Genomic DNA, 56,425 nt, shown 5'->3' with positions numbered 1-56,425 from the left:
GTTCTGCCGGACGGCCAGCTCTTTCGCGCCTGGCAGGTCGCCCGCCTTCAGCAGGGCGGCCAGTTCGGTGGTGTCGCGTACCTGCGCCTCGATCCGGTCGGGGGGTGCGCCGTTGGCGGCGGCGAGCAGGCGGGTCTGCTCGATGAGCACGTCCGAGCCGGGAACGCCGGGTCCGGCCATCAGGACGGCGAACGCGACGCCGCTGTCCGGGCGCGCGGCGACCAGTGGCGCGAGGTAGCCGCCCTCGCTGTGACCGAAGAGTCCGACCCGGGCCGGGTCGATGTCGGCGCGGGCGCGCAGGAACCGGACGCCCGCGGCGGCGTCCTCGGCCAGGTCCGTGTAGTTCGCGTCGTCCAGCTTGCCGCCGGTGTCGCCGACGCCACGATCATCGGTGCGCAGCACGGCGTAGCCCGCGCGGGTGAAAGTGTCGGCCAGCAGCAGGAACGGCTTGTGCCCCATGAGATCCTCGTCGCGGTCCTGGGGTCCGCTTCCGGTGATCATGAGGATGGCGGGGAACGGGCCCGCGCCCTGCGGCTCGGTCAGCGTGCCCGCGATGGTGACGTCGCCGTTGCGGTAGGTGACGTCCTCGGTCTGGTACGGGAACGGCGGCTCGGGTTCCTGCGGACGGGCGGGGCGTTCGACCTCGCCTCGGCTCAGCGTCAGCCGGAAGTTCTGGCCCGACTGGATGAAATCGCCCGTGATGCGGTCGCTTCCGGACTCGTATTCGCCGCGGAACACCGGGTCGCCCGGGATGTCGGGGATCGCGAACGACACGCCGTTGCGGTCGGAGCGGACATCCTTCAGTTGCGTGTCCGTCACCCCCTGCGCGGGGATGTCGATGGTGGCCGTGCCGTCGTCGCGGAACGTCACGCCCACCTGCACCGGTTGACCGGGGACCTCGATGGCGCCGTGCCAATCGCCGATGGTCGGATCGGGCGGATTCGACTCCGAACATCCGGCCACCAACGCCGTGATCACGAACAGAGCCAACGCGATCAGTCGCCCACTGCGCATGCGACTCACAGTACCGACCACGCGCACCGGCCCCCGCTATTCGCCGCGCGCGTACCGCACCGCAGCGGCGATTTCCGCCATGTCGAGTTGCAGGCCGGGATTCTGTTCCCGCACCTCTCGGAACTCCAGCAGGGCGTCTTCGACGGTGGTCTGCCGAGCGGTTCGGTTCAGCTCGCGACGCACATACTGCCCCAGCGGAAGCCCCGCGGAACGAGCGCGGCGGCCGAGGACGCCGAGCGCATCGATGGGCAGGCCGTAGCTCTGCACGAGCGCCACGGCGTCGTCATCGATATCCGGTGCCAGGTCGCGTCCTTCGGATTCCAGGAATTCGACGACCGTGTCGTCCGGTGTACGCCGCCGCGCCAGCGCGATCAGCTCACGCCCGATGTAGTCCGGCAACGGCAGCCCCGCCGCGCGCGCCCGCCGGTGCAATACATCGACGGTGGCTTTCGGCAGATCGTTCACGTGGATCTCGGCCATACCGGCCAGGGTAGCCGCCGCGCCGATACGGACGAACCGAAGCGGTTTCGGTCGCCGGTGCGCCTCCGTTCACGTGTCATCGATCCGGTCTGCGCCGAAAAGCGCGTCGACCTGTGCGCGTTCCTCGGCGGCGGTGCCGATACCTGCTCAGCGAGCGAGCCGTCGCTTCAGCTCGGCAGTCCTCATCGGCGGCTCCGCCGACAACGAGCGCGGTCCGGCCACCGGCCGACCCTCGCCGGTGACGGCTGACGGTCTCGACCACGACGCCATGAAGGCATCCGATGCGTCGCGCTCGTCCCGATTCGGGCGCTCCGGCACCGAACTCACCCGAAGAAGGCCTCCGCCTCGCGGTAGCGCTCCGTCGGCACACGCTTGAGCTGTTTGGTGGCCTCCGACAGCGGAACCAGGTCGATGGATGTGCCGTGCAGGGCGACCATCTGGCCGAACTTCCCCGCGTGCACCGCCTCGGCGGCGTGCAGGCCGAAGCGAGTGGCCAGCACCCGGTCGTAGGGGGTGGGGCTACCGCCGCGCTGCACGTGGCCGAGCACCGTGGTGCGGACCTCCTTGCCGATGCGCCGCTCGATCTCCACGCCGAGCTGCTGCGCGACGCCGGTGAACCGCTCGTGGCCGAACTCGTCGATACCGCCTTCGCGCAAGGTGAACCCGGAGTCCGGCGCCGGGTGCGAGCCCTCGGCGACGACGCAGATGAAGTGCTTGTCACCGCGCTGGAAGCGCCGCTTGATCATGGCGCACACCTCGTCCACCTCGAACGGGACCTCCGGCACCAGGGTCAGGTGCGCGCCCGCCGCCATGCCGGCGCTGATCGCGATCCAGCCCGCGTGGCGGCCCATCACCTCGATGAGCATGACGCGCTGGTGCGACTCGGCGGTGGTGTGCAGCCGGTCGATCGCCTCGGTGGCGATGCTCAGCGCCGTGTCGTGGCCGAAAGTGACGTCGGTGCAATCGATGTCGTTGTCGATGGTCTTCGGGACGCCGACCACCGGCACGCCCTCGTCGGACAGCCAGCTCGCGGCGGTGAGGGTGCCCTCGCCGCCGATCGGGATCAGCGCTTCGATGCCGTTGTCGTCCAGGGTCTGCTTGATCCGGCCCAGGCCTGCGCGCAGCACGTCCGGGTTGGTACGGGCGGTACCGAGGATGGTGCCGCCCTTGGTGAGGATGCGGTCGGTGCGGTCGTCGTTGCGGATCTGGATCTTCCGGTCCTCCAATAGGCCGCGCCAGCCGTCCTCGAAGCCGACGATCGCGTCTCCGTAACGGCCGTTCGCGGTGCGAACGACGGCGCGGATGACCGCGTTCAGTCCTGGGCAGTCTCCGCCTCCGGTCAGAACTCCGATGCGCATGGCCGCTATCTTGCCCTTCATGTCCGATCTCGGCAGCCCCGCCCCCGTGAACGGCGTGTAACACCCACCTGGACAAATGACCTCATGCGGCCGGGCAGCGTCCCCCGGACAGTTCGTCGAGATGCTGGGAGACGACCGTGGCGAGTTTGTCCAGGACACCCATGCCGTCGCTGAACGATCCCGACTCCGGCTGCACGGCGATCGCGATCGCGATCTGTCCCGAGGGGACGTTGATGACCCCGAACTGCCGCACCAGGTAGTTGCCCGAGACGTCGGGGCCCCAGCCGCCCTTGAATTCGGCGCCGCCGAACTCGCCGAGACCCCAGCGCTGGCTGGCGATGACCTGTTCCATCAACGAGGTCACGCGATCGGTCTGCGGCAGGCAGGGCAACCGCGAGGCGAACCGCACCTGATCGGCCAGCGACCACTCCGCCTGCCCGAAGGCCGAGTGCTCGGAACGGGTACGCGTGGCGGGCACGACGGTCCTGGTGTCCCCGCCTTCGCGCAGGACCGCCTGGACGGCCTGCGCTGCCTCCTGCGGCGTGCCCAGCGACTGCCAGAGCACGTCGGCGGCGGCGTTGTCGGACTGGGTGATCGCCGCCGACGCGGCGTAACTCGAGCTGCTCGGACTGCGCCGCAGCGCGGCGATCGTGAGCGGCACCTTCATCGTCGACCAGGCCGGACCGCTGGTCCATTCACCGAAGGTGATCGCCTGCTCGCCGCCGATCGGCATGATGGCCATGCCGAGCTTGCCCCGCACGCCCGCTGCGAGCTCGGCGTAGCTCGCGGCCAAGGTGCCCGGCACGATGAGGGACAGGCCCTTCTGGTCGGTGCGCGCCGCGGCCTCGGTGATGCTCGGTTCGCTCGATGCCGAGTCCTCGCTGCGGTCGGTCGCGCACCCGGCCACCAGCGATACGGCGAGCGCCGCACAGCCGAGGACGTTTCGAATTCTGCGGAATCGCCGACCGCCCGCCGCGGCGACTGGGGCGCGGCCTCGGGTCGGCTGACTCTTGTCTCCCCGCCAAGTGACGACGGCGCGGTCAACAAGCATGGACACCTCCACCTACCCGCCCGATGTCGCCGAGCGGCCGGGATCGGAACCGGCGCTGGTGGCCGGCCTCACCCGAGAACTGCTTCTCGTTATCCCGGAGAACGTACTAGATGTTTCGATTACGCCCCAGTTCACCGAAAACACCTGACCGCCACAGCCCGTGCCGGACAGCGCGCCGGACATCGGTAGCGCTCAATAGCATTGAAGTATCACCGCAGGACTGGTTGGGTTCTCCGCAGCCCGCCGCCACGGTCCGGCCGCCGGTGCACACGTCTGGCGGACTTCACGGCGCTTCCCCTCCGCTTCGACCGCGAGCATTCGGGACGCACGCCCTAAGTCGCTTCGACCGGAGGACGGAGACGCCCGGCGCCAGACGGGATCGCGGTTCAGGCGACCGCGGGGGCTAAACCGTCGCACCTGCGCCGCACCGTGGAGCCGGCACTGCGATCGTGGCCCTGGGTGCCTTTATATTCCATGTGAGCTATATTGCCGATATGGCATCTACGTTCGAGGCGCTGGCCGAGCCACGCCGCCGGGAGATCCTGGACCTGCTGCGCGAGCGGGAGCGGCTGGTCGGCGACCTGGTCACGCAGCTGCGGTTGGCCCAGCCGACGGTGTCCAAGCACCTGAAAGTCCTGCGCGGCGCGGGTCTGGTCGACGTGCGCCACGACGCGCAGCGGCGCTGGTACCGGTTGCGACCGGAACCCCTGGCCGAGATCGAGGCCTGGCTCGCGCCGTATCGGCGGATGTGGGACACGAGCCTCGACGCCCTGGAACGTCATCTCGACGCCATGCCCGACGAGAAAGGACAATCATGAGCGATCCCCGAGCACAACTGCGCACCATCGACGGCGCCCCAACCCTGCGGTTCGAACGCAGGCTGGCGCATCCCCCGGAGAAGGTGTGGCGCGCGATCAGCGACCCGGCAGAGATGGCCGCCTGGTTCCCGGCCGCGGTGACGACCGAACCGCGGCCCGGCGCGGCGATGCGCTTCACCTTCGCCGACGCACCCGAGACGACCGAAAGCACCTCTCGCGGCGAGGTACTCGAATTCGACCCGCCCAAGGTCTACATGTTCCGGTGGAACGAGGACATGCTGCGATTCGAACTCGTGCCCGACGGGGAGGGGACGCTGTTGGTCTTCACCCACGTCCTCGGCGGCGGTCCGCTCGGACGGCTCGGCGCCGCCAGGTCGGCGGTCGGGTGGGACCGCTGCCTGACGGCGCTCACGGACCTGCTCGGCGACAGCCACACCGAGCCGGACACGACGTGGCTCGCCGATATCGAGCGCTATATCGAGGAGTTCGGGCTCGATACGGGCGATTGCGAGCAGGTCGGCGGTGGCTACGTGGTGCGATTCGCGCGTGACCTGGTGTGGCAGCCGGTGGATTCGGTGTGGTCTTCGCTCGTCGAGGACGAGACTCCGTCCGTGGGCGCCCGGCCACCCGTCCGGTCGACCAACCAGCATGTCGAGGCGGGTGAGCTCGTCGACGTCGAGCCGCCTCGAACGTTGGCGTACGAGTGGCGGCACGACGGCGCCGTCGCGGGCACCGTGCGCTGGACCTTCGAAGCAGATCCCGACCTGGGCGTCCGGGTGGAACTCACCCAGACCCTGCCGGAGGAACTGGCTCGGCTACGGCCGGAGCTGCTGGCCGCCTGGCACGTCCAGCTGGAACTCTTCTTCGCCGCTACACGAGGCGATATCCGCTGCCCCTGGCCCGCCGATCGCGTGCGCGCGCTGGCCGAACGGTACGGGGCGGCACTCGGGTGAATCGCTCTGTGCCACTGCGGCTCAAACGCACCCGCCACCGGGTTCCGACTGCTTACGATCCCGTAGCACATCGCGAAACATGCACCTGACCGGCGCGTAGCCGACCCATTTGCCCGCACGCGTCGGCGAAGAGCCTTCCTTCTGGAGTCATGCCCTTTGTCCACGCCACAGTCCCCACAAACCACTTCTGACAGCCCGAAAGGCTGCCCCGTCCACCATGGTTCACCGCTCGACGCCGACGGACCCCGGGTGGCGTTGTACACGGAAGAATTCGCCGCCGACCCGCATCGCGCCTACAGGGAGATGCGCCGCCGGTACGGTTCGCTCGTACCGGTCGACCTGGCGCCGAATGTGCCCGCAACCTTGGTGATCGGCTATTACGCGGCCTTGCGCATCCTCAACGACCCCGTGCATTTCCCCGCGGACCCGCGGACCTGGCAGCAGGGCATCCCCGCCGACTGCCCGATCCTGCCGATGATGGAGTGGCGGCCGAACGCCCTGCGCAGCACCGGTTTCGAGCACGAGCGCTATCGCAAGGTGAACGTCGCGAGCATCGGCGAGGTCGACCTGCACGCGTTGCACACGACGACCGAGCAGGTGGCGGGCCCGCTGATCAACGCCTTCTGCCAGGACGGCGCGGCGGATCTGATCAGCCAGTACGCGTTCCCGCTCACGTTCGCGGTGCTCAACGAGATGCTCGGCTGCCCACCGGAGATCGGGCAGCAGGTGGCGATGGGCATGGCCGCCATCTTCGAGGGCGTCAACGCCGACAAGGGCAACGCGATGCTCGCCGACGCGTTGTTCGACCTGGTGCAGCGGAAGCGACGGAATCCGGGTGACGACATCACGTCGCGACTGCTGCGGCACCCCGCCGCCCTCGACGACCAAGAGATGATCCACCAGCTGGTCACCCTGTACGGGGCGGGAATCGAACCACAGCAGAACCTGATCGCCAACACCTTGCGCTTGATGCTCACCGACCGCCGGTACGCGGGCGGGATCTTCGGCGGCAGCCTGTCCACCCGCGACGCGCTCGACGAGGTGCTGTTCGACGACCCGCCCGGAGCCAACTACTGCTTCAGCTACCCCAAGCAACCCATCCTGATCGACGACGTGTGGTTGCCCGCGCACCAGCCGGTCGTCATCAGCATGGCCGGGTGCAATCACGACCCGGCGATCAACACCGGCGAGCACACCGACAACCGCGCGCACCTCGCGTGGGGAGCCGGACCGCACGCCTGCCCCGCCAGATCGATGGCTTACCTGATCGCGCAGGACGCCATCGACCAGTTGCTCGACGCGCTACCCGAGATACAGCTCGCGGTTCCGGTGGAAGAGCTGATGTGGCGACCGGGTCCGTTCCACCGCGCCCTGGTGTCGTTGCCCGTCGTCTTCCCGGAGACGCCACCGTTGCCCGCGTTCGGGTGAGGCGAGTCCGCCTGGACGGCGAACGATCGAATTTTGTTCGCGCTGATCGGGATCAGTGGCAATCGGCTTCCGATGGAGGAGGATCCACGCGGCGCAGCCGCGAGCGCTCATCCGACCGACCGTCAGGAGCACAGGTGACCACTTCCCTTCCGGTGAATTTCAAGCACGCGAGCGATATCCATCCCGACATCGATGTGCCGCTGGTTCGAGACGCCATCCACCCGGAGCGGGCGCTGTGGTCGGCTTCGCAACTACATCGGCTGACCAGCCTGGTGGCCGCCGAGTTGGCGACGCCGCTGCTGGACATCGTGCGCTTCGACGCCGAGCAGCGCTGGTGGAAGCGCCTGGCTCTGACCATGGGCGTCGAGCTGTGGCTGCTGTCCTGGGCGCCGGGGCAGGGCACCGAACCGCACGACCACGGCGGCGCGTCCGGCGCGTTCACGATGACCGTGGGCGAACTCAGCGAGGAATACCTGCACCCCGGCGGGACGGTGCGGAAGGCGGAACGACGGGCAGGCGACACGGTCGGATTCGGCCCGGATCGCGCGCACCAGCTGCGCAACGACAAGCCGTGGCCCGCCGCGTCCGTGCACGCCTACTCTCCCCCGCTGCGGCCGGTCCGGGAATACCGTACGCTGGCGGACTTCGCAGGGACATCGGCGAGCGGAGTGAGTGCACGATGAGTACAGGCGCCGAGGACATGGTCGCGCAGGCCAGGGCGCAGCTGGAGCGGGTGGCGCCGGAACAGGCGGCCGCGGTGCAGTCCGAGGGAGGACTGATCGTGGACATCCGGCCGCACGCGAACCGGAGCGCCGAGGGCGAGATACCGGGTGCGGTCGTGGTCGAACGGATCGTCCTGGAGTGGCGACTGGATCCGAACGGCGAACACCGGCTGCCGGGCATCACGCCCGACACGCCGGTGGTGATCGTCTGCAACGAGGGCTACGCCTCCAGTCTCGCGGCCGCCGACGGGCTGCGGCTCGGGCTGCGCCGGGTGACCGATCTCGTCGGCGGGTTCCGGGCGTGGAAGGCGGCGGGCTTGCCGGTGGCGCCGGGCGGGAGCCCGGCCGTGCCCTGACCGGCGCCCCGGCGACGAAGCCGCGCCGCCGAACTCGTCAGTAGACGTACACGACCGCGTTCTCGCCGCCGATGCAGGTGACGAGCGGCCCGTCGGGCCGGCAATTCATGGTGTAGCTGCGGCCGGTGACCGGACTCGTCGCGACGACCGTGCGCGGTGCGTCGCGGGTGGCGTTCTGCGCCGAACCGAGTGCGGCATAGGCCTGGCGCACCTCTTCGGCGAACGCGCAGCTCGTCACGGCGGTGCCGGTCGCCGACTGGGTGAACGTCCCGGAGGAGGCCTGGCCTTGGCCGCACGGCTTCGCGCCCGGGGGCAAGGTGACGGGAGTCTGCTTCGCCGAGGTGGACGTGGTCGGCGAAGCAGCGGTGCGGCTCGGCGCTTGGCTGCTGGGCCGTGCGGTCGCGGCGGGCGCCTCGCCGTGGTCGGCGGAGGAGGATGTCGTCTCGACGCCGCCGGAGCCGAACGATTGCCACGCGATCGCGCCACCGACGGTCAGCGCGACGATCGCGAAAACGGCCACCATGATGGGCAGTGCGATCGAGCGACCCGGACGCGACGCGTCGTAATCGCCCTCGTCGTAATCGCCGTAATCGTCGTAGCCGTACTCCTGCTCCTCGCGGCCCAGTGGATGACCGGTGCGCGCGGGGTAGTCGCCGTGCGGCGGATAGTCCGTGCGTGCGGCGTGATCGCCCGGTCCGGCCGGCGTCAGGAACTGAGTGGGAGCCGAGTCCGGCGCGGGAAGGTAGTCGGAGGTGGCTTGCGGTGGAACCGATTCGGATAGCCGTCGATCCGGAGAGTGCGGGACCTCCGTGTAGTTCTCGACTCCCGGATGCGGCTCGGCATAGCCCGGCGCTTCCGACCAAGCCTGCGGCATGTCGGAATACGCCTGGACCGGGGTGGGTTCCGCGTACTTCTGCGTGGCAGCGGGATCCGCCTGCCCGAAGGCAGCTGGTTGTCCCGCGTACCCCTGTGCGGAATCGAAGGGGTCGGGTGCGGCGTAACCCTGCGCGTACGCCTGCGTCGGCGGGGCCGGGTACTCCGGCGCCTGCGAGTATCCCGCGGTCTCCAGGTACGCCTGGGTCTCCGGGTACAAGTGCGCGTCCGGGAAGGGGCGCATCGGAGGTAACTCCACCTCCGGCGGGTGCGGCGCACGCGGCCCCGCGTCCGCCGACGGGAGCGGCGTGAACTGGAACTCCGTCGGCCGGACCACGGTCGGCGCGCTCGGATGGATCACCGCGGGCAACTCCCCCGTCGACTCCGGCGCGACCGCCGCACCAGCGGGCTCACCGGAACGCGGGGACCGGTCGGGCGCGCGCACCACGAGCGTCGGCCCGGTGGCCGGCGCCGCGGCGAGGGCGGCACGAGCGGCCCTGGCCAGCGCGGTCGCGGTCGGGAAGCGGTCGGCCGGATCCTTGGCCATACCGCGGTTCACCACCTCGTCCAACGCGGCCGGGATGCCGGCGGCCTGCGTGCTCGGCCGCGGCGGCGGATCGGACATGTGCGATTTGATCAGCACGTTCATGCTGGCCGAGGGAAACGGCGTGGCTCCGGTCAGGCATTCGTGCAGCACGCAGGCCAGCGAATAGACATCGGCACGGCCGGTCACCGGCCCGACGTCGAACCGCTCCGGAGCCATGTAGATATAGGAACCGACGGCCATGCCGACCAAGGTCACCGCGCTGTCGCCCTCGGTGTGCGCGATGCCGAAATCGACGAGATACGCGAAATCCGCGTCGGTGACGAGGATGTTCGCCGGCTTCACGTCGCGGTGCACCAGATTGCTCGCGTGCGCGGCGTCCAACGCCGAGGCGATCTGCTCGATGATGCCGACGGCGCGGGCGGGACTCAGCGGTCCCTGACCGCGCAACAACGTGCGCAGGTCGGCGCCCCGCACCAGTCGCATGTCGATGAACAGCACCCCGTCGATCACGCCCCAGTCGTGGATCGGGATGACGTGCGGTTCGGCCAGCCGCGCCGCGGCCTGCGATTCGCGCCGGAAACGCAGCTGGTACATCGGGTCTTTGGCGAGTTCTTCGGAGAGCAGCTTGACCGCGACCACCCGGTCCTTGACCGTGTCGTAAGCCTCGTAGACCTCCCCCATTCCACCCTTGCCCAGCAACGATCGCAGTTCGTACGGCCCGAACCGCGTGCCGGTTCTCGGCCCAGGTTCCTGCACCCGTCATCCCTCCGCATCCCAGGCAGGGATCGCACACCGAGATCACGCGGTCCGCGACCGGAGCCTGCCCGTCACAGAGTGGATTCTCCGGGTGTCACCACCCCGTGGTCAAACGCGAACACGATGGCCGCGGCCCGATCCCGCAGCTCGAGCTTTCCGAAGATATGTCCCACATGACTTTTCACGGTCACCTCCGAGATGCCGAGTTCGCGAGCGATCTCCGCGTTCACCCGGCCGCGACCGATCAGTACGAGCACCTCGTACTCGCGCGCGGTCAATTCGGACAGGCGTGCGTCGGTGGGGGTGCGCACCGGACGCACCGTGCGATAGGCCGACAACACGCGGCCGGTCACCGCCGGGTCGAGCCAGGCTCCGCCGCCCGCGACGGTCCGTACCGCGCGGATGAGATCCTCGGCGGGCGAGTCCTTGAGGATGAATCCGGCCGCGCCCGCGCGCAGCGCCCCGGACAGCAACTGGTCGTCGTCGAAGGTGGTGAGCACGAGGACCGGTGGAGCGCCGTCGCGCACCCGCAGCGTCCTGGTCGCATCGATGCCGCCGACCCGTTTCATCCGCAGGTCCATCAGCACCACGTCGGGGCGCACCTGCGCGACGGCGGCGGGGACTTCGTCGCCGTCGGCGCACTCGGTGACCACGAATCCGTCTCGGCGGCGCAGGATGCGCCGCAGACCGCCGCGCACGAGTTCCTGGTCGTCCACCACCAACACGGACACGGCGTCTTCACCGCTCGCGGCCGAGGTCACGCTCACTCAGGAACCCCCCGTCCGGTGGTGGCGCCCGGCAGTACCGAGCACGAGAATCCGCCCCGCCCCGGTGCGAGCGGAATGCCCGCCCGCACCGACCAGCCGTGGCCGGACGGACCCGCGGTCATCCGTCCGCCGAGCAATTCGGCGCGCTGGCGCATGCCGGACAACCCCATGCCCACGCCACGCTGGGTCGGCAGCCCGGAAGGCACGGTGTTGTCCACCGTCAGCGTGACCACCGTCGCGTCCACTGCGAGCCGGACCCTGGCCGACGCGCCGTGCGCGTGCTTGACGACGTTCGCCAGCGACTCCTGGCCGATCCGGTAGAGCGCGAGCCCGACCGCAGGTGACACCGCGCCGAGATCGCCCTCGCGGTCGTAGCGCACATCCAGACCGGCTCGCACGAAATCGCCGACCAAGTCCTCGATGTCCTCCACGCCCGGTTCCGGGACCTGCTTCCAAGGTCGCGCGTCCAGTAGGCCGACTGTGCGGCGGATATCGGCCATCGCCTGCCTGCCCAGCCGCTCGGCGTCGGTCAGCGCTTCCACGGCCTCGTCCACGTCGCGGTCGGTCTCCAGCGCATGCCGGGCAGCGGTGAGATGCAACAGCGTGACACTCAGCGAATGCGCGATCACGTCGTGCACTTCCCTGGCGATCCGGTGGCGCTCCTCGTCGGCGGCCTGCGCCGCGCGAATGTCCTGGTATCCGCGTTCTTGGTAGAGGAAGCGGCGCTGATATTGCAGCATCAGCCCGGCCATCCAGCCGAACGCGATGCCGACCAGGTAGGTGGGCAGCCCCTCGGGCACATGGCCGATCGCGTCGAAGGCGACCAGCTGCAGCATCATCGCGACCGTCACCGGGATGCTCACCCGTTTCGGCGCGATCGCCGCGATCTCCCCCGCGGCGGCCACCAGCACGAACGGCGCGAAATCGGCGGCGACCGGCTGGGCGAGGAACAGCGCCTCGGCCGCCATGGCGAGCACGCCGAGCAGCAGCGGGCGCGGCAGTACGCCGAGCAGGGCGTGCAGCGGCCCGAAGGCGCAGGTCAGCAGGACCGCGATCACCGGAAGCAGGGTCGGGAAGTAGCTGTGCCGCTGCACCGCGGCCGCGACCGCCACGGCGAAGACCGCGACATCGACGCTGATGATGACCGACGGCGGATAGTCGTAGGGCAGCTCCTCGACGCTGCGCCGGAAGGCCGCGACCGGATCGCGCGCGAACTCGGCGCACCGTTCACGGACGCGCCGCATCGAGGCCCGCACGCGGCCGTCGCGCGGCGTACCGGGAGGTGCTTCGGACACGCCGGTCGAACCCATTCTGTAAGGCTAGCCGCCGTATCCGGGCCGGTACATCGTCCCGCGAGCGGGCCGCCGCTCCTACCGTGGGCGGAGACGCATTCGGGTCCCTGGCACGACGACAACAAGACGGTCGCGTCCGTAGCGTTGGCGGTAGTTCACAGAGGAAGGCGAGGGCCATGTCCTGGACCGATCAGCACGCTCGAACCGACATCGTGCACGCCGTGCTCACCCGCGCGGCGCTCGACCCGGCCGATCCCGACCTGTTCGACGGGTTTCCCGAGCTGGATCGGCTGTTCGGCGGCGCGGACGGACTCCTGCTCACGCTGCGCTACCGGTGGGACCTGCATTTCGCGGCGAAACTCGACCAGGGGCTGACCGCGATGGAGGCCTATCTCGAGCTGGCGGCCGAGCAGCCGGTGCTGCGCGCGGTGCTCGACGCACAGTATCGTCGCCGCAAACTCGCGTCGGAGGCCATGGCGCGGTAACGCGCGACGAGGAACGAAGAGATTGATCGACCGTACGGAGCGGGGGACGACCATGCCGGAACCGGCGATGCTCGAACTATCGGGCGTGACGAAGGAGTATCGGGTCGGCGGACAGGCGGTCCGCGCGCTCGATGACGTCGGATTACGCATCGAGACGGGGGAATTCACCTCGATCATCGGGCCGTCCGGGTCCGGCAAGAGCACCCTGCTGCATCTGCTCGGCGCGCTCGACAGTCCCGACGCGGGCTCGATCCGGTTCCGGGGCGAGGAGATCGGCGCGCTGGACGAGGAACAGCAGTCGGAGTTCCGGCGGCACCAGGTCGGTTTCGTGTTCCAGTTCTTCAACCTGCTGCCCACGCTGTCGGCATGGGAGAACGTGGCGATACCGAAATTGCTGGACGGCACCGGTTTGCGCAAGGCCAGACCGCGCGCCCTGGAGTTGCTCGACCGGGTGGGCCTGGCCGAGCGGGCCGAACACCGTCCGGCCGAATTGTCCGGCGGGCAGATGCAGCGGGTGGCGGTGGCGCGGGCGCTGATCATGAACCCGCCGCTGATCCTGGCCGACGAGCCCACCGGCAACCTCGACTCCAAGACCGGCGCGGCGATCCTCGAGCTACTCGGTGAGATCGCCGGATCGGGCAGTTCGGTGGTGATGGTGACCCACGACATGGGCGCGGTGACCTACTGCGACCGCGTGATCACGCTGCGCGACGGGCGGATCGGATCCAACGACAAAGTCGAGCGGACGGTCAACGCGTGAGCGGTCAGGCCTGGAGGCGGCAGCGGAGCGTGACCAGGCAAGGCCCCGCTCACGCGAGAGAAGAACACAGCGTGAGCGGTCAGGCCTGGAGGCGGCAGCGGAGCGTGACCACGCAAGGCCCCGCTCACGCGAGAGAGGGCACAGCGTGAGCGGTCAGGCCTGGAGGCGGCAGCGGAGCGTGGGGCGGATCGGCGCCGCGTGGGATCGCCTGCGGCTGTTCAATATCGGCGAGTTGCTCGCCCATCGCGGGCGCACCGCGATGTCGCTGGTCGTGATGGGCGTCTCGGCGTCGCTGCTGGTCGCGGTGCTGAGCATCTCCGGCTCGGTCACCGGCTCGGTGGACAAGCTGACCCGCGGCCTCGGCGGCAAGGCGCAGCTGGAGGTCAGCGGGATCACCGATGCCGGTTTCGACCAGCAATTGCTGCGGCGGATCGCGGCCACACCCGGGGTCGCAGTGGCCGTCCCGATGCTGCGCGTGCAGGTGGGCACCGGCGCCGACCGCGCGCTGCTGATCGGAGCCGATTCGAACATCGGCGCGCTGGGCAGCGAATTGACCACGCCGATGAGCGCTTTCACCGGGAAGTTGCTCTCGGTGCCCAACGGGGTACTGGTCGGCACGGGGCTCGGCCGCGCCGAGGGGGAACAGTTCCAGTTGGTCGGCACGACGGTGACGGTCGCCGGCGTGCTCGACGAGGAGACATCCCGCAAGCTCAACGGCGGCCACCTCATCGCCGCTCCGCTCGGGCTCGCGCAGAAGGTCACCGATCGCGCGGGACGACTGGACTCGGTGCAGATCGTTCCCGCGGAGGGCGCCGATCTCGCGCAGGTGCGTGCCGCGCTGACCGAAGCGGTGGACGGGCGCGCGGTGGTGGCCGAGCCGAGTCTGCGCACCGCGCAGGCGGGCGGGGCGATCCAGATGGTCCGCTACTCCACCACCATGGCGTCGGCGGCGGCGCTGATCGTGTCGGCGTTCCTCATCTACAACGCGATGAGCATGGCGATCGCCCAGCGCAGGCCGATGCTCTCGCTGTTGCGCGCGATCGGCGGCAAACGCGGCCCGATGGTGCGCGACCTGCTGGCCGAAGCGGCGTTGCTCGGCGTGCTCGGCGGCGCGGTCGGCGCGGCGCTGGGCGTGTTCATGGGTAGTGTCGCGATCGGCACGCTGCCCACCGCGATCGTGCAGTCGGTGGAGGCGCGCACCGAATACGCGGTGCCCTGGTACGTGATTCCGTTCGCGGTCGTGGCGTGCGTGTTCACCAGCGTGCTCGCGGCGGCGCTCGCCGCGCGCCAGGTGTACAAGGTCCAGCCCATCGAGGCACTCGCTCCGGTCGGGGTCGCCCGGACCGACACTGCGAGCCGCGCGCTGCGCTGGTCGGCCGTGGCGGCGGGCGCCGGGCTGGCCGTGACCGCGGTGTACATCGCGAGCAGCGATCTCGGCCGCTACTCGCTCACCGCCATTTCGATGTCGTTCATCGCCGCGATCCTGCTCTGTTTCGCCGCCACCGGCCCGATCGTGCGGGTCGCGGCAGGGGTCGCGCGCTGGTTCCGCGCTCCCGGCGCGCTGGGCGCGACCACCCTGGAACGTTCGCCGCGGCGAGTGTGGGCGACGGCGATGACGGTGATGATCGGCGTCGGGGCCACCGTGGGCATGAGCGGCGCGTCGAGCAACATGATCGACTCGGCCACGGTCACGTTCACCGACTTGGCCCGCAACGACGTCTACGTCAGCCCCGCGTCGATGGCGCAGTTCCCCACCGGGCCGCTGCTGCCCGCGGATCTGGCCGGCAAGCTCGCGGCGGTCCCGGGCGTCACGCATCTGAGCCCGGCGCAGATGGCCTTCGCCACGCTCGGCGGCAGTCGCGTGATGCTGCAAGGGTTTCCGCCGGATGCCAGACAGACGCGGATGCGCATGCTCACCGACGAGTCGGTCGCCCGGTTGTCGGCCGGGGAGGGCGTGGCGATCTCCCGTGACGTGGCGCGCTCATTGGGCGTCGGCGCGGGCGCGGACCTGACCCTGCCCACGCCGACCGGCCCCCGCACGGTGCGGGTGCTGCAGGTGATTCCGTACTTCTCCGCCATCGCCGGCGTGGTGATGATGGACCTGGATCTGATGCGCAGCTGGTACGAGCGGCCCGGCGAGACGGTCATCGCCGTCGACATCGCCCCGGGCGCCGATCACGCGGCGGTGTTCGCGGCCATCCGGCAGGTGGTGCCGCCGGAGCTGAACGTGGACACCGGCGCGGACACGGTGACGGCCGCGTCGTCGAGCATTCAGCAGGGCATGGCGATGAGCAACGCCATTCTGTGGATCGTGGTGCTGGTCGCCACGGTGGCGTTGCTCAACACGTTGATGCTGTCGGTGCTGGAGCGCCGCAGGGAACTCGGCGTGCTGCGCGCCATGGGCACCGGGCGCAAATTCTTGATGCGGTCGGTGCTGGCCGAAGCCGCCGGGATCGGGGTCGTCGGCGCGTTGCTGGGCCTGACGCTCGGCGCGGCGGTGCAGTTCCTGGGCACCGTCGCCATCGGGCACGCCCTGACCATCGACGTCGACTACCGGCCGAGCCCGATGCTGCTGGTCTACGCAACCGTCGCGCTGGCGCTGGCGCTGCTCGGGTCGATCCCGCCGGCGTTGCGCGCGGCCCGGCTGCCGATCGTGGAGGCGCTGGCGGTCGACTGAGCCTTCACAGCGGCAGCTCGGCGAACCAGGTCTTGAATTTCGCCGAGGTGATGCCGAATCCGGAGCTCGGATTGCTGTCGGTGAGCGTCACCGTGGCGAACAGCAGGTAGCTCGACCGGGCCGGGTCGTCGGCGAAGTCCACCACGAGGTAGCCGTCGGGCAACCCGCCGCCCTTCTCCTGCCAGCGGTAGGTCGAATACGTCTTGCCACTGTTGCGTTCGGTGGCCGGCGTGTTCGAGGGGAGGTCCCGCACCGCGGCCTGGGCGTCCTGCGGCGAGGTGAAGCCGATGAGGACGTAGTCGGGCTCGGCGATCGGCGTGCCCCAGCAATTCCAGGCCTTCGACCAGTTCGGGAAGTCGGGGACGCCGTTGGAGCTGGACACCTTGCCGCCCGGCTTGGCGGTGCCGAGGAAGCAGGTCTTACCGCGATACCCCGGGCCGGAGCCGATGTCGTATTTCGTGTCGACGTCTTGCGGTAGCAGCTCGGGGAAGGCTTTGGCGAGCTTGTCCGCATCCGACGGCCCCGCGGGCGTCTCAGGGCTGGTGTCCGAGGGCGACGCGGAATCCGAGAAACCGATCTTCGCGACGATGATGCCTGCTCCGACCAGCAGTGCCACGACCACCAGCACGATCGTCACGATGACGCCGGTGTTGGAGCGGGCGTGCGCCGGATAGCCGGGCGGCTGGTGGGAGGGATACCCGATCGGCGGCGGAGTGGGAGCGGAGAGCGGCGGCGCCGCGGGGTAGCTCGGCTGGGGCGTCACCGCCGCATAACCGTTGGACGCCGGAAACTGCTGCGCACCGGTCGGATTCGGGCTGTACTGCGGCGCGGAGTAGCCGGGAGTGGACGCCGTGGGCACGTAGGTCGGCGGACTCGCCTCCGGCCCCGGATACGCCGGTTGCGCGAGGACGGTCGGCGCGGGCTGCGGCTGGTATTGCGCGGCCACCACCGTCGGAGCGGGCTCGGTGAGCGCTCGCCGTGCGGCAGTGGCGAATTCGACGCAGGAGGCGAATCGGTCTTCGGGCCGCTTGGCCATGGCCTTCGCGATCACCGCGTCCATTGCGGGCGACAGGCCCGCGCGCCGGGCGGCGACGGAGGGCGGCGGCAACTGGAGATGGCCGCGGATGATGTCGGCGGGGGCGGGGGCGTCGAACGGGGCGACGCCGGTCAGCAGCCAGTACAGCGCGCAGGCCAGCGAGTACTGATCGGAGCGGTGGTCCAGGTGCGCGCCGGTCATCTGTTCGGGCGAGGCGTAGGCGAGCGTCGCGGTGAACATGCCGGTCTGGGTGAGGTGAGTGGAGTCCTCGCGCAGCCGCGCGATGCCGAAATCGGTGAGGAACACCCGTTCGCCGTGGCCGCCCCCCGCACGCGCCAGCATGATGTTCGCGGGCTTGACGTCCCGGTGCAGCACGCCCATGCCGTGCGCGTAATCCAATGCGGACGCGACGCCCTCGACGATTTGCACCGCCCGTTCCGGCGGCAGGGTCTGCGGGTTCACCGTCGCCGCGTCGACGCCGTCGACGTACTGCATGGAGATCCACAGCTGCTCGTCCTCGGTGCCGCGGTCGTACACCGCGACGATGTTGGGATGGTCCAGCTGCGCCGCCAAATCGGCCTCCCGCTCGAATCGGGCCCGGACCTCCGCGTCGGTGAACAAATCCCGGTTGAGCAATTTGAGCGCCGTCTGCCGGGGCAATCTGGGGTGGCGGGCGAGATACACCGATCCCATGCCGCCCTGGCCGAGCAGCTTCTCTATGGTGAACCCAGCGAACACCGCACCGCTGTCGAGCAACACGCCCCCTTCAGGTGACCGCGGCGGCCGGACGTGACATCCGGGCGCCATACCGATCCTGGAGCCTACCGGGTGACGCCGTGGCCACGGGGTTTCGAATTCTCCGGGAAGATCGGCAAAACTATGTTCGAGACATCGTTCCGTCGACGCCGCCGCGCGCCGCGGCGATGTCTCTCGTCCGGTCACCGACCGGACGAGCCCGATGAGCTATTTTGCACCGCCGAGAAGTAGTGACCGCGTCACCGGTGGTGGGGAGGACTCGGTGGTGAGGTCGACGGGATCCGCTGCGCCGTATCGGTCGGCGCTACGCGCCGGTGCGATGGTGGTGCTGCTCACGCTGACCTCGTGCACGCTGTTTCCCGGCGACAAGCCCGCCGCCGACACCCCGGCCGTGGTCGTCGACACCGCGGGAGCCTGGCGGCCCAACCTCGCGGTGTCCATGCCGGACTCGCTGGCCGCCGACTTCACCCAGTTGCAGCCGCAGCTGGCCGGCCAGGTCGGCATGGCGATAATGCCCGTGGGCGGCGGCCGGATGACCGTCTTCGGCGACTGGGTCAGCGGCATCGCCTGGTCCACCATCAAGGTGCCGCTGGCGATCGCGGCGCTGCGGCACGACTCCCAGGAAGAGATCCTGCACGAGGTGGAGGCGGCCATCACGTGGTCGGACAACGACGCCGCCGAGGCGCTGTGGCAGTCGCTCGGTGACGGGCTGGAGGCGGCCAAGGCGGTCCAGGACGTGATCGACGAGGCGGGCGATGCCACGACCGGTGTGGCGGGTCCGCGCACCACCTTGGACTACACCTCCTTCGGCGGGACCGAATGGACGCTGGCCAATCAGGCGCGCTTCGCCTCCCGGTTGCCGTGCCTGCCCGAGTCGTTCCACGTCACCGAGCTGATGACGGAGATCACGCCCGAGCAGGCCTGGGGTCTGGGCGTGCTGGAGGGCACGGCGTTCAAGGGCGGCTGGGGACCCGACGACGTGACCGGCGTCTACACCGTCCGCCAGTTCGGCCTGGTTCCGGTGCGGTCCGGCATGATCGCCGTGGCCATGGCGGCGACGGCCGATTCCGGCAGCTTCGAGGACTCCACCACCATCCTCAGCCGGATGGCGCGGATGCTGGGCCGTCATCTCGGCGAACTGCGCGGCGGCTCCTGCCCGCCGCTGTGAATCCGGCTCAGCCCGGGGTGACCAGGCCGCTCTCGTAGGCCAGCACCACCGCTTGCGCCCGATCGCGCAGGTTGAGCTTGGAGAAGACCTTGGAGACATGGGTCTTCACGGTCTGTTCGGCTACGTACAGGGTTTCGGCGATCTCGGCGTTCGACATGCCTTTCGCGATCAGTTCGAGCACTTCCCGCTCGCGGGGAGTCAGCGCGTTCAGCTGCGGCGTCGGCTTGGCGCGGGCCGCGCTGCGGCGACGGGTGACGTCGGCGATGAGTCTGCGGGTGACCGTCGGCGCGAGCAGCGCTTGGCCGTCGGCGACCACGCGCACCGCGCGCACCAGTTCCTCGGCGGGCGCGTCCTTGAGCAGGAACCCGCTGGCGCCCAGGCTGAGCGCCTCGTAGACGTAGTCGTCGATGTCGAAGGTGGTGAGCATCAGCACGCGCACCGGCGGGTCGAACCCGGCCGCCAGGATGGCGCGGGCCGCGTCCAGCCCGTTCATCTCCGGCATGCGCACATCCATCAGCACGACATCCGGGCGCAGCCGCTTCGCCTCGGCCACCGCGGCTTTCCCGTCCGCCGCGTCGCCCACCACGCTGATATCCGGCTGCGCCGCGAGCAGCGCCCCGAACCCCTGCCGGACCATCGCCTGGTCGTCGGCGATCAACACCGTAATTGCCACCCGCTCACCCTAATTGCCCCCTCCGACTGCGCGGCGGTCCGATGCTCAGCGACCCGGCTCGGCGGGCCCGGCACCGACGACGGCAGCAGCGGCTTCGGGCGCGATGAGCGGGAAGCGCGCGTGGACTCGGAAACCGCCGTCCGCCCGCGGCCCCGCCGTCACTTCGCCGCCGACGGCCAACGCTCGCGCCTGCATGCCCGCGATGCCGTGGCCGCCGTTGCCGACCGGCCGGGCGGGCGTCGCGCCCGGACCGTTGCCGACGTCGAGCAGCAGCTCCGCGCCACACGCGATGCGCACCTCGACCTGGGCGCCGGGGGCGTGCCGGGAAGCGTTGGACAGCGATTCCTGGGCGACGCGATAGAGCGCGAGGCCGGTCGTCTCCGGGATCGTGTCCAAGGCTCCGTCGACGGTCCACTCGATGCCGACACCCGCGCGTCGCGCACCCTCGAACAGGGCGATCACATCCGCGGCCTTCGGCTGGGGCGCGTGCTCGGGCAGCTGGCCGTCGCTGCGCAGCACGCCGAGCATGCCGCGGATCTCGTTCAGCGCTTCGCGCGCCGTGGCGCCGATGGACTCGAACTCGGCGCGAGCGCCCGGGGTGACGCCGTCCACCCGATACGGCGCGGTCTGCGCCTGCACCACCACCAGGGACATGTGGTGGGCCACGACATCGTGCAGGTCGCGGGCGATGCGCGCCTTCTCCTCCAGGATCGCGCGGCGGGCCCGCTCGAGTTCGTTCTCCTCCTCCTGGCGCACCAGCTGCCGCCGCGACAGCACCAGCCAGCGGATCAGCAGGCCGAACAGCACCAGCGCGGCCAGCGCGATCGGCCACCCCCACGCGGCGTTGGCGAACGCCTCCCCTTCGCCGGGCATGGTGGTCGCCAACAGCAGCGCCGTCGCCGCCCAGGCCACCGCCACGATCTGCCCCGGGGCGCGCACCGCCACCGCGAACAGTGACACCAGCAGGCACAGCAGGTGGACGACCTGGAACGGCAGCTCGTTGTTCGGTTGATGCGGGATCGCCAGCGCGATCACCAGCGCGGAGCCCGCCGAGATGGCCCAGCCCAACGCCGGGTTGACCCGCACCAGCAGCACCGGGAAAGCGGCCAGCGCCGCGATGAACGGCTGCGCCGCGGCGGGCACCGCGTGGGTCAGGTGCAGGGTCGGCCAGGCGACCGTGTACCAGATCAGAGCGACCAGCACCGTGCCGAGGTCGAACCAGGTCCGCGCGTCCAGCCGTCGCGTCCAGGCGCGAATTTCTCGGTTCATGCCTACGACCCTAGGAAGTCGCGGTTCACCGCGGCTCATACCCACGGGTGATTTCCCGCCCGATACCCCGGTGCGAGACGGGCACGGCGGCTCACCCGGCGGCGCGGCACGGGAAACGTCCCCGGGCGTGAGGCGGCCGCCGGAAGCGACTCCCTAACGTCGTCGCCATGAGCACACCGACCAGCGCCGGGCGCGAGACCCGGTACGCCTCGGCCGCAGGAGCCAGAAACCATCCCGCAGCAACCACTTCCGCCACCGCGCCGACGCGGCGCTATGCGGCGCTCACCGCGGCCGCGCTGACCACCATGGCGGCGACGGCGTTCCTGGCCCCCGCCCAGCAGGCCGCCGCGGCGGCCGCGCCGGTCGAGAGCGCGCAGGCGAGCGCCGCGATCGCCGAACTGGCCGCGGGCGCGCCCGACGCGCTCACCGCGATCCCGGCGGACTTCGTCGCGTCGTTCGGCTACCGGCCGAGCACGGTGGACGGGGTGCTGGTCAATCCGCGCGGCGACTGCTCGTCCCCGGTGACGCTGCCCGTCGAGTTCGACACCGCGTGCAAGGCCCACGACCTCGGCTACGACCTGCTGCGCTACGCCGACCAGCGCGGCGAACCGCTGGGCCCGTGGGCGCGGCAGGCCATCGACGCGACGCTGGACCGGCAGATGCACCAAGCCTGCGCCGCCCGCGTGGACTCCTTCTCCCGCGCGCGCTGCGACGCGATGGCCTCGATCGCGAACACCGCCGTCGACTTGAACTCGCGGCGGCAGGACTACGGCGCGCCCGTGGTGGAGCCCTTGCTGGACACGGCGGACACCGGTCCCGCGCCGAGCGGTGTGCTGCTCGGCGTGCTCGGCGCCGGAATCGCCGGGCTGATCGCGGCCCTCGTCGTACGCAACCGCCGCCGTGACTCCGGCCCGGTGGCCGGCCTGTCGTACCACGACGCGGCGGTACGACCATGACCTCGCTCGTCACGAAGTTCTCGGTTCGGCGCTTGCCGGTCGCCGCGGCGATACGCCGGGTCGCGCCGCCGCGGATCGGCACGACGCTCGGCATCGGCACCGGTGTGCTGGCCTCTCTTGCGCCCGGCCTGCTCCCTCGCACGCCGAGCGCGCAAGCCGTGCTGACCGGGCTCCTCGCGGCGCTCACCCTCGGTATGGCCGGGGTGCTGCGAGTCATCCTGCGGCGCTGCAATTTCGACGTCAACCAGCGGCAGGGGTGGCTGCGGCTGCCGTTGCTCATCGCGACGTCGGTCCTGGTGGTGGGTGCGGCGGCGAACGCGGGACACTGGCAGAACCGGCTGCGCGCCGCGATGGGCACGCCGCACATCGACACCGGCTACTGGCTGCGGTGCGCGCTCGCCACGGCGTTGATCATCGGAGTGTTCGTCGGCGCTACCCGCTCGATCACCTGGGCGTTGCGGAAGCTGGGCTGGGCGCGGGGTGTCTCGCTGGCCGCGGTCGTGGCGGTTCTGCTGTATCTCGTGGGCGTGCCCGCGATGGTCGGATGGCGGGAGTCGGTGTACGCGAGCGCGAACGCGGAGGTGGATCCCGCGGTGGTGCAGCCGGTCTCGCACCACGGGTCGGGCAGCGCCGAGTCTGCGGTGAGCTGGGCCTCGCTCGGCTCCGAGGGACGCAAGTTCGTCGGCGGCGCACCGGGGCGGGCGGTGCGGGTCTACGTCGGGGTGGCCTCGGCGCCCGACCTGGACAGCCGCGTCGCCCTGGCGATCCGCGAGCTGGAACGGTCGGGCGGCTTCGCGCGCTCGCACCTGGTCGTCACGGTGCCCACCGGATCGGGCTGGATCGACGGGAACGCCGTGGCGGGTTTCGATCGGCGGTTCGACGGTGACGTGGCGCTGGTCGGGTTGCAGTACTCCTATCTCCCGAGCTGGGCGACGTTCGTCTTCGGCCGGGACGCGGCGGTGACGGCCGCGCGCAGTCTGTTCACCGCCGTCGAGCGCCACATCGCGGGGCTGGCACACAAGCCGAAGCTGTACCTCTACGGGCAGAGTCTGGGCGCCTTGGGCGGCAACGCCGTCTTCGCCGACGACGCCGAGCAGGACAGCCGGACCTGCGCGGTCCTCTGGGCGGGACCTCCGGCCGACCACGTGCATCGCGGCGGTGCGACGGTGCTGGCCAACAGTTCCGATCCGGTGGTCCACTGGTCGCTGTCCCAGCTGTGGCGCGCGCCCGACCTGGCAGGCGCCCGCGTCGACGCTCCGGTTCCGCGGTGGCTTCCGGTGATCAGCTTCGCGCAGACCACCGCCGACCTGCTCGCCGCGTTGCACGCCCCGCCCGGCCACGGCCACCGTTACGGCACCGATCAGGGCACGGCCATGGGGTCCTGCTGAGGCGTTCGGCGCGGCGCCCACACCCCTTGGTCATAGAACATGTTCTAATTCCTGCATGGCCTTCGTCATCGACCTCGCCGCCGACATCGACGCCCCCGCCGAGCTGGTGTGGCAGGTGATCACCGACTTCCCGCGCTACGGCGAGTGGAATCCCTTCGTCACGGAGTGCCGCAGTTCGCTGGTGCCCGGCGAGCCGATCGACATGCTCGTCCGAGTCTCCGGATCGAGCCCTCGCAAGCAGCGGGAATGGATTCGCTCGCACACTCCGGGCCGGGAGCTCAGCTACTCGATGAAACCGGTCCCCCTGGGCGCGCTGCACAGTCTGCGGTCGCACACCGTGACGCCGCTCTCGGACGACCGCACCCGCTACGAGTCACACTTCGAGCTCGGCGGATGGCTACATCCCGTGGTCGTCGCACTGCTCGGCAAGAATTTGCGGCGCGGCTTCGAAGGCATGACCGATGGCATCAAGGAACAGGCCGAGAAGCTGCGAGCTTCGTGAGCCGAACCGGTAGGCGTCGGTCGGCTCATGCCCGCAGATAGGCCAGCGCGGCATCGAGCGCGGCGTCGGCGTACGCCTCCGTGAGCCCGCCGAGCCCCAGTGACCACCGCATCTGCATCGGCCCGAGAAGCAGATCGGTCGCCAATTCCAGGTCCAGTCCGGTGCGCAGTTCCCCGGCGGCGACAGCCGCGGCCAGCCGATCCGCGACGGCGGCGCGCTGGGGCAGCAGCAGACGCTCGCGATACGCGGCGGCCAGTTCCGCGTCTTGCTGGATCTCGATGTACATCGCCCGCAGGAAGGACTCGAAGCCGGGATCGGTGAGCGCACCCACCGAACCGCGCAGCAGTAGACGCAGGTCGGCCGCGACGTCGCCGGTGTCGGGCAGTGCGGGGCCCGCCGGACCGGAATCGGATTCGAGCATGGCGTCGAAGACGACCGCGCCCTTCGACGGCCACCAGCGGTAGATCGTCTGCTTGCCCACACCCGCACGGGCCGCGATGGCCTCGACGCTCAATTTCGCGTAGGACACCTCGCGGATCAGCTCGGCTGTCGCGGCGAGTATCGCCGCACGGGCACGCTCGCTGCGGCGCGCGGCGGTCGGAGTATCGGCCATGGCCGCACCTTAGCATCAAACGAGACGAAACGTCTCGTCTTGACAGGCCGGTCGCCGCTTGGCATGGTTTCGAACGAGACGAAGCGTCTCGCGACGAAAGGATCTCTTCTTGACCAGAACGTGGTTCATCACCGGTGCCGGTCGCGGACTCGGCCGGGCGTTCACGACCGCCGCGCTCGCGCAGGGCGACCGTGTCGTCGCGACCGCCCGCGACCCGGAGTCCCTGACCGACCTCACCGACGACCGCCTCACCGTGCTTCCCTTGGACGTACGCGACCGCGAGAACGTGATCGCCACCGTGGACAAGGCGTTCGCCGCGGTGGGAGCCATCGACGTGATCGTGAACAACGCCGGCTACGGCCTGGTCGGCGCCGTCGAAGAACTGACCGAAGCGCAGATCCGCGACCAGATGGACACCAATTTCTATGGGGCGCTGTGGGTTTCGCAAGCGGCCACGCCGCATCTGCGCGCCCAGGGCTCCGGGCACATCGTGCAGATCTCCACGGTCGGCGCCGTGGGGAGCCTTCCGCTGTTCAGCATCTACAACGCGAGCAAATGGGCCCTGGAAGGATTCAGCGCCTCGCTCGCCGACGAGCTGCGCCCCTTCGGCATCCGGGTCACGCTCGCGCAACTGGGCGGCTTCGATACCGACTGGGCCAAGTCGAGCATGCGGTTCGCCACCGGCATCCCCGCCTACGCCGAGTTGCGCGGCGGCATCCTCGGCATGCCGGACTATCCGGCTGCGGACCGGGACGCCGCGAACGCTTCCGCCGACTCGACCGACGCCCAGTCGCCGAGTGAAGCCGCCGAGCCCGCAACCGAATCCGCGCCGGACGCTACGTCCGGCACCGACACCGAATGGATCGAGGCGTCACCGGAAGTCGGCGCCGCGGGTCTGATCGCACTGGTGAACATGCCGAACCCGCCGCTGCGCAAGATCATCGGGCCCGGCGCACACCAGATGGTCGCGCTCGCCTTGGACCAGCGCCGCCGCGACTACGCCGACGACCCGGAATTCACCTGGCCCGCGTGACCATCTCGCGGAGCCGCCCGTTTTCGCGAACGAGCGGCTCCGCCGGATGTCAGGCGATGGGGCCGCGAGCGGCTTCGTAGGCCGCGCCCACCTTGTAGAGGCGGTCGTCGGCGAGAGCGGGGGCCATGATCTGGAGGCCGACGGGCATGCCGTCGTCCTTGCTCAGACCCGAGGGCACCGACATGGCCGGGTGACCCGCCAGGTTGGTCGGCAAGGTGCACAGGTCCGAGAGGTACATGGCCAGCGGATCGTCGACCTTCTCGCCTAGCTTCCACGGCGTGAACGGGCTTGTCGGCGAGACGAGCACGTCGACCTGCTCATAGGCCTTGTCGAAGTCGCGGGCGATGAGCGTGCGCACCTTCAGCGCCTGGCCGTAGTAGGCGTCGTAGTAGCCCGCCGACAGCGCGTAGGTGCCGATCATGATGCGCCGCTTGACCTCCGGGCCGAACCCGGCCGCACGCGTGGCCGCCATGACCTGTTCGGCGCTGTGCCGCCCGTCGTCGGCGACGCGCAGGCCGTAACGCATGGCGTCGAACCGCGCGAGGTTCGAAGACACCTCGGACGGCATCACCAAGTAGTAGGACGAGAGCGCGTATTCGAAGTGCGGGCAAGACACTTCGATCACCTCGGCGCCGAGGTCCTTCAGCACCGCCACGGCGGCGTCGAAGGAGGCGAGCACGCCGGGCTGGTAGCTGTCGGAGTGCAACTCCTTCACCACGCCGATCTTGACGCCGCGCAGGTCACCCTGCGCCCCGGCGCGCGCGGCGGCCACCACCGGCGGCACCGGTACGTCGCGCGAGGTGGAGTCGCGCGGGTCGTACCCCGCGATCACCTCGTGCAGCAGCGCGGTGTCGAGCACCGTCCGTCCACACGGCCCGCCCTGGTCCAGCGATGATGCGCAGGCGACCAGGCCGAAGCGCGACACCGTGCCGTAGGTCGGCTTGGTGCCGACGGTCGCGGTGACGGCCGCGGGCTGACGGATCGACCCGCCGGTGTCGGTGCCGATGGCCAGCGGCGCCTGATTCGAGGCCAGCGCCGCCGCGGAACCGCCGCCCGAGCCGCCCGGGATGCGGGTGGTGTCCCACGGGTTGCGCGTGGGGCCGTAGGCGGAGTTCTCGGTGGAGGAGCCCATGGCGAACTCGTCCATATTGGTCTTACCGAGGATCGGGATGCCCGCCGCGCGCAACCGCGCGGTGACCGTCGCGTCGTACGGCGACACCCAGCCCTCGAGGATCTTCGACGCGCAGGTGGTCGGCATGTCCGTGGTGGTGAACACGTCCTTGAGCGCCAAGGGAACTCCCGCCAGCGGCGAGGCGGGCGCGGCGCCCGAGCCGAGCGCGGCGTCCACCGCGGCCGCGGCCTCCAGCGCCTGTTCCCCCGCGACGTGCAGAAAGGCGTGGTACTCGCCGTCGACCTCGGCGATCCGGTCCAGGTGCGCCTGGGTGACCTCCACCGACGACAGCTCGCGGCCGTGGATCTTGTCGGCCAGCTCGGCCGCCGACAGCCCGGTCAGATCGCGCCCACCACCCCCCGTCGAATCGCGATGCGATGCTGCGTTCATTCGCCCTCTCCCAGGATCTGCGGCACCATGAACCGCTGTTCTTCCACCGCGGGCGCGCCGGACAGCGCCTCGCGCGGGGTCAGGCCCGGCACCACCTCGTCGGGCCGGGTCACATTGGTCGCCGGGTTCGGCGACGCCGTGGCCGGGACGTCGGCGGCGGCGACCTCGGAGATGGTCCGCACGTGGCTCAAAATCGAATCGAGCTGTCCGGCGAACTGATCCAGTTCCGCATCGGACAGCGCGAGCCGGGACAGCCGGGCGAGGTGTGCGACCTCGTCGCGGGAGATGGCGGGCACCGCGGGACCCCTTTCGGCTTCGTTATCAACAGTGCTCAACCCACACAGCCTAGCCACCGTCGACCAGGTCGCCGTGCGGCACCCGCGCTTCTGCGGCGCGGCGGCGCGAGCGTCGGCCGACACGCCCCTGGCAACCCCCACCGGCCCCCGACACGTCCGCTCGCACCAGCCCGACACGCCGCCTTCGCGCGAATTCACCGAGTGGCGTGCGTCACTGGACCGCCTTCGACTCGATAACCGGCCGTAAGGGGTGTAAGTATTGCGTCACCCGGGTATTCGTTCTCCAGCCTCGGCCGCCCTAAGAAAGGAAACGCACGTGTCGTATCTGCTCCGCGTGCAACTTCCGGATCGACCGGGAAGCCTCGGCGCTCTCGCCCTCGCACTCGGCTCCGTCGGCGCCGACATCCTCTCCCTGGATGTCGTCGAGCGCGGCGCAGGCTACGCCGTCGACGATCTGGTCGTCGAGGTGCCATCCGGCGCGCTCCCCGACACCCTCATCACCGCGGCGGAATCGATCGGCGACGTGCACGTGGACTCGATCCGCCCGTACTCCGGCGTGCTCGACACCCACCGCGAGCTCGAGCTCATCGACCAGGTGGCCGGCGCCCGCGACGACCGGATGCAGGTGCTGGTGGACGGCGTGCCGCGGGTGCTTCGGGTCGGCTGGAGCACGATCATCGACATCGGGCCGCACGGGGCCTACCGCGTGGTCGGCAGCCCGAGCGCGCCGCAGACGCAGGCGGGTTCGGCGCCGTGGATGCCGCTGGAGAAGCCCAGCGTGCTCGATCCCGAAGGGGATTGGGTGCCGGAGATCTGGCGGGACATGGACACCAAGCTGGCCGCCGCTCCGCTGGGCAACACCGGCAAGGTGCTGCTGCTCGGCAGGCCCGGCGGACCCGACTTCCGGCCCTCCGAGGTGGCCCGGCTGGGTTACCTCGCGGGGATCGTCGCTACCGTCCTCGGCTGATCCGCAGGCTGCCTGGTTCTTTCGCGCCGTCGGGCATTCGTCTCTGCGATTTCCCGTGTTGTATCCCCCTCACGGTCCCGGCACGGTGACGCCACCCCGATCGAGGCCGGGAGGATATCCAGCCCGCAAGGTCGCGGGCTCGACTCATGCGCTCGTCGCCCGGCACATCCGAGCGGTTCCGGGCAGGCAGCGCGTCTGCGAAGGAAACCTAGACCGGCTCGGCCGCAGGGTCGAGCGGTAGCCGGAGCACGTGCAGCAACTCCCCGGCGCTGGTCCGCCAGTTGCGGCTCGGCACAGGACGGAAGCCGAAGCGGTCGTAGATCCGGCGGGCGTCGACCATCGCGGGCATGGTGGTGAGTGCGACCGCAGCGCACCCTTCCGCGCGGGCGCGCTCGATCACGGCACGCACCAACGCCGTTCCCGCGCCGAGACCGCGTGCGGTCTTCGCGACGGCGAGCATGCGGAACTCCAGTTCACCCGGCAGCGCGATCTCCGCGTACGGATTCCCTGCCGGCGCGACCGTGAGTGAGCCGACGATCCGGTCCGCGTGCGTGGCGACCAAGATCCCGGCCGCGGCGGCGCGGCGGGCGGTGTCGGCCAGCTCGCCCGCGTACCAACTGCCCGCCTCCACGTAACCCTCGCCGACGTAGACCTCCACGGTCAGCTCACCGACCGCGGCGTACTCATCCGGCCGCGCCGCCCGAACGACGACACCCGCGTCCCGCACATCCATACCCGGCATGATGCCATCGGGCATAACGTGGGCTACGGCACGTCCGCGCTCCTGCGGAATAGCACACCGCGGCCGCCGCATTCCCGCGGAGTCGTGCTGCGGACGACCGGTCAGGCGGGACGGGAGATCTGCCAGCGGTCCGGCTTGCCCGCCGGATAGACGACGGTGAGCAGATCACCGGTCTGCGGCCAGGAACTGGTGTCCCAGACGAAGCGGCCGTACACGACCTTGCCCGAGACCGAGGGACCGCTCAGGTTTCCGGTGATGGTCACGTACTGCTCTCCAGGAGCGTCGGGGCGCGGGCTCACGCCGGTGACGTACAGCGTCCCCTCCTCCGGACTCGCCGGCGCGTAGCCCCGCCTGCCCCGGATGGCGAACACGATCAGCGACACCAGCACCGCGGTCAGGGTTACCAGCGCGACGAACTCCAGCATGTCCCCATGCTAGGTGCGCGTCACACCGGCGCGAGCTCGCTGGTGCCCTGCGCGGTGCGCCGGATGTGCCAGACCGACGTACGGGTGCGTTGCGAACGCCCGTTGCCCCGATCGATCAGCAGCCGGTTGTTCGTCGTGAAGATCAATTGGGCGCCCCGGACATTGGTCTCCGGATTCTGGAAGAGCTGGATCAGCCGATCGGTCTCCTCGGCGGGCAGGCACGCGCCGATGTCGTCGACGGCGAGCACCCGGCCCGCGTCCAGCGCGTCGAGCATGGCGGGCAGCACCCGCAGCAACGACAGCGTGGCGGAGGATTCGTCGCCGATCTCGAACGGAGCGTCGATGCCGTCGTGCACCAGGTTCAGGCCGACGCCGCGCCGGGCCACCATCCGCGCGTACAGGGCGTCGCGCGCGGCCTGCAGGTTGGTCAGCTCGCGCTCGAGCAGCACGGGGGTCAGGCCGGTCTCGCGCAGAACCTCGTCGGCATAGCCGGGCGATGTGGCGCACAGGTCGATCCGCTTGCCGAGGCCGGCGATATCGGCGTCCAGCTCACGCAGGTAGTCGGCGTACATCGGGTCGTGCTCGGCGACGAGCAGGTCGGTGATGCCCAGCTCGGCCGTGCGCAGCAGCATCAGCAGCCGCGCCGCGTTGTCCGCCGAGCGAGAGATGTGGCTGCCCAGCCGGTGGGCGATGGCGTCGGGTTCGGCGGGTCCCCGCTGCACTTCGAGCATGGACTCGAACCAGCGGTAGGCGGGCACGAGCGCCTCGGAGTACATCTGCCCGGCGAGGCTGAGCAGCAGTGCGTTCGGGCGCACCAGCGGAGCCAGCGCGGTGATCCCGTAACGGGCCGCCTCGAACATCGGGCCGATCTTGATCTGTTCCCCGCTGCGCTCGAACACGATTCGCTTGCGCGAGCGCGGGTGGGTGTGCAGCCATTCCGCCGTCACGTCGGCGTTGTCCAGGCGGAAGCCGTAGGTGTAGGGCACGCCCTCGGCGACGAACGCCGCCACGAATTCCGAAGGCCGCTCCGGAAATCCGAGGTGCGGCGCACGCACCGGACCCGCGTACGGATCCCACCCGGTCACCGAATGCAATACCGCGTCACGCATCTGCCCGAGCGCATCGATCAGGTTCGTCTTGCCCGCCGCGGCGCCGCCGTGCACGGCGGTCACCGGCACGGCCACCGGACCGCTCCCCTTGGTGAGCCGCAACTCCTGCTCGTCGGCCAGCGATCTGTGATTGGTCACCTGAAAACTGCGCAGCATGCCGCCATACTTCCGTCCGCGCCGCGCTGAGGCGACATCAGCCCGGTGGCGTCCGCGATCCGCGCCGGGCGCTCGCCTCGATCCGGGTACATGCGCACCGAGCTCACGCATCGGATCGCCGCGCCATCGGATATCTCCGCCTCCGGGCCCTGATCACGACCGCTACCTGGTCGAACAGGTCTGTGACCGATGGATGGACAGTCGAAGGCACGGTACGTTGAGCGCATGACCGGGGATTCCATCTCCTACCGCTGGACGCGCAGCGAGTTCCTGCGCGCGTGGGAGGCGGGCGCGTTCGACCATCGCGTCGAACTCGTCGAGGGGGAGGTATGGCCGGTGGTAATCGGGTCGTGGCACGGCCGAGCGGTGTTCCGTATCGCACGGCAACTTCCGACCAAGGGCGTCGAGGTGACCAGCGAGACGCTACCCACTGCCCAATCCCTGCCCGACCCTGATTGCTGGGTACTGCGCGCAGACGCGGATCAGGTCGATTCGCTCGGCCCGAAGATCGCGGTCTGGGACCCCTCCGACGTGCTACTGGTCATCGAAATCTCCGACGAGACGGTTATGCAAGACCTCGGCGTCAAGGCGAAACTGTATGGCCGTGCGGGGTATTCGAGGTACTGGGTCGTCACGAGAACGGTCGTCTACGAGCACACCGAACCGACGCGTACCGGGTACCGGACCCGCAAGGAGTACCGGCCCGGCGATGAGATTCCCGTCCACTATGCGGGAGTCACCATCCCCGTGGACGACCTGCTGTTCCCCGAGTAGCCCGACGACCGTCACCAGGACAGTACGTGCGATAGCGGGTTAGCATGCCTGCACGCTGCGGTTTCGCCGTGGCGTACTGCCGAAGTTGTTCGATGGGATGAGGGTTGATGATGGGATCGACGGTTCGTCGTCTGGTGGTTCGAAGCTCCGTCGTCGCCGCGCTCGCGCTTGGCTCGCTGGTCGTGGCGCCGGAAGCGGTGGCGGACGCGCCGTGCCCGGAGGGCTCCGCGCGCGTGTTTCTGGCCAACAGCACGAACACCTGCCAGGGTGGGGGAACGGTCAGCTACGACCCGCCCGGCGTGGTGTCGAAGGTGTGCTCCACGTCGACCGCCGATGTGACCGCCGAAGCGACGTTCAAGAATCGCCGCGGCAAGATCATCACCCAGAAGCTCGACCTGAGCGACGGCCGCTGCGGCCGATTCGACATCGCCGGGCAGCTGGGCGCCACGGTCACGGTGAGCTGAGCGGGCTGCCGCCGAACAGCAGGGCGCTGTCACCGAACTCGTGCCACAGATAGCCGGTGTCCACGGCAGCGGCATAGGCGGCGGCGACGGTCTGCTCCCCCGCCACCGCGACCAGAAGATCCAGGTGGGACGCGCCGGGAGCGTGCCAACCTGTGATCAGGCCGTCCACCACGCGAGCCGGTCGTTCCGCTCCGAGCACCAGGTCGGTCCACCCGTGCGCGGCGTGGGCCAGGCCGGAGGGATCGGCGGCGGTCTCCAGCGCCCGCGTCACCGTCGTGCCGACCGCGACGACGCGTCCGCCCGCGGCTTTCGTCGCGTTCACCAGCCGCGCCGTCGAGGCCGGGACGACGAATCGCTCCGGGCTCGGCGGCTCCCCTGCCTCGGATGAGGAGACGCCGGTGTGCAGTGTGATCGGCGCGAGAGCGACGCCCGCGGCGATCAGATCCAGCACCAGCCGCTCGGTGAAGGGCCGTGCCGCGCTCGGCATCTCCGCACTGCCCGGTATCCGGCCGAAGACGGTTGTGTAATACGAGGACGACCATCGCTGCGGCACATAGGAATACGTGATCGGGCGGCCGTGCGCGGCCAGCAATCGAGGCACCTCGGTGGTCACGTCGGCGCTCCACAGGCGCCGACCGCCGGGGAGCCAGGGCGCGTGCAGAGTCGCCACGGCATCCGGCAATCCCAGCACGGTTCCGGACCATAGCCGCTCGGTCGGATAGGGCGTGCGCTGCGCCGTCCGGACTTCCACCACCCAGCGACCGTCGTCCAGCCGAGTCGAGAAGTGCAGCACGACCGGCTCGCCGTGCAGCGTGGCGTCGACCGCAGACGACATGGTCGCCGAGTTGTTCACCACCAGGAGATCACCGGGGCGCAGCCGGTCCGGCAACTCGCGGAACAAGGAGTGGGTCAGGTCCGGATCGGCGACCAGCAGGCGGACGTCGTCGCGCGCGATGCCCCGTGCCTCGGGTGGGGCGGCGGCATCTCGTTCCGGGGACAGGTCGAAGAACGGCAGGGTGGTGCGCACCGTCACGACGCCCGCCCGGCGACGAAATCCGCTGCGGCGTAACGCCCGCTCCTGGGTTTCTCGGCGAGTAGCCGCAGCAGCGCGGGCACCACCGTCTCCGGCGCGGGCCGATCGGAGATGTCGGCGCCGGGAAACGCCGCCTGGTGCATCTCGGTGCGCATGTCGCCGGGATCGAAAGCGTAGATCGACAGGTCCGGATGCTCCGCGGCGAGGATCGCCGTGAGCTGGTCGAGCGCCGCTTTGGACGATCCGTATCCGCCCCATTCGGCATACGGCTCCGACGCGGCGTCGGAACTGATGTTCACCACGACGCCGCCGGAGCGCAGCAGCGGCAGCGTGAACTGCACAACCGCCAGTGGCGCTACGACATTGGTGCGCAGTACGCGCTCCAATTCGTCCAGCGGATAGTCGGCGAGGCGAGGCAGCGGACTCGGCCCGAGGCGGCTGGCGTTGTTCACCACGAGATCGAGTTCGCCCGCCTCGCGCGCGACCTCCGCAAGCCGCGCACGATCCCCCGGATCGGTGACGTCACCCGGGACCGGGACGAACGCGGAGCCCGATGCGGCGGCCACGCGCGTCAACCGGTCGGCGCGACGCGCGGTCCCCAGTACCCGCCACCCCTGTTCGATCAGCGCCCGCGCGAGCGCCGCGCCCAATCCGGCCGACGCTCCGGTGATCAGTGCGGTAGGACCAGACATGATGACCTCCTGGTAGTCGCCTACCAGACGATCCTCATACCTCAACGCATCTTCAGGTCAAGGCCGCTCACTCCTCGGCGTCGGCGTCCTCCGCGGCCGTCTCCGGCGCGACCGCATCGGGGCCGCCCGCCAGCAGTCGCTGGAAACCCTCCTCGTCCAGGATCGGCACGCCGAGTTCCTCCGCCTTCGCGGCCTTGGAGCCGGGCGCGTCACCGACCACCACGAACGCGGTCTTCTTCGAGACCGAACTCGCGGCCTTCCCGCCGCGCCTCAGGATCGCCTCCTTGGCGCCGTCGCGGGTGAAGCCCTGCAGCGACCCGGTCACCACGATGGACAAGCCTTCCAAGTTGCGCTCGATGGACTCGTCGCGTTCGTCCTCCATCCGCACGCCCGCGGCCCGCCACTTCGCCACCACGGCGCGATGCCAGTCCACGGTGAACCACTCCGCCACGGCGGCCGCGATGGTCGGGCCGACGCCGTCGGCGGCGGCCAATTCCTCTCCCGACGCCGCCTCGATGCGGTCCAAGCTGCCGAATTCGGCGGCGAGCGCGCGCGCCGCGGTGGGGCCGACGTGCCGGATGGACAGGCCGACCAGCACACGCCACAGCGGCCGGTCCCTGGCCACGGCCAGGTTCTCCAGCAGCCGCTTGCCGTTGGCGGAGAGGCTGCCGTTCTTGTTGGCATAGAGCGAGGTGGTGAGCAGCGTTGCCTCGTCCAGGTCGAACAGGTCGCCCTCGTCGGTGATAGCGCCGGACTTCAGCAGATCGATCGCGCCTTCATAACCGAGGGCCTCGATGTCGAAGGCACCGCGCCCGGCCACGTGGTAGACGCGCTCGCGCAACTGAGCGGGGCAGAACTGCTGGTTCGGGCAGCGGATGTCGGCGTCGCCCTCCTTCTCCGGGCGCAGTTCGGTGCCGCACTCGGGGCAGTGCGTCGGCATGACGAATTCCCGCGCGTCTTCGGGACGCGCGTCCACCACGGGCCCCAGCACCTCGGGAATCACGTCGCCCGCCTTGCGGATGGTGACCGTGTCACCGATCAGCACGCCCTTGCGCTTGACCTCGGCGGCGTTGTGCAGGGTGGCCATCGCGACCGTGGAGCCCGCGACGGACACCGGCTCCATCACCGCGAACGGCGTCACCCGGCCGGTGCGGCCGACGTTCACCTGGATGTTCAGCAGCTTGGTCGTCGCCTCCTCGGGCGGGTACTTGTAGGCGATCGCCCAGCGCGGCGCGCGCGAGGTGGAACCGAGGCGACGTTGCAGCGCGGTCTCGTCGACCTTGATGACCTGGCCGTCGATCTCGTGCTCGATGTCGTGCCGGTGCTCGCCCCAGTAGGCGACCCGCTCGATCACCGCGTCGATGCCCTGCACCCGCCTGGTGTGCTCGGACACCGGCAGACCCCACGCGGCGAGCGCGCGGTACGCCTCGTACTGCGAGGTCGGCGTGTAGCCCTCGATGCGGCCGAAGCCGTGGCAGATCATGCGCAACCTGCGTCGCGCGGTGACCGACGGATCCTTCTGACGCAGCGAACCGGCCGCCGTGTTGCGCGGATTGGCATAGGGCGGCTTGCCCTCGGCCACGATGGCGGCGTTGAGTGTCTCGAAGTCCTCCAGCCGGAAGTACACCTCGCCGCGGACCTCGAGCAGCTGCGGGATGGGGAACTCGTCGCTGGGGGTCAGCTCGCCGGGGATGTCGTCGATGGTGCGCGCGTTGAGCGTCACGTCCTCGCCGGTGCGTCCGTCGCCTCGGGTGGCGCCGCGCGCGAGCCGCCCGTTCTGGTAGACGAGGTTCAACGCGACGCCGTCGATCTTCACCTCGCACAGGTAGTGCAGGTCCGGCCCGGTCTCCGCCTCCACTCGGGCGGCCCAGGCGCGTAACTCGTCGATGTCGAACACGTTGTCCAGCGACAACATCCGCTCGAGGTGGTCGACAGCGGTGAAATCGGTCGCGAAACCGCCACCGACGAGCTGGGTCGGCGAATCCGGCGTACGCAGGTCCGGATGTTCGTCCTCCATGGCCTGCAATCGCCGCAACAGCGCGTCGAACTCGCCGTCGGAGATGATCGGCGCGTCCCGGACGTAGTAGCGGAACTGGTGCTCGCGCACCTCGTCCGCGAGTCGCTGCCACTCCACCCGCTGCTCTGCCGTCGCCGGGGCCGCCGCGCTGTCGCTGTCACTCACCCATCGCACATTAGCGGAGGCCACCGACAGCGCCTCGCCATGTTCGCGCACGTCGCCGCACCCGCGGACATGGATTCCGGCCGGTCCGTTTCCTGGTCGGAGGGGGCACCCGCGGGCGTCATCCCGGCGAGCAGACCTGACCCGACGGTCCGGACACAAAAATGACGAAACAGAACCCACTCATGATGGCCAGGATTCCGACGCCGCTCGACGTGAGTCGAAACCGGCTGATCCGATGGCGATGAGCCCACAGATCGGCGAGCACAGCGAATCCGACGACCAGCATGGTGCCGGCGCCCGCGATCTGAAAGCCCTGCGCCGCCCTGAACGCCGCATCGCGTGTCAGGAGAACGAAAGCTCCTCCGGCTCTTCGGCATACGCGCGCGCGACGTCCACGGCCAGCCGCAGCGCACGCCGGCTCCACTCCAGCGGCACGCCCGCCAGACCACATGCCGGGCTGACCGCCACCCGTTGCGCCAGCGTGCGGCGGCCGAAGCCGAGCCGGTCGATCAGCCGGACGCCGGGCTCGGCGATGTCGCGCCAGGTCACAGGCGTCGCGGGCGGCTCGGTCGGGACAACACCGAGCACCAGCTGCTTGCCCGCTTCCAGGGTCTCGCCGACCTCGTCGAGCTGCCTGGTGCCGATCCTGCTCAGGTCGAATCCGATCGCATCGGCGACGCTGCGGCGCAGCAGGCCGAGCGCGGGCGGCTCGGCGCAGCTGTGCACCAGCACCGGCGCGGACTGGGCGGCGAGCACCGTGTCCAGTACGGCCAGCGCTTCCGGCTCGGGGAGGGCGCGCACGGTGTTCAGCACGCTCACCCCGCGCAGTGAACCGTCCAGCACCGCGGACAGCGACGGTTCGTCCAACTGCAGGACGACCTGCGCGCCGAGCCGCTTACGCACCTCCGCCACGTGCTGCGCCAGCCCCTCGGCCAGGGATTCCGCGAGGTCGCGCACCGCGCCGGGATCGGTGAGCACCCGATGGCCCCCGGGCAGCTCGACCTGCGCGGCCAACGTCAGCGGGCCCGCCGACTGCACCTTCACCGGACGGTTGCGACCGGATAGACCGGCGTTCTCCCACGCTTCCTCGAGCGCGTCCAGATCGGATCGCAGCAGGTCGTGCGCCCGGCGCGAGACCGCGCCCGGACGGGGCGCGAGCCGGTAGCCCCTGGGTGTGGTGTCGAAGCGCAGGTCGACCAGCAGCGCGGAAGCCCGGCCGATCAGGTCCGCGCCCGCACCGCGAGCGGGCAATTCCACCAGGTGCGGCAGCTCGCCGAGTTCACCGACGATGGTCGCGGCGGCCTCGCGCGGGTCGGTGCCCGGCCAGGAGCCGACGCCGGTGGCGATCCCTCCCGGCACGCGCACCGCCTCGGTCACCGTGTCCGTCCCACCCTCTCGAGCCGCGTCGTCCGCGCCGGTCTCGTACACCGCTGCCGTACCTCCGTCCGTTCGATTCCGCCATTACGGATCCGTCGTCCTCGACGGCTACACAAGGTCTTTCGGTCCGCACGCCGCACCGGGGTGCGAGGAGTAGGACGGCACCTGGATGGCCGCGCCGCGCGCCGGATCACCGCGCCGACTCGGCCCCCGCTTCACTCGCGACGGGCTCGCGCAGGGTCCCGGAGATGGTCCCGCTGCCGATCACCTCGTCGCCTTCGGGATCCGGCCGGTAGAGCACCACGGCCTGGCCGCGCGCCACGCCGGTCAGCGGCTCACGCAGCCGCACGACCAGTCCGTCGCCCGCCGCCTCGGCCACCGCGGGCGCGGTGCCGCCGTGCGCGCGCACCTGCGCCACGCACTCGATCGGTCCGCTCGGCGCGGACCCCGACGTCCAGATCGCGCGCTCCGCCTCGACCGTCCAGACCCGCAGGTCATCGGCCGAACCGACGTGGACCGTGCCGGAATCGGGGTCGATCCCGGTGACGTATCGCGGCTTGCCGTCGGCGGCGGGACCCGGCAACCCCAATCCCTTGCGCTGACCGATGGTGAACCCGTGCACGCCCTCGTGCCGCGCGAGCACCTGACCGTCGGCGTCGACGACCGCGCCGGGCCGGATACCGATCTTCGCGCCGAGGAAGGCGCGAGTGTCGCCGGAGGGGATGAAGCAGATGTCGTGGCTGTCCGGCTTGGTCGCGACTGCGAGGCCGCGCTCGGCCGCCTCGGCGCGGATCTGCGGCTTGGGGGTGTCGCCCACCGGGAACATCGCGCGCGAAAGCTGCTGCGCGGTCAGCACCGCCAGCACGTAGGACTGGTCCTTGTCGGCGTCGACGGCGCGGCGCAGCACGCCGTCCTCGAGCCGCGCGTAGTGTCCGGTGACCACGGCGTCGAAGCCGAGCGCCACCGCGCGGTCGGCCAGCGCGGAGAACTTGATCTTCTCGTTGCAGCGCAGGCACGGATTCGGCGTCTCGCCCGCCGCGTAGGCGGCGACGAAGTCGTCGATGACGTCTTCCTTGAAGCGGTCGGCGAAATCCCAGACATAGAAGGGAATGCCGAGCACGTCGGCGGCGCGCCGGGCGTCACCGGCGTCCTCCTTCGAGCAGCAGCCGCGCGACCCGGTGCGCAGCGTGCCCGGTGTCGCCGACAGCGCCAGATGCACGCCGACCACCTCGTGACCGGCGTCGACGGCACGCGCCGCCGCCACGGCCGAATCCACACCACCGCTCATCGCGGCGAGTACCCGCATCAGACACCTCCTCTCGCACCGGCCAGGCCCGCGGCCTTGGCCCGCTCCACCACCTGGGGCAATACTTCCAGCAGCGCGTCCACGTCGGCCCGCGTCGAGGTGTGGCCCAACGAGAAGCGCAGCGATCCGCGCGCCTGCCGCGGCTCCACGCCCATGGCGATCAATACGTGACTGGGCGTCGCTACGCCCGCGGTGCACGCCGAACCCGTCGAGCATTCGATCCCCGCCGCGTCCAGCAGCATCAGCAGCGAATCCCCCTCGCACCCGGGGAAGGTGACGTGCACGTTGCCGGGCAGACGCCGCTCGCCGAGCGGGCCGTTGAGCACCGCGTCGGGCGCCACCGCGCGGATCCCGGCGATCAACGCCTCGCGCAACGCGACCAGGTCGACGGTCCGGTCGGGAAGTTCGTTCGCCGTCTGGCGCAGCGCCGCGGCCAGGCCGAGGGCGGCCGCCGTGTCGGAGGTGCCGGACCGCAGGTCGCGCTCGTGGCCGCCGCCGTGCAGCAGCGGCACGCACGGCACCTGCCTGCCGAGCAGCAGCACTCCGACACCGTGCGGGCCGCCGACCTTGTGCCCGGCGAAACTGGCCGCGGACAACCCGCTCGCGCCGAAGTGAATGGGGAGCTGCGCCGCCGCCTGGACCGCATCGCTGTGCATGGGAACACCGAATTCGGCTGCCACGGCCGCCAATTCGGCGATCGGCTGGATGGCGCCCACCTCGTTGTTCGCCCACATCACGGTGACCAGCGCGACATCGTCGGGCCGGTCGGCCAGCGCGGCGCGCAGCACGCCGGCGGAGACCACGCCCTCTGCGTCCACCGGCAGCCAGGTGACCTGCGCGCCCTCGTGCCGCTCCAGCCACTCCACCGCGTCGATCACGGCGTGATGCTCGATCGAACTGGCGATGATCCGGTTCCGGCGCGGATCGGCGTCGCGGCGCGCCCAGAAGATGCCCTTGACCGCCAGGTTGTCGCTCTCGGTGCCGCCGGAGGTGAAGACGACCTCCGAGGGCCGGGCGCCGAGGTCGGCGGCGATCGACTCGCGCGCTTCCTCCAGTCGCCGCCGGGCGGCGCGCCCCGATCCGTGCAGGGACGACGCGTTGCCCGTGGTGCGCAGGGCAGCCGTCATCGCCTCGATGGCCGCGGGCAGCATCGGTGTGGTGGCCGCGTGATCGAGGTAGACCGTCTGGGGCGCAGCACCGTTGACCGGACCCGAAAAAGCCGACTTCATGACCAGTTAAGGATAGCCGTCACCGTCTGGCGGTTATTCCCCCCTGCTCACGCGCCCGCAGGGGGTGCGTTTCCGGGCCGAATGCACCAGCAGGCGACCGAATCTCAGGGTAATCACCTATTGAATGTACCGCTGAACAGCGGTACGTTATTCAGCGTATTGATCGCTGTCCCGCTCGCTCCCGAACGGGTTCCCGGCCGGAGCGCCGAGCGATCGACTACCGGACGAATCGATCAGTGAGGAAGTTCCGATGGACCCACGCACCCATGGACGAACGCGACGTGTCCTGGCACGCGCCGCCGCGGCGTCCGTACTCGCCCTGATGCCGGTCGCCGCCGTCGCGGTGCCCGCGCTCGCCGACCCGATCGTGCTCGAGACCCCCGACCAGGTCGACGCGGCGCACGGCCGCCCCGGCCACGGCCACGGCGGTCACCGTCACGACGGATGGAACAACGGGCGGCACCGCGACTGGGACCGGGGTCGCCACGACGACTGGTTCCGCGGTCGTGACCGCCACGACGACTGGGACCACGGCAGGCCGGGTTGGCACCACGGGTTCCGGCCGCCCACGGGCAGCGGTTTCTGAGTTTCCAGTTTTCCGGGGCGGGCCGACATCGACCCGCCCCGGAATCGTCTGCGGCCCTTCTCCCCTCGACGCCGGCGCTCCCGATCAGGGGGTCGAAAACCCAGCAGAGCGTACGTCGGGGTAGTGCCGGTTCGGTGCGCTACTCCCACGGCTGCTACTCCGTCGGTGACGATCGAACCTGGCGAGACCCGGCGACGGATTTCAGGGTTTCCACCTATTAAATGAATCGTCGAATAGCGGTACGTTACGGACGAATTCATCGCTGCTCGTCCGTTCCCCCGCGGGGCCGAGGCCGGCCGGTGTGCCGAGCGGTCGACTACCGGACGAATTTATGAGAGGAAGTTCCGATGGACCCACGCCCGCAGGGACGTACGCGACGTGTGCTGGCACGCGCCGCGGCCGCGTCCGTTCTCGCTGTGATGCCGGTCGCGGCCGTCGCGGTGCCCGCGCTCGCCGACCCGATCGTGCTCGAGCCCGCCGATGTCCACGACCACGCCCGTTTCCATGACCACGCCCGTTTCCACGACCACGCTCGTTTCCACGACCACACCCATCACCACACCTGGGATCCCGACTGCGACGACGACTGGTTCCGCGGTCGTGACCGCCACGACGACTGGGATCACAGCAGGCCCGGCTCGCACCCCGGGTTCCGGCCGCCCACGGGCAGCGGTTTTTGAGTTTCCCTTCGGGGCGGGTCGGCATCGGCCCGCCCCGAAATCGTGTGCAGCGCTGCGAGGCCACTCGACGCCGGTGCTCACGATCACGGCGTAATACAGCGAGTCGCCCGGAACATACGTCCCGCGGACTGAAAGCGCGGTGCGTCCACGGTTTCCGACGACCGGTCCAGCCCTGACGACAGCCACGGGCGAACTCTGACGAAGCCGGGATCGGGCTATCGCGCAGTGTGCCGCGCCACGAACCCCGGCTGTGCGTTCAGCGCCTACTGCGCGGCTGCGGTGCGGCGACCGCGCAGCACCGGGCGGCGGCGTGGCCTGCGCACTTCCGGGGCGTCGGCGGCGACCGACGGGTCCTGCACGCGGGTGTGCCCCGCCTCGATCCACTCCGTCGCTTCCGCCGCACCACGGTGCGACGACGCGGTACCCCGGATGGCCGCCTCACAGCGGCGAGCCAGCTCGCGCCGGTCGTCGCCGGGCTGCTGCACCGGCTCCAGCACCACTTCGGCGACCATGCCGCGCGACCGCAGGACCCGGCGCGCGGAGGAGGCGAAGGTGTCGACGCCGACGAAACCGGGCACCGTGCACGGCACACCGTGCCGGTCCAGGTACCGCAACCGCACCGGCTGTACCGGAGTGCCGGTGTCCACCGCAGCTTGGAACAACGCGGGCCGCATGGTGCCGTAAGCCCGGCCACACCAGGTCGTGCCTTCGGGGAAGACGCCGATCCGGTCGCCCGCGGCCAGCCGCGCTCCGACCGCGGCCACCACGCCGGGCAGCTGCCGCAGACTTTCCCGCTCGATCGGAATCACCCGCATCAGCCTGGCGAGTTTGCCGATCAGCGGCCAGTCCACCATGTCCGCACGCGCCACGAAGCCGAGCGGCTGCACCGAGGCCAGCGCGACGATGTCGGTCCAGCCGATGTGCCCGGTCACGACCAGTGCGCCGCCGACCCCGGTTCCGAAACCGGCGGGTACGAACGCGGCGTCGCCCTCATCGACGACACCGCGCTCGTCCACGGCCCCCCGGTTGTCGACAATGCGCAACCGCATGCCCAGGCAGCCGAGCAGCAAATGCGCATAGCCGCACTGCAACGAGGCCCGCCGGCCACGCGGTGCCACCGCGTTCGCGACCGGGAAACTGAGCAGCAATCCGGCGACCCCGGCCAGGCGGGCGACCACCCGCGCCGACCCGATCTCATCGATCGAATCCAGGCAGCCGGGGCCACAGGGGCTCGACGGCATCCATGCGTGCGCGGTGGACGTGGCGGGTGGCGCGTCGAAGACCACGGTTCTCACCGTCCCCCGTCGAACGACGCGGCGGCGTCCTGTAGCCGGTTGAGATAGCGGGTGTTGATCGTGTTCAGTCCGAGCAACACGACGAAGTCGGCGACCGCGAATGCGGGATCATGGGCGGGCTCGCCGCAGATCTCCGCGCCCAGCCGCAGGTAACCGCGCACGAGCGGGGGCAGCTTCGGCCGCGACGGCGGCGTCAGTTCGTCCAGGGACTTTCCGTCGACGATCACCGGGTTGTACGGGTGGACCCGGCGCTCCGGGTCGGAGGCGTGCCGGCCGAGCAGCATGTCGCGCACGCCGCGCACGTTCACCCCGGGCGCGTCGGCCGGGGTGTCCTGCATCGGCACCGACACGCAGCCCATGACCCACTCGTAACCGGTGAGCTGGATGTAATGCAGGATGCCCGCCCACATGAGGGTGAGTACCGAGCCGTTGCGGTGATCGGGGACCACGCAGGCGCGGCCCATCTCCACGATCCGCATGCCCTCCGGATCCAGCTGGGCCAGATCGAATTCCGTCGCCGTGTAGTACCCGCCCGCCGCGGCGACCTTGTCCGGCGGCAGCATTCGATAGCAGCCGACGAACTCGCCGGTGGCGTCGTCGCGCACGAGCATGTGGTCGCAGTGCTCGTCGAAACGGTCGGCGTCCAAACCCGTGCCGTCGTCCGGGATCCGGAAGCCCGGCTCGTTGGCGAACACGTTGTAACGCAGGCGCTGCGCGGCGACGCGGTGGTCGAGATCGGAGGAAACCACCAGCGAGTAGCGCGACCGTCCCTCCCCGGAGTCCGTCGGTCGAGCCGGGGCTGTCAGCACGGACGAAATAGTCATAGCCATGATGAAGCCAGCTCGACAATGCGCCGCAGCAACCTCGAAGTGTCGCGACGATGCCGGTTGGGTGAACGAGACGGCTGTCACACCGAGCGTTCACCGAACGGTTCCACCGCGTTCGCCCCTCGGCATCGCGACCGCTTCCCCCAAGCGTTTTCCGGCCGCTGCTCGACGGATCGCGCCACTCCCGGCTCGGAGCAGCGCGATTCCTCAGGTACGGGAAGAAATCAAGCGGCGCGCCTCTCCTCGGCGCGTACCTTCTTCGGGGTCGTGTCCTCTTCGGCGAAGCCGGGGCATCCGGTGAAGATGAACGCGACCAGCCAGGACGCGACCGCGGCGAAGCGGTTACGGAAACCGACCAGGTAGAACAGGTGCACCGCGAGCCACATGACCCAGGCGACGAAGCCGCGGAAGGTGATGCGGTCGTTCAGCTTCGTCACGGCGCTGAACCGGCTGATCACCGCCATGCTGCCCTTGTCCCAGTAGGTGAAGGGGGTGCCGGGCTGCTTCTTGCGGCGGATGATGTCGGCGGCGTGCCTGCCCTCCTGCATGGCCACCGGCGACTGGCCGGGGTAGCCGTTGAGCGAAGTCATGTCGCCGATGGCGTAGATGTCGGCATAGCCGCCGACGGTGAGGTCCGGGTTGATCAGCAGTCGGCCTGCCCGGTCGGTCGCCACGCCGGTGGCCTCGGCCAGGATCTTCGCGAACCCGCCGGCCTGCACGCCCGCCGACCAGACGACGGTTTCCGCCGCGATGGCGTGCTCGACGCCGTCGGCGCTCTTGACGGTGACCTTGCCGTGCTCGATGTCGGTGACGAAGGTGCCGAGCAGCACGTCCACGCCGCTGCGAGTCAGCGACTTCTTCGCGTATTCCGACAGCCCGCCGCCGAACGGGGGGAGCACCTCGCCGGCACCCTCGACGAGCGTGACCGATACCTCCTGATGGAAATGCCGTTTCGCCAGCTCCTTCAGCTGACCGGCCACCTCGACGCCGGTCGCGCCCGCGCCGACCACGACGAAGCTGAGCAGCCTGCGCCTGGTCTGCTCGTCGGCCTGCGCGGCTTCGGCGAAGACGCGAGCGATCTGCGCGCGCAGGCGCCGCGCGTCGTCGATGGTCTTGAGCGAGTAGGTCTTCTCGGCGAAGTCGTCGCGGCCGAAGTAGGACTGGCTCGCGCCGGTGGCCGCGATCAGCGAGCCGTAACGGATGCGGTGGGGCACGCCCTCGTGCTCGTAGGTGACGATGGCGCGGTCGGGATCGATGTCGACCACGGTGCCCAAGCGCACATCTGCTTCGCGATGACGGCGCAGGATCCCCGCGATCGGCGGCGCGATCTCCTCCGATGTGAGCACACCCGTCGCTACCTGGTACAACAGCGGTTGGAAGAGATGTTCGGGCGTGCTGGAGATCAGCACATAGTCCACCCCCGACTTGGCCAGCTGCTTGGCGGCGGCGAGCCCGCCGAACCCCGATCCGACAATGACGACACCTGCGGTTTCGATTCCCGCTTCCACGTACTGCATGACAGCCTCCTTCTCTCATTACGAACCGCGATCCGGAGGGCGGATATTTCAGGTGTGTGGGCGCATAATTCAGATGACTCTTATCTCGATCCGTAATTAATCAGGAGGCCGCTGTGGAACTTCGGCAGCTCACCTACTTCGTCGCGGTGTGCGAGGAGCTCAGCTTCAGCGGCGCCGCGGCGCGCTGCTTCATCTCGCAGTCGGCGATCAGCCACCAGATCTCCCGGCTCGAGCGCGACCTCGGTGTGCAACTGTTCGAGCGCTCGACCCGCTCGGTCGTGCCCACCGACGCCACCGCCCGGCTACTTCCCCTAGCGAAACAAATGCTGAGCCTGGAATCGGCGATCCGCGCCGCCGTGCGCACGGTCGGTCCGCGCATCCGGCTGGCCGCGAACATGTCCTTCGCCACCCGCTCGCTGTCGGCGATCGCGGGGGCGCGCGCCGCGCATCCGGAGGCGGAGATCGAGTTCGTGATCAAACCCTTCCGTCAGCGCATCACCGCGGTGACCGACGGCGACTGCGATCTGGCCCTGATCCGCGGCAGGGTGGACCAGCCCGGCCTCGTGGTGGAGCAGCTCTGGGTCGAGGATCTCGTGATCGCCACTTCCAGCGCACACCCTCTGGCGACCAAGGACACGGTGACCCTGGCGGATCTGAGCTCCTACCCCCTGCTGTTGCCGCCGGAGCAGGAACAGGTCTTGTTGCACACCGTGATCCGCAACGCGTTCGCCGAATTGCCCACCGGCCCCACATTCGGGCCGCCGATCCCACCCGATCACACGGCGACGATGGAGCTGATCAATCGGCCCGACGCGTGGACGGTGCTGTATGCCGAAAGCACCACCGAAGGCCTGGTCGTGCTGCGCCTGGCCGAAAGCAAATTACGGATCCCGGTGTCGGCGGTGCTACGAGCCGACGCCAGGCGATCACCGATCCTGGACACCCTGCTCACGGCACTGCACCGCTGCTGAGCACGATCATTCGGCCGTTCATCGCTGCGAGACGTCGGCTCCGGGCAGTCTCTGGCACCGATCACGGGAACGCGCGGGTTCGCACACGGCACCGATCGCCGCCGATTCGATCGAGCGGGCATCGTGCTCGACCCCAGCGCTCATGGCAGCGGAATGAATCCGATGCCGATCGTGCCGGGTCCCTGCGCTGCGATGTCGTCGAGAATTCCAGGAATACCAGTGAACTGGAACGGCGCCCACGGCATGAGCGGATTGATCGCGGAGGTGATCCCGACCAGACCACTGCGTGTCGTCACCGGTCCACCGCTGTCGCCCGGAATGACCGCAGCCCACGAACTGATGACGTTGTTCTTGTACTCGATGACGAGACCACATGTCGTTCCGGACACTTGGCCGTACTTGCACATGATGTCCGAGAGGGGAACCGGATCCACGCCGATCCGGTTGATCACGGTGCCGTTCGGCGTCGTGTTGACCGGATTGATCTTCGTTTCGTCCAGCTTGATGACCGCGTAATCTCTGGACGAGTCGGCCGGAAAGCGCATCGACGGAAAGCCGGGCCAATTCGTGGGCCACGTGGCGTAGTACCCGACCGGACCCAGTCCGCGGTTCCCGGAGAGGAATACCTCCTGAGCTCTGGTGTTCCTAGTCATCATATGCCCTGCCGTGAGAGCAACCAGATTGCCGAGCTCGTCGTATCCGACAGCTCCTACGGTGCCCCAGCTTCCGCGCGGCGGTCCGCCATCGGAGATGATCGACATTCCCGGACCGAAATTCACCCCGCATGGCGCGTGCGTGCCGACATAAGTGAACGGAAGACCGTTACTCAGCCCACTGGCCGTTGTGACGGTGATACGCACGACTCCTCTTGCGGGAGGAGAGACAGCCGTGATCCGTGTTGCGGAATCGATTGTGAACGAAGTCGCTGGAACGGCGCCGAATCCGACCGCCGTAGCTCCGGTCAGGTTCGTCCCGGTCAAGACGACCGTGGTTCCACCGATGACCGGCCCCGAACCCGGGCTCGCCGAGGTCAGAGTCGGCGCCGCGGAAAGGGAAGTAGTGGTGGACATCGTGCGACCTCCTCGACCCCGCCGGAATGGGCTCCGCTGCGCCAGGATTGTGAACCCGCTCGATCCTGACCCTCTTCAGTAAGGCGCCTATACAGTCCCGCGAGCAAGAGATCTCTCGATCCGTTTTCTTCCGTTTTCAGATCGGCTGTCCGGGGGGCGAAGTCACGAAACGACTCCGCTGTGCATGCGCGGGATTCCTGCCCACCCGATCGAGAACGGCCCCGAGAGTTCCCGGGGCCGTTCAACCGAGTCGAGCTGCGCGGATCAGACGCCCAGTTCCGTCGCCGCCAGTGCCGTGCCCTCGATGCGAACACGGATCTTGGCGAACGCGGTTTCCCGTGAGGTGGAAATGTCGTCGGCGAACGGTGCGAAACCGCAGTCGTCGCAGGTGCCCAACCGTTCGACGGGCAGGTAGCGAGCGGCGAGCAGCACCCGGTCACGCACCTGTTCGGGTGTCTCCACCTGCGGGTCGATCGGGTCGGTGACGCCGATGAACACCCGCGCCTCGGCGGGCAGGTGCTCGGCGACCACGGCGAGCACCTTCTCCGGGTCCGGCTCGCTGGCGAACTGGAGGTAGAACGCGCCGACCCGCAGTTGCAGCAGCTTCGGCAGCAATTGGACGTAGTCCACGTCCAGGCTGTGCGTGGAGTCCTGGTCACCGCCGGGGCAGGTGTGTACGCCGATCCTGGCCCGCTCCTCGTCCGAGAACCGTTCGAGCACCGTGTTGTTCAGCTCGATGAACTGGTCGAGCACCCCGCCGCTTGGATCCAGCTTGAGCGACAGCCGCCCTTCGGTGAAGTCGAGCTGCACCAGGTGCGCGCCCGCGTCCAGGCAGCCACGGATGTCGGCCTCGGCCGCGTCGGCGAGGTCGGCGAGGAACTGCTCGCGGGGGTAACCCTCGATCCCGTCGGCCGGGTACAGCAGGCTCAACGCCGACGGCGCGATGACGGCTTGCTTCACGGGAACGGTGGCGTGCTGCTGCGCGCTGCGCAGATAGTCCGCCGCGTGCGCGGCGTAGCGGAACGGCCCCGAGGCGAGCCTGGGCAGCTGTCTGTGATGTCCGTCGGCGAACGGGATGATCGCCCCGTCCGGGGCCAGATTATCCAGCCCGGCAAGGGGATACGTGGCGAAGCTCGGCTTGGACTGCTCGCCGTCGGTGACGACGGGAGAGCCGAGTTCCTCCAGACGGCGGATGGTCTCGGCGACCGCGCGCTGCTGGAGTTCGGCGAGCGCGGCGGCGTCGCCGGATTCGTCGGCCATGGCGGCCAACAGATCGTGAGGTCGAGGGATGCTACCGATCGGTTCCGTGGGGATGCTCACCGGCCGAGTGTAAGTCCGCCACCTGCAACTCGGACGCCGAATCACCTGCAGCGTAGTTTCTTCCGCATCGGTCACGATTCTCGCTCACCTGGCCTCGAGAGTTCGCACCGATTTCGGAGAGCTCGACAGGCCATCGGTCACACATTCGAGTTCCGGCGACCGGACCGAACCGAATGACGGTCGGAGGCAGATATTTCGGCGGTGGTCGACAAACGGAACAGGACCACCGCGCAGCAATCGACGCGGTGGTCCCGGGGTTGTGCGGCAGATCGTGCGGCGAGGGTGGCGTGGATCAGGTCAGCCCGCCCTCACCACTTCGATCAGCGGAAGATGCCCATTCGCCAGCCGTTTCCTTCGGCCTTGCAGCTGTAATGGGGGATGTTGATGTCGCCCGCGGCAGAGCGCCGCGCCACCTCCTGCTTCGCAGCGGCCAGGCATTCCTTCTCGGTCGGATACACCGTTGCCTGTGCCGCAGGCGCCGAGGCGATCAGGGCCCCCGTAGCCAACGCGCCCATCAGCAGTCCCGTAACCGTCTTCTTCACTTTTGATCCCCTGGTGTCGATGACTCCCCCCCTTCGGGGGATTTGACGCCAATGAAACTAGCAAGCAACTCGTGAGATCGGCGAATGGGTCATCAACCGTGCCGACCACGAGCAGTCTCGGGCCATCCGGTGATCCCAAGGGCGCGTTGGGGATCGAGCACCAGAACCGCAGACCGACCAACTCGGCGAAAGGCGGCCCCGACCTGAAGGTCGGGGCCGCCTTTCGACCGGCCGAAGGGTGTCAGCCCTTGTGCGCCTTGACCGCTTCGGTCAGCTGGGGCGCGACGTTGAACAGGTCGCCCACGATGCCGTAGTCGGCGATCTCGAAGATCGGCGCCTCTTCGTCCTTGTTGACCGCGACGATGGTCTTCGAGGTCTGCATGCCGGCGCGGTGCTGGATGGCGCCGGAGATGCCGAGGGCGATGTACAGCTGCGGGGAGACCGTCTTACCGGTCTGGCCCACCTGGAACTGGCCCGGGTAGTAGCCCGAGTCGACCGCGGCGCGCGACGCGCCGACGGCCGCGCCGAGCGAGTCGGCAAGCGCCTCGACCACCGAGAAGTTGTCGGCGGAACCGACACCGCGGCCACCGGAGACCACGATGCTCGCCTCGGTGAGTTCCGGACGGTCACCGGCCACGACCGGCTCCCGCGAGGTCACCTTGACCACGCCTTCTTCCTGCGCGGGCACCTCGACGGTCACCTTCTCGCCCGCACCCGCCTGCGCGGAGGCCTCGACGGCGCCCGGGCGGACCGAGATCACCGGGACATCGCCGGTGACCTTGGCGTCGACGGTGAACGCGCCACCGAAGATGGAGTGCACGGCGGTGCCGTCGGACTTCACGTCGATGACGTCGACCAGCAGGCCGGAGCCGATGCGGGCGGCCAGGCGACCCGACACCTCCTTGCCTTCGGCGCTGGCGGCGACGATGACGGCGGCGGGCGAGACCGACTCGGTCAGCGCGGCCAGCACGTCGACCTTCGGGGTCACCAGGTAGTTCTCCACATCGTCGGACTCGGCGATGTAGATCTTCTCGGCGCCCGCGGCGGCCAGCGCGTCGGCCAGCTTCTCGCCGGTGCCCGCCGTGCCGAGCACGACGGCGGCGGGCTCGCCCAGGGCGCGGGCGGCGGTGAGCAGTTCGGTGCTGACCTTCTTGATCGCACCCTCGGCGTGCTCGACGAGCACGAGTACTTCAGCCATGTGTGTTCTCTCCTAGGAAGTCTGCAGCGCTACCGAGATCAGATGATCTTCTGGCCGATCAGGTACTGGGCGATCTTGGTGCCGCCGTCGCCTTCGTCCGCGATCTTCTCGCCCGCGGTGCGCGGAGGCTTCGGCGTGGCCGCGGTGACCGCGGAGCCCGCGTTCGCGACGCCCACGGTCGAGGGGTCGACGCCCAGGTCGGCCAGCGTGAAGGTCTGCACTTCCTTCTTCTTCGCGGCCATGATGCCCTTGAAGGACGGGAAGCGCGGCTCGTTGATCTTCTCGGTGACGCTGACGATGGCGGGCAGGCTGGCCTCCAGCTTGAACACGCCTTCGTCGGTCTCGCGCTCGCCGGTGACCTTGTCACCGTCGACGGTCAGCTTGCGCAGGTGCGTCAGCTGCGGCAGGCCCAGGTACTCGGCGATGATCGCGGGCACCGCGCCCGCGCGACCGTCGGTGGCCTCGTTGCCCGCGATGACCAGCTCGACACCCTCGACCTGGCCGAGCGCGCTCGCCAGCACCCACGCCGTCTGCACGGCGTCGGAGCCGTGGATGGCCGGGTCGTTGATGTGGATGGCCTTGTCGGCGCCCATGGACAGCGCCTTGCGGATGGCCTCGGTGGCGCGGTCCGGACCGGCGGCCAGCACGGTGACCTCGCCACCCTGGGCCTCTTTGATCAACAGCGCCTCTTCGACGGCGCGCTCGTTGATCTCGTCGAGGACGGCGTCGGCGGCCTCCCGATCGAGGGTGAAATCACCGTCGGTGAGCTTGCGCTCCGACCAGGTGTCGGGAACCTGCTTGATGAGTACGACGATGTTCGGCATCGGTCTTCGTCGACCTCCTGTTCTGGTTACACGTATGTGGTGGTCGCACGAACTGCGCCGTACGCCCGGGTGGGTGGCTCAGGCCGTGACATTACCTTACGTTAAGTTACCCGTGGGTAACTTAGTGGCTTCTCTCTCACAAGTGGGTACCACGCGTTACAGTGCGCCGGTTCGCCGACCCCGCTTACGGGCGGTCGAAGCCGCACTTCCGGGCCGACCGGGTGGGTGTCCCGCCTGGAAACGGTGGCAGTAACGTCGGAGTGATGAGCGAGGCTGTGATCCCTGCCGCAGTGGACGTCCCGTCCGGCATCCCCGCGGACCCCGAGACGAGCGTCGGCGCCGTCGAACCGCTGCCGCTGACCGGCGAGCGCACCGTGCCCGGCATCGCCGAGGAGAACTACTGGTTCCGCAGGCACGAGATCGCCTACGCCCGCCTGCTGGAGCGCTGCGCCGGAAGAACCGTGCTGGAGGCGGGTTCCGGCGAGGGCTACGGTGCGGACATGATCGCCGACGTGGCCACCAAGGTGATCGGCGTGGACTACGACACCGGCGCCGTCGAGCACGTGCGCGCACGCTACCCCCGCGTGGAGATGATCCAGGGCAACCTCGCCGAGCTGCCGCTGGAGGACGCCTCGGTCGACGTCGTGGTGAATTTCCAAGTGATCGAACACCTTTGGGACCAGTCCCAGTTCCTGCGGGAGTGCCTGCGCGTCCTGCGTCCCGGCGGGGAGCTGCTGATCAGCACGCCCAACCGGATCACCTTCTCCCCCGGCCGTGACACTCCGCTCAACCCGTTCCACACCAGGGAGCTGAACGCGGCCGAGCTGACCGAGCTGCTCGTCGACGCCGGTTTCGAGGTCGCGCGGATGATCGGCGTGCACCACGGCCCGGCCCTGAAAGCGCTGGACGCCAAGCACGGCGGGTCGTTCATCGACGCGCAGATCGAACGCGCGCTGGCCGGTGAACCCTGGCCCGCGGAACTGACCGCGGACGTCGCGAGCGTCACGGCGGACGATTTCGTGCTGGAAGCGGCGGACATCGACGCGAGTCTGGATCTGGTCGCCATCGCGGTGAAGCCTTGACCGATCGCAGTACCGTGTCCGGCGGGCACGCCGCAAGCCCCGTGCCGGGCCAGTTCACCTTGGTCCTGCACTCCCATCTGCCCTGGCTGGCCCATCACGGTCGCTGGCCGGTCGGCGAGGAATGGCTCTACCAGTCCTGGGCCGCGTCCTACCTGCCGGTCGTCGAGGTGTTGCGAACCCTTGCGGCGGAAGGCCGTTCGCATCTGCTGAGCCTCGGCATCACGCCGGTGCTCGCGGCTCAGCTGGACGACCCGCACTGCCTGGCGGGGATGCACCATTGGCTGGGCAACTGGCAGTTGCGCGCCGACGAAGCCGCCATGGCGGGCAACGTGGCGCTGGGCAGGCACGAACACCGCCTGGCCGCCGCCGCACTGGCCGAGTTCGAGCGGTACTGGCGGCACGGCGCGGCGCCGGTCTGGCGCGCGCTCATCGATGCGGAGACCATCGAACTGCTCGGCGGCCCGCTGGCCCATCCGTTCCAGCCGCTGCTTGATCCGCGATTGCGCCAGTTCCAGCTCGCCGAGGGCTTGGCCGACGCGCGGCACCGCTGGGGTCAGACGCCGACGGGCATCTGGGCGCCGGAGTGCGGATACACCCCTGGCATGGAGGTCGGCTACGCCGCCGCCGGTGTGACGCATTTCATGGTCGACGGGCCCGCCCTGCGCGGCGACACGACGCTCGGCCGTCCGGTGCGGGATTCCGATGTGGTCGCGTTCGGACGCGATCTGCAGGTGAGCTACCGGGTCTGGTCGCCGAAATCCGGCTACCCCGGACACGGCGCCTATCGTGACTTTCATCACTACGACCACGCCACGGGTCTCAAACCCGCGCGGGTCACCGGCAAGACCGTCGCGGGCCCGGACAAGGCTCCCTACGACCCGGAACTGGCCGCCGCGGCCGTCGCTCGGGACGTGGACGACTTCGTGCGGACGGTGCGCGAGCGGTTGATCTCCGAGTCCGAGCGGATCGGTCGGCCCGCCTTGGTCGTGGCGGCGTTCGACACCGAACTGTTCGGCCACTGGTGGCACGAGGGCCCTCAGTGGCTGGCGCAGGTGCTGCGCGCGCTGCCGGAGGCAGGCGTCACCGTGGGCACCCTCGCCGACGCGCGAACCCGCGGTTACCTGGGCGAACCGGTACCGCTGGCCGACTCGTCCTGGGGTTCGGGCAAGGACTGGCGGGTGTGGGCGGGCGAGCAGGTGCGCGACCTGGTGGAGCTCAACGACGATATCGTGCGGCTGAGCTTGGACACCGTCGACAAGATGCGCGCCGCCCAGGGCGGCGCGCCCGGGCTGCGCGACCACGTCGCCGATCAGCTGCTGCGCGAAGCGATCCTGACCGTCTCCAGCGACTGGGCGTTCATGGTCAGCAAGGACTCCGCCGCGGGTTACGCGCGCGACCGCGCGCACCGCCACGCCCACGCGGTCCGCGAAATCGCCGCGGCCGTCGGGGCGGGCCAACTCGCGAAAGCACGGCAGTTGGCGGCAGGATGGGGGGCAGCTGACGGACTCTTCCCCGGCGTGGACGCGCGACGACTGACCTCCGCGGGGTCCGTACCCAGCGCCACCGGGGGTGTATCCGCCGCCGCGCCGGGACCTGGCTCCGCCACCGCGGGCCACGGACCGGGTCCGGCGGACCCGGGCTCGGCCGCAGAAGGACTTGCATGAAGATTTTGATGGTGTCGTGGGAGTACCCGCCGGTCGTGGTCGGCGGGCTCGGCAGGCACGTGCATCACCTCGCCGTCGAACTGGCCGCGGCAGGCCACGAGGTGGTCGTACTGTCCCGGCGCCCCTCCGGCACCGACGCCTCGACCCATCCCACGCACTCCTACATCGCCGACGGCGTGCTCGTGGTGGCGGTCGCGGAGGACCCGCCGGTGTTCGACTTCGGCGAGGACATGCTCGCCTGGACGCTGGCCATGGGGCACGCCATGGTGCGTGCCGGCGTCGCGCTCGGCAAGCCGGGCATCGGCGACGGCTGGACGCCCGACGTGGTGCACGCGCACGACTGGCTGGTCGCCCACCCCGGCATCGCCCTGGCCGAGTACTACGACGTGCCGCTGGTGTCGACCATCCACGCCACCGAGGCCGGTCGGCACAGCGGCTGGGTCGCGGGCAAGGTCAACAAGCAGGTGCACTCGGTGGAGTGGTGGCTGGCCAACGAATCCGACGCGTTGATCACCTGCTCGGCGTCCATGCAGGACGAAGTCGAGCGTCTCTACGGACCCGAGCGGATCCCGATGACGGTGATCCGCAACGGCATCGACGTGGGCGCGTGGACCTTCCGTCCCCGCTCGCCGCGCACCGGCCCGCCGCGACTGCTGTACGTGGGCAGGCTCGAATACGAGAAGGGCGTACAGGACGCGATCGCCGCGCTGCCGCGCATCCGCCGCGCCCATCCCGGCACCACCCTCACCGTCGCGGGCGTCGGCACGCAGTTCGAGTGGTTGCGCGAACGCGCCCGGGTGCACCGGGTCGCCCGCGCGGTGAACTTCACCGGTCAGCTCGACCACGCGGAGCTGCTCGGTTGGCTGCACGGCGCCGACGCGATCGTGCTGCCGAGCCGGTACGAACCGTTCGGCATCGTCGCGCTGGAAGCGGCCGCGGCGGGCACCCCGCTGATCACCTCGACGGCGGGCGGCCTGGGCGAAGCCGTGATCGACGGCGTCACCGGCGCGTCGTTCGCGCCCGCGGACGTCGACGGCTTGGTGGAAGCGGTCCGCGCCACCCTCGACGATCCCGCCGCCACCCAGCAGCGTGCCTACGCCGCCCGGGAACGGCTCACGGCCGATTTCGCGTGGGACGTGGTGGCGGCGGAAACCGCCCAGGTGTATCAGTCGGCCAAGCGACGGGTGCGCAACCCGCTGGGCCGCCCGTCCATCGTGGAACGTCCCCTGCCGGAACGCGATCCGAAGTAACCACCCGCCTCGGCTAGCCGCCCAGCTTCTTGACGATGCGCTCGACGGTGAGCCAGGTGCGGGTGGTGATGTCCTTGCCGTATGTCTTCTCCAGCCAGGCCATGAAATCGGGCGTCTTGCCCGGCTCGCTGTTGTCGATGACCGCGAGGAACGCGCGCGCGTCCGCGTCATAGCCGACGACCCGGGTGAGCGGGTCGGGCCGCTCGGGCAGGTCGGACGGAGCTTCGGCCGTGTCCTTGAGGAACGTCGCGATCAGATATGTGCCGCGCCCGTGGGTCAGGCCGTGGAACGGGTCGGTGTCGAGCAGTGCCCGCAGTTCGTCGTGACTGCGGATGATCGTCCCACCGCCGATGCCCAGTTCCCGGATCAGCGCCTGCTGGATGCGATCTTCCAGCTCGGACACATCGGACTCCGCGCTGTGGAACACGATATTGCCGCTGGCCAGCACCGATCCGACGCCCTCGAAACCGAGCGACTCGAACACCGCGCGCAATTTCGCGTTGCTCATGTTCGGATTGCTCGGCATGATCCCGCGCAACAGCGCGGCGTAGGCAGTCATAGCGCCGAACCTACTCGCCCGCACCGACGAATCCGGGCTCTACTGGGCGGCCGCCGGTCTCGGTTCGGAGCGGACTTCAGTGCGGTGGCACGCCACCCGGACTCCGGATGCGGCCCCCGCGAACCGTGTAGGCGTGGTCGGCTCCGGTCTCGGCCGTCATATAGTCGGCCTGCGCGATCTGTTCGGTAGGCGACGCTGGTCCCGGCGACAGCCGAGTGCGACGTTACTCTGCGGATGAACGCGGCCGCTGCGATCACGGCGCGCCAGATTACCCTCGACGACCGCGACGGAGCCGCTGCGCGACCGCACCGGCCGTCCTTCTCAGGCGGTCTGCGTCGCCCCGTTCTTCTTACGCGCGATGTCCTCCAGCGCAGCCAAGTATTCGGCCCGTGCCTCCGCCCCTGCCTCCCAGGTGGCCTTGCGGTTCTTGACCACCTTGGCCGGTGCGCCGACGGCGATGCTGTAATCCGGGATCTCGCCCTTGACCACGGCGTGCGCGCCGAGCACGCAGCCACGGCCTACGCGCGTCTCGCGCAGCACGGTCACCTTGGCCGCGATCCAGGTGTCGGGGCCGATGCGCACCGGGCTCTTCACGATGCCCTGGTCCTTGATCGGGACGTTGATGTCGTCCATCTTGTGGTCGAAGTCGCAGATGTAGCACCAGTCGGCCACCAGGGTCGACTCCCCGATCTCGATATCGAGGTAGGTGTTGACGACGTTGTCCTTGCCGAACACCACCTTGTCGCCGATGCGCAGCGAACCCTCGTGGCAGCGGATCGCGTTGCCGTCGCCGATGTGCACCCAGCGGCCGATCTCCATGCGGCTCAGTTCGGGGGTGGCGTGGATCTCCACCCGGCGGCCGAGGAAGACCATGCCGCGCAGCACGATGTGCGGGTTGGCCAGGCGGAACTTGAACAGCCGGTAGTACCGCACCAGATACCAGGGTGTGTACGCCCGGTTCGCGAGCACCCAGCGCAGCGACGCCGGCGTCAGAAA

At 69.7% G+C, this 56,425-nt stretch carries 54 protein-coding genes and 2 pseudogenes (2 of these 56 only partly in view); 23 read left to right on the top strand and 33 right to left on the bottom strand.

From position 1 onward, the window contains the following. The 4 genes from GVY64_RS03250 to GVY64_RS03235 form a co-directional block, all read right to left on the bottom strand. Nucleotides 1-1,014, bottom strand: partial view of an alpha/beta hydrolase family protein gene (locus tag GVY64_RS03250; protein WP_159838564.1) — the 5' portion only. 363 nt of this gene lie to the left of the window's left edge; the window shows 1,014 of its 1,377 coding nt (coding positions 1-1,014); the start codon lies at nt 1,012-1,014; its stop codon lies beyond the left edge, outside the window. 36 nt (nt 1,015-1,050) lie between these two features. Further along, a complete protein-coding gene (locus GVY64_RS03245) occupies nt 1,051-1,494 on the bottom strand; it encodes a hypothetical protein (protein WP_159838562.1) in 444 nt (147 codons plus the stop codon). 323 nt (nt 1,495-1,817) lie between these two features. Next, nucleotides 1,818-2,852, bottom strand: a complete 1,035-nt coding sequence (locus tag GVY64_RS03240; RefSeq protein WP_159838561.1) for an ATP-dependent 6-phosphofructokinase — start codon at nt 2,850-2,852, stop codon at nt 1,818-1,820. 82 nt (nt 2,853-2,934) lie between these two features. Further along, on the bottom strand, nt 2,935-3,903 hold the full coding sequence (locus GVY64_RS03235; RefSeq protein WP_236566579.1) for a serine hydrolase: 969 nt from the start codon (nt 3,901-3,903) through the stop codon (nt 2,935-2,937). On the opposite strand from GVY64_RS03235, the gene GVY64_RS03230 reads away from it, so the two are divergent. The 6 genes from GVY64_RS03230 (at nt 3,902) to GVY64_RS03205 (ending at nt 8,180) form a co-directional block, all read left to right on the top strand. Further along, nucleotides 3,902-4,051, top strand: coding sequence for a hypothetical protein (locus tag GVY64_RS03230; protein WP_159838559.1), 150 nt, complete (start codon nt 3,902-3,904; stop codon nt 4,049-4,051). The genes GVY64_RS03235 and GVY64_RS03230 overlap by 2 nt on opposite strands. Before the next feature lie 346 nt (nt 4,052-4,397). Continuing rightward, on the top strand, nt 4,398-4,721 hold the full coding sequence (locus GVY64_RS03225; protein ID WP_159838557.1) for an ArsR/SmtB family transcription factor: 324 nt from the start codon (nt 4,398-4,400) through the stop codon (nt 4,719-4,721). Next, nucleotides 4,718-5,674 carry an SRPBCC family protein gene (locus GVY64_RS03220; protein WP_159838555.1) on the top strand — a complete coding sequence of 319 codons (957 nt, stop codon included), beginning with the start codon at nt 4,718-4,720 and terminating at the stop codon, nt 5,672-5,674. Before GVY64_RS03225 ends, GVY64_RS03220 begins: the two co-directional genes overlap by 4 nt. 249 nt (nt 5,675-5,923) lie before the next feature. Next, entirely contained in the window at nt 5,924-7,102 is a 1,179-nt protein-coding gene (locus tag GVY64_RS03215) for a cytochrome P450 (protein WP_236566578.1), read from the top strand. Nucleotides 7,103-7,236: 134 nt separating this feature from the next. Beyond that, a complete protein-coding gene (locus tag GVY64_RS03210) occupies nt 7,237-7,785 on the top strand; it encodes a cysteine dioxygenase (RefSeq protein ID WP_159838551.1) in 549 nt (182 codons plus the stop codon). Then, a complete protein-coding gene (locus GVY64_RS03205) occupies nt 7,782-8,180 on the top strand; it encodes a rhodanese-like domain-containing protein (protein ID WP_159838549.1) in 399 nt (132 codons plus the stop codon). Before GVY64_RS03210 ends, GVY64_RS03205 begins: the two co-directional genes overlap by 4 nt. 1,318 nt (nt 8,181-9,498) lie before the next feature. Here GVY64_RS03205 and GVY64_RS39035 read toward each other — a convergent pair. The 3 genes and pseudogenes from GVY64_RS39035 to GVY64_RS03190 all read right to left on the bottom strand — a co-directional run. Further along, nucleotides 9,499-10,356: pseudogene (locus tag GVY64_RS39035) on the bottom strand (serine/threonine-protein kinase); the annotation flags it as partial. Between the two features lie 71 nt (nt 10,357-10,427). Beyond that, nucleotides 10,428-11,081 (bottom strand): response regulator transcription factor, encoded by a 654-nt coding sequence (locus GVY64_RS03195; protein WP_159838862.1) that lies wholly within the window; start codon nt 11,079-11,081, stop codon nt 10,428-10,430. A gap of 38 nt (nt 11,082-11,119) precedes the next feature. After that, on the bottom strand, nt 11,120-12,433 hold the full coding sequence (locus GVY64_RS03190) for a sensor histidine kinase (protein ID WP_159838547.1): 1,314 nt from the start codon (nt 12,431-12,433) through the stop codon (nt 11,120-11,122). Between the two features lie 158 nt (nt 12,434-12,591). Here GVY64_RS03190 and GVY64_RS03185 point away from each other — a divergent pair, with 158 nt between their 5' ends. From GVY64_RS03185 to GVY64_RS03175, 3 genes are all read left to right on the top strand, one after another. Next, nucleotides 12,592-12,900 carry a hypothetical protein gene (locus GVY64_RS03185; protein ID WP_159838545.1) on the top strand — a complete coding sequence of 103 codons (309 nt, stop codon included), beginning with the start codon at nt 12,592-12,594 and terminating at the stop codon, nt 12,898-12,900. A gap of 52 nt (nt 12,901-12,952) precedes the next feature. Further along, complete coding sequence (locus tag GVY64_RS03180; protein ID WP_159838860.1) at nt 12,953-13,660, top strand: ABC transporter ATP-binding protein; 708 nt, start codon at nt 12,953-12,955, stop codon at nt 13,658-13,660. A 178-nt stretch (nt 13,661-13,838) separates the two neighbouring features. Continuing rightward, on the top strand, nt 13,839-16,337 hold the full coding sequence (locus GVY64_RS03175) for an FtsX-like permease family protein (protein WP_236566576.1): 2,499 nt from the start codon (nt 13,839-13,841) through the stop codon (nt 16,335-16,337). Nucleotides 16,338-16,341: 4 nt separating this feature from the next. Here the strand turns inward: GVY64_RS03175 and GVY64_RS37130 are convergent, their stop codons facing one another. Then, nucleotides 16,342-18,132 carry a serine/threonine-protein kinase gene (locus GVY64_RS37130; protein ID WP_236566575.1) on the bottom strand — a complete coding sequence of 597 codons (1,791 nt, stop codon included), beginning with the start codon at nt 18,130-18,132 and terminating at the stop codon, nt 16,342-16,344. Nucleotides 18,133-18,391: 259 nt separating this feature from the next. On the opposite strand from GVY64_RS37130, the gene GVY64_RS03160 reads away from it, so the two are divergent. Next, nucleotides 18,392-19,297 carry a hypothetical protein gene (locus GVY64_RS03160; protein WP_159838541.1) on the top strand — a complete coding sequence of 302 codons (906 nt, stop codon included), beginning with the start codon at nt 18,392-18,394 and terminating at the stop codon, nt 19,295-19,297. Nucleotides 19,298-19,304: 7 nt separating this feature from the next. Here the strand turns inward: GVY64_RS03160 and GVY64_RS03155 are convergent, their stop codons facing one another. Both GVY64_RS03155 and GVY64_RS03150 read right to left on the bottom strand, forming a co-directional pair. Next, on the bottom strand, nt 19,305-19,970 hold the full coding sequence (locus GVY64_RS03155; protein ID WP_159838539.1) for a response regulator: 666 nt from the start codon (nt 19,968-19,970) through the stop codon (nt 19,305-19,307). A 45-nt stretch (nt 19,971-20,015) separates the two neighbouring features. After that, on the bottom strand, nt 20,016-21,239 hold the full coding sequence (locus GVY64_RS03150) for a sensor histidine kinase (RefSeq protein ID WP_159838537.1): 1,224 nt from the start codon (nt 21,237-21,239) through the stop codon (nt 20,016-20,018). Nucleotides 21,240-21,406: 167 nt separating this feature from the next. On the opposite strand from GVY64_RS03150, the gene GVY64_RS03145 reads away from it, so the two are divergent. From GVY64_RS03145 to GVY64_RS03135, 3 genes are read left to right on the top strand one after another with little or no spacing between them, the layout of a single operon-like run. Further along, the gene (locus GVY64_RS03145) at nt 21,407-22,195 is read left to right on the top strand and encodes a hypothetical protein (RefSeq protein ID WP_201297878.1); all 789 of its coding nucleotides are present in this window, start codon (nt 21,407-21,409) and stop codon (nt 22,193-22,195) included. Further along, on the top strand, nt 22,192-23,583 hold the full coding sequence (locus GVY64_RS03140) for an alpha/beta-hydrolase family protein (protein WP_159838535.1): 1,392 nt from the start codon (nt 22,192-22,194) through the stop codon (nt 23,581-23,583). The genes GVY64_RS03145 and GVY64_RS03140 overlap by 4 nt, the downstream gene beginning before the upstream one ends. Nucleotides 23,584-23,638: 55 nt before the next feature. Beyond that, nucleotides 23,639-24,085, top strand: a complete 447-nt coding sequence (locus GVY64_RS03135) for an SRPBCC domain-containing protein (protein ID WP_159838533.1) — start codon at nt 23,639-23,641, stop codon at nt 24,083-24,085. Between the two features lie 25 nt (nt 24,086-24,110). Here the strand turns inward: GVY64_RS03135 and GVY64_RS03130 are convergent, their stop codons facing one another. After that, nucleotides 24,111-24,698 (bottom strand): TetR/AcrR family transcriptional regulator, encoded by a 588-nt coding sequence (locus GVY64_RS03130; RefSeq protein WP_159838531.1) that lies wholly within the window; start codon nt 24,696-24,698, stop codon nt 24,111-24,113. Between the two features lie 109 nt (nt 24,699-24,807). Between GVY64_RS03130 and GVY64_RS03125 the strand changes: the two genes are divergently transcribed. Further along, nucleotides 24,808-25,731 (top strand): SDR family NAD(P)-dependent oxidoreductase, encoded by a 924-nt coding sequence (locus GVY64_RS03125; protein WP_159838529.1) that lies wholly within the window; start codon nt 24,808-24,810, stop codon nt 25,729-25,731. Nucleotides 25,732-25,780: 49 nt separating this feature from the next. On the opposite strand, the gene gatA is transcribed toward GVY64_RS03125, so the two are convergent. Both gatA and gatC read right to left on the bottom strand, forming a co-directional pair. Continuing rightward, a complete protein-coding gene (gene gatA / locus GVY64_RS03120) occupies nt 25,781-27,292 on the bottom strand; it encodes an Asp-tRNA(Asn)/Glu-tRNA(Gln) amidotransferase subunit GatA (protein WP_159838527.1) in 1,512 nt (503 codons plus the stop codon). Continuing rightward, entirely contained in the window at nt 27,289-27,588 is a 300-nt protein-coding gene (gene gatC / locus GVY64_RS03115) for an Asp-tRNA(Asn)/Glu-tRNA(Gln) amidotransferase subunit GatC (RefSeq protein ID WP_063019684.1), read from the bottom strand. Before gatC ends, gatA begins: the two co-directional genes overlap by 4 nt. 316 nt (nt 27,589-27,904) lie before the next feature. On the opposite strand from gatC, the gene GVY64_RS03110 reads away from it, so the two are divergent. Continuing rightward, on the top strand, nt 27,905-28,555 hold the full coding sequence (locus tag GVY64_RS03110; RefSeq protein WP_159838525.1) for an amino acid-binding protein: 651 nt from the start codon (nt 27,905-27,907) through the stop codon (nt 28,553-28,555). 208 nt (nt 28,556-28,763) lie between these two features. Here the strand turns inward: GVY64_RS03110 and GVY64_RS03105 are convergent, their stop codons facing one another. The 3 genes from GVY64_RS03105 to GVY64_RS03095 form a co-directional block, all read right to left on the bottom strand. Beyond that, entirely contained in the window at nt 28,764-29,297 is a 534-nt protein-coding gene (locus GVY64_RS03105) for a GNAT family N-acetyltransferase (RefSeq protein ID WP_159838523.1), read from the bottom strand. Nucleotides 29,298-29,398: 101 nt separating this feature from the next. Then, entirely contained in the window at nt 29,399-29,722 is a 324-nt protein-coding gene (locus tag GVY64_RS03100) for a hypothetical protein (protein WP_159838521.1), read from the bottom strand. A gap of 20 nt (nt 29,723-29,742) precedes the next feature. Further along, a complete protein-coding gene (locus GVY64_RS03095; RefSeq protein WP_159838519.1) occupies nt 29,743-30,987 on the bottom strand; it encodes an AAA family ATPase in 1,245 nt (414 codons plus the stop codon). Between the two features lie 225 nt (nt 30,988-31,212). Between GVY64_RS03095 and GVY64_RS03090 the strand changes: the two genes are divergently transcribed. Continuing rightward, complete coding sequence (locus GVY64_RS03090; RefSeq protein ID WP_159838517.1) at nt 31,213-31,761, top strand: Uma2 family endonuclease; 549 nt, start codon at nt 31,213-31,215, stop codon at nt 31,759-31,761. A gap of 107 nt (nt 31,762-31,868) precedes the next feature. Then, nucleotides 31,869-32,225, top strand: coding sequence for a hypothetical protein (locus tag GVY64_RS03085; RefSeq protein WP_159838516.1), 357 nt, complete (start codon nt 31,869-31,871; stop codon nt 32,223-32,225). Here GVY64_RS03085 and GVY64_RS03080 read toward each other — a convergent pair. The 6 genes from GVY64_RS03080 to GVY64_RS03055 form a co-directional block, all read right to left on the bottom strand. After that, nucleotides 32,212-33,258: an S-adenosylmethionine:tRNA ribosyltransferase-isomerase gene (locus GVY64_RS03080; protein WP_236566574.1), complete on the bottom strand. Its 1,047-nt coding sequence runs from the start codon at nt 33,256-33,258 to the stop codon at nt 32,212-32,214. The two genes, GVY64_RS03085 and GVY64_RS03080, sit on opposite strands and share 14 nt — an antisense overlap. Continuing rightward, complete coding sequence (locus GVY64_RS03075) at nt 33,255-33,950, bottom strand: SDR family NAD(P)-dependent oxidoreductase (protein ID WP_159838514.1); 696 nt, start codon at nt 33,948-33,950, stop codon at nt 33,255-33,257. The genes GVY64_RS03080 and GVY64_RS03075 overlap by 4 nt, the downstream gene beginning before the upstream one ends. A 67-nt stretch (nt 33,951-34,017) precedes the next feature. Beyond that, nucleotides 34,018-36,132 (bottom strand): NAD-dependent DNA ligase LigA, encoded by a 2,115-nt coding sequence (ligA, locus tag GVY64_RS03070; protein ID WP_159838512.1) that lies wholly within the window; start codon nt 36,130-36,132, stop codon nt 34,018-34,020. Nucleotides 36,133-36,474: 342 nt separating this feature from the next. Further along, a complete protein-coding gene (locus GVY64_RS03065) occupies nt 36,475-37,509 on the bottom strand; it encodes a methionine synthase (protein ID WP_159838854.1) in 1,035 nt (344 codons plus the stop codon). A gap of 190 nt (nt 37,510-37,699) precedes the next feature. Continuing rightward, a complete protein-coding gene (gene mnmA, locus GVY64_RS03060) occupies nt 37,700-38,815 on the bottom strand; it encodes a tRNA 2-thiouridine(34) synthase MnmA (RefSeq protein ID WP_159838510.1) in 1,116 nt (371 codons plus the stop codon). After that, nucleotides 38,815-40,044: a cysteine desulfurase family protein gene (locus GVY64_RS03055; protein ID WP_159838508.1), complete on the bottom strand. Its 1,230-nt coding sequence runs from the start codon at nt 40,042-40,044 to the stop codon at nt 38,815-38,817. The genes mnmA and GVY64_RS03055 overlap by 1 nt, the downstream gene beginning before the upstream one ends. A 250-nt stretch (nt 40,045-40,294) precedes the next feature. On the opposite strand from GVY64_RS03055, the gene GVY64_RS03050 reads away from it, so the two are divergent. Next, on the top strand, nt 40,295-40,630 hold the full coding sequence (locus GVY64_RS03050; RefSeq protein WP_159838506.1) for a hypothetical protein: 336 nt from the start codon (nt 40,295-40,297) through the stop codon (nt 40,628-40,630). Between the two features lie 347 nt (nt 40,631-40,977). Further along, entirely contained in the window at nt 40,978-41,310 is a 333-nt protein-coding gene (locus GVY64_RS03045; RefSeq protein ID WP_159838504.1) for a hypothetical protein, read from the top strand. Nucleotides 41,311-41,573: 263 nt separating this feature from the next. Here GVY64_RS03045 and GVY64_RS03040 read toward each other — a convergent pair whose 3' ends face one another. From GVY64_RS03040 to GVY64_RS03030, 3 genes are all read right to left on the bottom strand, one after another. Next, on the bottom strand, nt 41,574-42,596 hold the full coding sequence (locus tag GVY64_RS03040; protein WP_236566573.1) for a lysophospholipid acyltransferase family protein: 1,023 nt from the start codon (nt 42,594-42,596) through the stop codon (nt 41,574-41,576). A gap of 5 nt (nt 42,597-42,601) precedes the next feature. Further along, nucleotides 42,602-43,429: a GNAT family N-acetyltransferase gene (locus GVY64_RS03035; protein WP_159838502.1), complete on the bottom strand. Its 828-nt coding sequence runs from the start codon at nt 43,427-43,429 to the stop codon at nt 42,602-42,604. Nucleotides 43,430-43,656: 227 nt separating this feature from the next. Further along, the gene (locus tag GVY64_RS03030; RefSeq protein ID WP_159838500.1) at nt 43,657-44,949 is read right to left on the bottom strand and encodes an NAD(P)/FAD-dependent oxidoreductase; all 1,293 of its coding nucleotides are present in this window, start codon (nt 44,947-44,949) and stop codon (nt 43,657-43,659) included. A gap of 113 nt (nt 44,950-45,062) precedes the next feature. Between GVY64_RS03030 and GVY64_RS03025 the strand changes: the two genes are divergently transcribed. After that, nucleotides 45,063-45,920, top strand: coding sequence for a LysR family transcriptional regulator (locus GVY64_RS03025; protein ID WP_159838498.1), 858 nt, complete (start codon nt 45,063-45,065; stop codon nt 45,918-45,920). A gap of 140 nt (nt 45,921-46,060) precedes the next feature. On the opposite strand, the gene GVY64_RS37640 is transcribed toward GVY64_RS03025, so the two are convergent. The 6 genes and pseudogenes from GVY64_RS37640 to GVY64_RS03000 form a co-directional block, all read right to left on the bottom strand. After that, nucleotides 46,061-46,576 carry a S1 family peptidase gene (locus tag GVY64_RS37640; RefSeq protein ID WP_236566572.1) on the bottom strand — a complete coding sequence of 172 codons (516 nt, stop codon included), beginning with the start codon at nt 46,574-46,576 and terminating at the stop codon, nt 46,061-46,063. 159 nt (nt 46,577-46,735) lie between these two features. Beyond that, nucleotides 46,736-46,990, bottom strand: a pseudogene (locus GVY64_RS39030) (IPT/TIG domain-containing protein); the annotation flags it as partial. A gap of 264 nt (nt 46,991-47,254) precedes the next feature. Next, nucleotides 47,255-48,310, bottom strand: a complete 1,056-nt coding sequence (locus tag GVY64_RS03015) for a cobalamin-independent methionine synthase II family protein (protein WP_159838494.1) — start codon at nt 48,308-48,310, stop codon at nt 47,255-47,257. A 320-nt stretch (nt 48,311-48,630) separates the two neighbouring features. After that, a complete protein-coding gene (locus GVY64_RS03010) occupies nt 48,631-48,852 on the bottom strand; it encodes a hypothetical protein (RefSeq protein ID WP_159838492.1) in 222 nt (73 codons plus the stop codon). Between the two features lie 241 nt (nt 48,853-49,093). After that, nucleotides 49,094-50,050 (bottom strand): electron transfer flavoprotein subunit alpha/FixB family protein, encoded by a 957-nt coding sequence (locus GVY64_RS03005; protein WP_159838490.1) that lies wholly within the window; start codon nt 50,048-50,050, stop codon nt 49,094-49,096. A 38-nt stretch (nt 50,051-50,088) separates the two neighbouring features. After that, entirely contained in the window at nt 50,089-50,874 is a 786-nt protein-coding gene (locus tag GVY64_RS03000; RefSeq protein ID WP_159838488.1) for an electron transfer flavoprotein subunit beta/FixA family protein, read from the bottom strand. A 263-nt stretch (nt 50,875-51,137) separates the two neighbouring features. Between GVY64_RS03000 and GVY64_RS02995 the strand changes: the two genes are divergently transcribed. The 3 genes from GVY64_RS02995 to GVY64_RS02985 are packed head-to-tail and all read left to right on the top strand — an operon-like array spanning nt 51,138 to nt 54,870. Further along, on the top strand, nt 51,138-51,956 hold the full coding sequence (locus GVY64_RS02995; protein ID WP_159838486.1) for a class I SAM-dependent methyltransferase: 819 nt from the start codon (nt 51,138-51,140) through the stop codon (nt 51,954-51,956). Beyond that, on the top strand, nt 51,953-53,620 hold the full coding sequence (locus GVY64_RS02990) for a 1,4-alpha-glucan branching protein domain-containing protein (protein WP_236566571.1): 1,668 nt from the start codon (nt 51,953-51,955) through the stop codon (nt 53,618-53,620). Before GVY64_RS02995 ends, GVY64_RS02990 begins: the two co-directional genes overlap by 4 nt. Continuing rightward, complete coding sequence (locus tag GVY64_RS02985) at nt 53,617-54,870, top strand: glycosyltransferase family 4 protein (RefSeq protein WP_159838484.1); 1,254 nt, start codon at nt 53,617-53,619, stop codon at nt 54,868-54,870. Before GVY64_RS02990 ends, GVY64_RS02985 begins: the two co-directional genes overlap by 4 nt. Nucleotides 54,871-54,883: 13 nt before the next feature. Here the strand turns inward: GVY64_RS02985 and GVY64_RS02980 are convergent, their stop codons facing one another. Together GVY64_RS02980 and GVY64_RS02975 are read right to left on the bottom strand one after the other, a co-directional pair. Further along, a complete protein-coding gene (locus GVY64_RS02980) occupies nt 54,884-55,429 on the bottom strand; it encodes a DUF1697 domain-containing protein (RefSeq protein WP_159838482.1) in 546 nt (181 codons plus the stop codon). Between the two features lie 321 nt (nt 55,430-55,750). Next, on the bottom strand, nt 55,751-56,425 hold the 3' portion of the coding sequence (locus tag GVY64_RS02975) for an acyltransferase (protein ID WP_159838480.1). The gene runs 75 nt beyond the window's last position; only the last 675 of its 750 coding nucleotides appear in the window; its start codon lies beyond the right edge, outside the window — the gene reads right to left on this strand; it ends in the stop codon at nt 55,751-55,753.

It is taken from the genome of Nocardia sp. CY41, from assembly GCF_009829325.1.
Lineage (GTDB): Bacteria > Actinomycetota > Actinomycetes > Mycobacteriales > Mycobacteriaceae > Nocardia.
The sequence above is the reverse complement of the archived record's forward strand: the minus strand, read 5'-3'. Positions and strand labels throughout refer to the sequence as shown.

Excerpts from the sequence above, each read along its gene's own strand:
- GVY64_RS03245 (WP_159838562.1), bottom strand. The coding sequence starts at position 1,494 with ATGGCCGAGATCCACGTGAACGATCTGCCGAAAGCCACCGTCGATGTA.
- GVY64_RS03240 (WP_159838561.1), bottom strand. The coding sequence starts at position 2,852 with ATGCGCATCGGAGTTCTGACCGGAGGCGGAGACTGCCCAGGACTGAAC.
- GVY64_RS03230 (WP_159838559.1), top strand. The coding sequence starts at position 3,902 with ATGGACACCTCCACCTACCCGCCCGATGTCGCCGAGCGGCCGGGATCG.
- GVY64_RS03235 (WP_236566579.1), bottom strand. The coding sequence starts at position 3,903 with ATGCTTGTTGACCGCGCCGTCGTCACTTGGCGGGGAGACAAGAGTCAG.
- GVY64_RS03225 (WP_159838557.1), top strand. The coding sequence starts at position 4,398 with ATGGCATCTACGTTCGAGGCGCTGGCCGAGCCACGCCGCCGGGAGATC.
- GVY64_RS03220 (WP_159838555.1), top strand. The coding sequence starts at position 4,718 with ATGAGCGATCCCCGAGCACAACTGCGCACCATCGACGGCGCCCCAACC.
- GVY64_RS03205 (WP_159838549.1), top strand. The coding sequence starts at position 7,782 with ATGAGTACAGGCGCCGAGGACATGGTCGCGCAGGCCAGGGCGCAGCTG.
- GVY64_RS03190 (WP_159838547.1), bottom strand. The coding sequence starts at position 12,433 with ATGGGTTCGACCGGCGTGTCCGAAGCACCTCCCGGTACGCCGCGCGAC.
- GVY64_RS03185 (WP_159838545.1), top strand. The coding sequence starts at position 12,592 with ATGTCCTGGACCGATCAGCACGCTCGAACCGACATCGTGCACGCCGTG.
- GVY64_RS03180 (WP_159838860.1), top strand. The coding sequence starts at position 12,953 with ATGCCGGAACCGGCGATGCTCGAACTATCGGGCGTGACGAAGGAGTAT.
- GVY64_RS03150 (WP_159838537.1), bottom strand. The coding sequence starts at position 21,239 with ATGAACCGAGAAATTCGCGCCTGGACGCGACGGCTGGACGCGCGGACC.
- GVY64_RS03145 (WP_201297878.1), top strand. The coding sequence starts at position 21,407 with ATGAGCACACCGACCAGCGCCGGGCGCGAGACCCGGTACGCCTCGGCC.
- GVY64_RS03140 (WP_159838535.1), top strand. The coding sequence starts at position 22,192 with ATGACCTCGCTCGTCACGAAGTTCTCGGTTCGGCGCTTGCCGGTCGCC.
- GVY64_RS03135 (WP_159838533.1), top strand. The coding sequence starts at position 23,639 with ATGGCCTTCGTCATCGACCTCGCCGCCGACATCGACGCCCCCGCCGAG.
- GVY64_RS03130 (WP_159838531.1), bottom strand. The coding sequence starts at position 24,698 with ATGGCCGATACTCCGACCGCCGCGCGCCGCAGCGAGCGTGCCCGTGCG.
- gatA (WP_159838527.1), bottom strand. The coding sequence starts at position 27,292 with ATGAACGCAGCATCGCATCGCGATTCGACGGGGGGTGGTGGGCGCGAT.
- GVY64_RS03105 (WP_159838523.1), bottom strand. The coding sequence starts at position 29,297 with ATGCCGGGTATGGATGTGCGGGACGCGGGTGTCGTCGTTCGGGCGGCG.
- GVY64_RS03100 (WP_159838521.1), bottom strand. The coding sequence starts at position 29,722 with ATGCTGGAGTTCGTCGCGCTGGTAACCCTGACCGCGGTGCTGGTGTCG.
- GVY64_RS03095 (WP_159838519.1), bottom strand. The coding sequence starts at position 30,987 with ATGCTGCGCAGTTTTCAGGTGACCAATCACAGATCGCTGGCCGACGAG.
- GVY64_RS03090 (WP_159838517.1), top strand. The coding sequence starts at position 31,213 with ATGACCGGGGATTCCATCTCCTACCGCTGGACGCGCAGCGAGTTCCTG.
- GVY64_RS03085 (WP_159838516.1), top strand. The coding sequence starts at position 31,869 with ATGATGGGATCGACGGTTCGTCGTCTGGTGGTTCGAAGCTCCGTCGTC.
- GVY64_RS03075 (WP_159838514.1), bottom strand. The coding sequence starts at position 33,950 with ATGTCTGGTCCTACCGCACTGATCACCGGAGCGTCGGCCGGATTGGGC.
- mnmA (WP_159838510.1), bottom strand. The coding sequence starts at position 38,815 with ATGCGGGTACTCGCCGCGATGAGCGGTGGTGTGGATTCGGCCGTGGCG.
- GVY64_RS03055 (WP_159838508.1), bottom strand. The coding sequence starts at position 40,044 with ATGAAGTCGGCTTTTTCGGGTCCGGTCAACGGTGCTGCGCCCCAGACG.
- GVY64_RS03050 (WP_159838506.1), top strand. The coding sequence starts at position 40,295 with ATGGACCCACGCACCCATGGACGAACGCGACGTGTCCTGGCACGCGCC.
- GVY64_RS03045 (WP_159838504.1), top strand. The coding sequence starts at position 40,978 with ATGGACCCACGCCCGCAGGGACGTACGCGACGTGTGCTGGCACGCGCC.
- GVY64_RS03035 (WP_159838502.1), bottom strand. The coding sequence starts at position 43,429 with ATGACTATTTCGTCCGTGCTGACAGCCCCGGCTCGACCGACGGACTCC.
- GVY64_RS03030 (WP_159838500.1), bottom strand. The coding sequence starts at position 44,949 with ATGCAGTACGTGGAAGCGGGAATCGAAACCGCAGGTGTCGTCATTGTC.
- GVY64_RS37640 (WP_236566572.1), bottom strand. The coding sequence starts at position 46,576 with ATGATGACTAGGAACACCAGAGCTCAGGAGGTATTCCTCTCCGGGAAC.
- GVY64_RS03005 (WP_159838490.1), bottom strand. The coding sequence starts at position 50,050 with ATGGCTGAAGTACTCGTGCTCGTCGAGCACGCCGAGGGTGCGATCAAG.
- GVY64_RS03000 (WP_159838488.1), bottom strand. The coding sequence starts at position 50,874 with ATGCCGAACATCGTCGTACTCATCAAGCAGGTTCCCGACACCTGGTCG.
- GVY64_RS02995 (WP_159838486.1), top strand. The coding sequence starts at position 51,138 with ATGAGCGAGGCTGTGATCCCTGCCGCAGTGGACGTCCCGTCCGGCATC.
- GVY64_RS02985 (WP_159838484.1), top strand. The coding sequence starts at position 53,617 with ATGAAGATTTTGATGGTGTCGTGGGAGTACCCGCCGGTCGTGGTCGGC.
- GVY64_RS02980 (WP_159838482.1), bottom strand. The coding sequence starts at position 55,429 with ATGACTGCCTACGCCGCGCTGTTGCGCGGGATCATGCCGAGCAATCCG.